General features: G+C 71.1%; 32 protein-coding genes and 1 pseudogene. 22 read left to right on the plus strand and 11 right to left on the minus strand.

Features of this window, described 5'->3' with window-relative positions:
- Positions 1-225: 225 nt before the first annotated feature.
- The 6 genes from ACGFIO_RS32285 to ACGFIO_RS32310 all read left to right on the plus strand — a co-directional run bounded on the left by ACGFIO_RS32285 (position 226) and on the right by ACGFIO_RS32310 (position 7445).
- The gene (locus ACGFIO_RS32285) at positions 226-1167 is read left to right on the plus strand and encodes an ADP-ribosylglycohydrolase family protein (protein ID WP_392831952.1); all 942 of its coding nucleotides are present in this window, start codon (positions 226-228) and stop codon (positions 1165-1167) included.
- Between the two features lie 125 nt (positions 1168-1292).
- Positions 1293-1658, plus strand: coding sequence for a YbaB/EbfC family nucleoid-associated protein (locus ACGFIO_RS32290; RefSeq protein WP_392831955.1), 366 nt, complete (start codon positions 1293-1295; stop codon positions 1656-1658).
- Entirely contained in the window at positions 1651-1959 is a 309-nt protein-coding gene (locus ACGFIO_RS32295) for a type VII secretion target (protein ID WP_392831958.1), read from the plus strand. Before ACGFIO_RS32290 ends, ACGFIO_RS32295 begins: the two co-directional genes overlap by 8 nt.
- 625 nt (positions 1960-2584) lie before the next feature.
- Complete coding sequence (locus tag ACGFIO_RS32300; protein ID WP_392831960.1) at positions 2585-3253, plus strand: hypothetical protein; 669 nt, start codon at positions 2585-2587, stop codon at positions 3251-3253.
- 400 nt (positions 3254-3653) lie between these two features.
- On the plus strand, positions 3654-4508 hold the full coding sequence (locus ACGFIO_RS32305; RefSeq protein WP_392831963.1) for a class I SAM-dependent methyltransferase: 855 nt from the start codon (positions 3654-3656) through the stop codon (positions 4506-4508).
- Positions 4509-4598: 90 nt separating this feature from the next.
- Entirely contained in the window at positions 4599-7445 is a 2847-nt protein-coding gene (locus tag ACGFIO_RS32310) for a family 78 glycoside hydrolase catalytic domain (RefSeq protein ID WP_392831966.1), read from the plus strand.
- 107 nt (positions 7446-7552) lie between these two features.
- Here the strand turns inward: ACGFIO_RS32310 and ACGFIO_RS32315 are convergent, their stop codons facing one another.
- Entirely contained in the window at positions 7553-8341 is a 789-nt protein-coding gene (locus ACGFIO_RS32315; protein WP_392831967.1) for a methyltransferase domain-containing protein, read from the minus strand.
- Positions 8342-8400: 59 nt separating this feature from the next.
- Between ACGFIO_RS32315 and ACGFIO_RS32320 the strand changes: the two genes are divergently transcribed.
- Positions 8401-12621, plus strand: a complete 4221-nt coding sequence (locus ACGFIO_RS32320; protein WP_392831969.1) for an AAA domain-containing protein — start codon at positions 8401-8403, stop codon at positions 12619-12621.
- On the opposite strand, the gene ACGFIO_RS32325 is transcribed toward ACGFIO_RS32320, so the two are convergent.
- Positions 12590-14194, minus strand: a complete 1605-nt coding sequence (locus tag ACGFIO_RS32325) for a restriction endonuclease (protein WP_392831971.1) — start codon at positions 14192-14194, stop codon at positions 12590-12592. The two genes, ACGFIO_RS32320 and ACGFIO_RS32325, sit on opposite strands and share 32 nt — an antisense overlap.
- A 398-nt stretch (positions 14195-14592) precedes the next feature.
- Between ACGFIO_RS32325 and ACGFIO_RS32330 the strand changes: the two genes are divergently transcribed.
- From ACGFIO_RS32330 to ACGFIO_RS32345, 4 genes are all read left to right on the plus strand, one after another.
- Positions 14593-16218, plus strand: a complete 1626-nt coding sequence (locus ACGFIO_RS32330; RefSeq protein ID WP_392831973.1) for an EAL domain-containing protein — start codon at positions 14593-14595, stop codon at positions 16216-16218.
- Positions 16219-16403: 185 nt separating this feature from the next.
- Entirely contained in the window at positions 16404-16793 is a 390-nt protein-coding gene (locus ACGFIO_RS32335; RefSeq protein ID WP_392831975.1) for a cupin domain-containing protein, read from the plus strand.
- Between the two features lie 198 nt (positions 16794-16991).
- Complete coding sequence (locus ACGFIO_RS32340; protein WP_392831977.1) at positions 16992-17450, plus strand: MarR family winged helix-turn-helix transcriptional regulator; 459 nt, start codon at positions 16992-16994, stop codon at positions 17448-17450.
- A 301-nt stretch (positions 17451-17751) separates the two neighbouring features.
- Positions 17752-18924, plus strand: coding sequence for a peptidoglycan recognition family protein (locus ACGFIO_RS32345; protein ID WP_392831979.1), 1173 nt, complete (start codon positions 17752-17754; stop codon positions 18922-18924).
- Between the two features lie 49 nt (positions 18925-18973).
- On the opposite strand, the gene ACGFIO_RS32350 is transcribed toward ACGFIO_RS32345, so the two are convergent.
- Positions 18974-20956: a TPM domain-containing protein gene (locus ACGFIO_RS32350; RefSeq protein WP_392831980.1), complete on the minus strand. Its 1983-nt coding sequence runs from the start codon at positions 20954-20956 to the stop codon at positions 18974-18976.
- Positions 20957-21086: 130 nt separating this feature from the next.
- Between ACGFIO_RS32350 and ACGFIO_RS32355 the strand changes: the two genes are divergently transcribed.
- A complete protein-coding gene (locus tag ACGFIO_RS32355) occupies positions 21087-22172 on the plus strand; it encodes an S-(hydroxymethyl)mycothiol dehydrogenase (RefSeq protein WP_392831982.1) in 1086 nt (361 codons plus the stop codon).
- A complete protein-coding gene (locus ACGFIO_RS32360) occupies positions 22172-22753 on the plus strand; it encodes an MBL fold metallo-hydrolase (RefSeq protein WP_392831985.1) in 582 nt (193 codons plus the stop codon). Before ACGFIO_RS32355 ends, ACGFIO_RS32360 begins: the two co-directional genes overlap by 1 nt.
- On the opposite strand, the gene ACGFIO_RS32365 is transcribed toward ACGFIO_RS32360, so the two are convergent.
- Both ACGFIO_RS32365 and ACGFIO_RS32370 read right to left on the minus strand, forming a co-directional pair.
- Entirely contained in the window at positions 22750-24096 is a 1347-nt protein-coding gene (locus ACGFIO_RS32365) for a trehalase family glycosidase (protein ID WP_392831988.1), read from the minus strand. The two genes, ACGFIO_RS32360 and ACGFIO_RS32365, sit on opposite strands and share 4 nt — an antisense overlap.
- A 123-nt stretch (positions 24097-24219) precedes the next feature.
- Positions 24220-25290 carry a DNA polymerase ligase N-terminal domain-containing protein gene (locus tag ACGFIO_RS32370; RefSeq protein ID WP_392831990.1) on the minus strand — a complete coding sequence of 357 codons (1071 nt, stop codon included), beginning with the start codon at positions 25288-25290 and terminating at the stop codon, positions 24220-24222.
- A 67-nt stretch (positions 25291-25357) separates the two neighbouring features.
- Here ACGFIO_RS32370 and ACGFIO_RS32375 point away from each other — a divergent pair, with 67 nt between their 5' ends.
- Positions 25358-26026: a helix-turn-helix domain-containing protein gene (locus ACGFIO_RS32375; RefSeq protein WP_392831993.1), complete on the plus strand. Its 669-nt coding sequence runs from the start codon at positions 25358-25360 to the stop codon at positions 26024-26026.
- 51 nt (positions 26027-26077) lie between these two features.
- On the opposite strand, the gene ACGFIO_RS32380 is transcribed toward ACGFIO_RS32375, so the two are convergent.
- The gene (locus ACGFIO_RS32380; protein ID WP_392831996.1) at positions 26078-26467 is read right to left on the minus strand and encodes a VOC family protein; all 390 of its coding nucleotides are present in this window, start codon (positions 26465-26467) and stop codon (positions 26078-26080) included.
- A 141-nt stretch (positions 26468-26608) separates the two neighbouring features.
- Between ACGFIO_RS32380 and ACGFIO_RS32385 the strand changes: the two genes are divergently transcribed.
- From ACGFIO_RS32385 to ACGFIO_RS32395, 3 genes are all read left to right on the plus strand, one after another.
- A complete protein-coding gene (locus ACGFIO_RS32385; protein ID WP_392831999.1) occupies positions 26609-27718 on the plus strand; it encodes an FAD-dependent monooxygenase in 1110 nt (369 codons plus the stop codon).
- A 123-nt stretch (positions 27719-27841) separates the two neighbouring features.
- Complete coding sequence (gene ctaD / locus ACGFIO_RS32390) at positions 27842-29599, plus strand: cytochrome c oxidase subunit I (protein WP_392832001.1); 1758 nt, start codon at positions 27842-27844, stop codon at positions 29597-29599.
- 587 nt (positions 29600-30186) lie between these two features.
- Positions 30187-30816: a class I SAM-dependent DNA methyltransferase gene (locus ACGFIO_RS32395; RefSeq protein WP_392832004.1), complete on the plus strand. Its 630-nt coding sequence runs from the start codon at positions 30187-30189 to the stop codon at positions 30814-30816.
- On the opposite strand, the gene ACGFIO_RS32400 is transcribed toward ACGFIO_RS32395, so the two are convergent.
- The 5 genes from ACGFIO_RS32400 to ACGFIO_RS32420 form a co-directional block, all read right to left on the minus strand.
- Positions 30817-33054 (minus strand): putative bifunctional diguanylate cyclase/phosphodiesterase, encoded by a 2238-nt coding sequence (locus tag ACGFIO_RS32400; RefSeq protein ID WP_392832007.1) that lies wholly within the window; start codon positions 33052-33054, stop codon positions 30817-30819.
- 200 nt (positions 33055-33254) lie between these two features.
- A complete protein-coding gene (locus ACGFIO_RS32405) occupies positions 33255-34472 on the minus strand; it encodes an MFS transporter (RefSeq protein ID WP_392832010.1) in 1218 nt (405 codons plus the stop codon).
- Positions 34473-34540: 68 nt separating this feature from the next.
- Positions 34541-35122, minus strand: a complete 582-nt coding sequence (locus ACGFIO_RS32410) for an isochorismatase family protein (protein WP_392832013.1) — start codon at positions 35120-35122, stop codon at positions 34541-34543.
- Positions 35123-35133: 11 nt separating this feature from the next.
- Positions 35134-36411, minus strand: coding sequence for a nicotinate phosphoribosyltransferase (locus tag ACGFIO_RS32415; protein ID WP_392832016.1), 1278 nt, complete (start codon positions 36409-36411; stop codon positions 35134-35136).
- A 9-nt stretch (positions 36412-36420) separates the two neighbouring features.
- Positions 36421-39057, minus strand: coding sequence for a LuxR C-terminal-related transcriptional regulator (locus tag ACGFIO_RS32420; protein ID WP_392832019.1), 2637 nt, complete (start codon positions 39055-39057; stop codon positions 36421-36423).
- Positions 39058-39168: 111 nt separating this feature from the next.
- Here ACGFIO_RS32420 and clpS point away from each other — a divergent pair, with 111 nt between their 5' ends.
- The 5 genes and pseudogenes from clpS (at position 39169) to ACGFIO_RS32445 (ending at position 41856) form a co-directional block, all read left to right on the plus strand.
- Positions 39169-39459 carry an ATP-dependent Clp protease adapter ClpS gene (gene clpS, locus ACGFIO_RS32425; protein WP_392832021.1) on the plus strand — a complete coding sequence of 97 codons (291 nt, stop codon included), beginning with the start codon at positions 39169-39171 and terminating at the stop codon, positions 39457-39459.
- A 14-nt stretch (positions 39460-39473) separates the two neighbouring features.
- Positions 39474-39974 (plus strand): DUF2017 domain-containing protein, encoded by a 501-nt coding sequence (locus tag ACGFIO_RS32430; RefSeq protein WP_392832024.1) that lies wholly within the window; start codon positions 39474-39476, stop codon positions 39972-39974.
- Positions 39975-40028: 54 nt separating this feature from the next.
- A pseudogene (locus tag ACGFIO_RS32435) lies at positions 40029-40516 on the plus strand (Mov34/MPN/PAD-1 family protein).
- Between the two features lie 54 nt (positions 40517-40570).
- Positions 40571-40885 (plus strand): MoaD/ThiS family protein, encoded by a 315-nt coding sequence (locus ACGFIO_RS32440; RefSeq protein WP_392832026.1) that lies wholly within the window; start codon positions 40571-40573, stop codon positions 40883-40885.
- 5 nt (positions 40886-40890) lie between these two features.
- Positions 40891-41856: a PLP-dependent cysteine synthase family protein gene (locus ACGFIO_RS32445; protein ID WP_392832028.1), complete on the plus strand. Its 966-nt coding sequence runs from the start codon at positions 40891-40893 to the stop codon at positions 41854-41856.
- The last annotated feature ends 115 nt before the right edge of the window (positions 41857-41971 follow it).

Here is a 41971-nt window from a genome sequence, read left to right on the forward strand (position 1 = left end):
GTACTGGTGGCGGGCTGGCCTGGTGGCGGGCTGGCCTGGTGGCGGGCTGGCCTGGTGGCGGGCTGGCCTGGTGGCGGGCTGGCCTGGTGGCGGGCTGGCCTGGTGGCGGGCTGATCTGGTGGCGGGCTGATCTGGTGGCGGGCTGGCCTGGCGGCGGGCTGGCCTGGCGGGGGCTGAGTTGGCGCGGCGGGTTTGGTGTACGGCTCGCCGGGATAGCCTCTCGCGGTGGATGTGCGGAGCGATCGGGTTGCCGGGGTACTGGTCGGTGCGGCGTGTGGGGACGCGTTGGGGGTGCCGTACGAGTTCGGCACCCGGGCGCTGGACGGCGAACCGCTGATGTTCGGCGGTGGGCTGGGTGACTACGCGCCGGGGGAATACAGCGACGACACCCAGATGGCGGTCTGCATCGCCGAGGTGGCGGCGACCGGTGCCGACCTGCGAGAGGCGCACGGGCTCGACCTGGTCGCCTCGAAGTTCCTGCGCTGGCGGGCCGAGGGCGCCACCGACATCGGGGTGCAGACCCGGCGGGTGCTCGACGCGGTCCGCGGCCGGGACACGGTCGGCTTGGGCGCGGCGATGACCCGGGCCGCCGCCGAGTTGCACGCCGAGACCGGGCGGTCGGCGGGCAACGGTTCGCTGATGCGGACCGGACCGGTCGCCCTCCGATACCTCGACGACCCGGCCGGGATGATGGAGGCGGCCCGGGCGGTCAGCGAGCTCACCCACCTCGATCCGCTGGCCGGCGAGGCGTGTGTGATCTGGTGCGAGGCGGTGCGCCAGGCCGTGCTGCACGGGACCTTCGACGGGGTACGGGCCGGTGTCGACCTGCTGCCGGCCGAGCGGCGGGCGCAGTGGTCCGGCTGGCTCGACGAAGCCGAGCGGCATGCCCCGGCGCATTTCCCGAACAACGGATTCGTGGTGACCGCGCTGCAGGCGGCCTGGTCAGCGATCGTCCGGACGCCCGAGGACGATCACTTCCGCCGGGCGGCGTCGGCGGCGGTCCACGCGGGCAACGACACCGACACGATCGCTGCCATCGCGGGGGCGTTGCTGGGCGCGCGCTGGGGCATGTCGGGTATTCCGCAGGAGTGGCTCAAGGTGGTGCATGGCTGGGACGGCTACCGCGCGTCCGAGCTGGCGCGGCTCGCCCTGCGCGTCGCGGGCTGACAACCTGCCGCCTGGGTGGCCCGATCTTCGTCTCTTCGGTCGATGTTCGCGCGGAAGGCCTGTCGGACGCACGATTTGTCCACAGGGCGTCGGCGGGAAGGGCGGCCGGTCGTTAGCGTGGGCGCATGTTCGACGGAGATGACCTGGACGCCGCGGAGCAACGGGTGGATGACTGGCAGGCCGGGCTGGAGCAGCGGGCGGCTGAGGCGCGTGAGATGGCGTCTCGGCTGGCCGAGTTGTCGGCTTCGGCGCGGAGTGAGGACAAGCTGGTCACGGTCACTGTGGACGCGACCGGGGTGACGGGGCTGGAGCTGGCCGAGGGCATCCGTAAGCAACCGGCGGCGGACACCGCGGCGGCCATTCTCGCCACGATCCGGGCGGCGCGGGGGAAGCTGACCGAAGCCGTGACGGTGGTCGCGGAGGAGACGGTCGGTGCCGACTCCGAGACCGGCCAGGCCGTGATCGCCTCGTATGCGAAGCGCAATGGCTGACCAGTTCGGGGTGCGGCCCGGTGACCTGGTGGCGCACGCCGCGACGGTGGAGGAGATCGCGGGGCGGGTCGACACGGCGGCACAGGCCGGTGCGGCCACGCGGGCGGGGAACGAGGCGTACGGGAAGCTCTGCGTGATGGTGCCCATGTTGCTCAACGTCTTGCAGGACAGGCTGGTCGACGGCATTGGGGCGGCGGCGGAGTCGTTGCGGGGCACCGGTTCGCGGTTGCGGGTGACGGCCGCCGACTACGAGGCTGCGGACGAGGACAACGCTTCAGGGGTGCGGTCGGCCGGCAGTTGATCGCGGTCGCTTCTGGCGGGGCAGGCTTTCGTGTCGGCCTGTGGTCTACGCGGATCGAGCGGCATCACTCGGCGTGGTTGTCATATGTAGCGTCTGAGAGCAATTTTTAAGTTTGTTTGCGTGACCGAATTTGATTGCCTTGGGGGTGATCTTGAGGAGTGCCATAGTGGGCTTGGAAATGCGCTGTGTCAGCAATACGACAGCGGGCTTGGTGATCGCCGGGGGGAGTGAAGGGTGGCGATGAAGGCTTGATCACCGTCCACTGTGGGTGATCGAGTGGGCGTGATCTTTGCGAGGTGGAAGCATTGTTGCAGCACAGAGTTGTGGTGGGGCTTTGTTTGCATGGTGGACACCGCTGTGAAATATGGGTGCGGTTGGATGAACCTCCTCGGAGGAATAGCGAAGCCGGCATGCAACTTGCATGTGCGGTTCGCCGTGCAAGTTGCATGTTTCGCGAGCTCCGAGCGCTGCTGGTCCAGTGTCGCAACAGCGGATTGAGCGATCGACTGGATTTCATTCATGGGCGTTTTTGGGAAGCGTGAACTTCCCTCTTCCAGTCGATCACCGGAGGTGGAACTCTTCTAGCCAGCAGTAGCGCCAGCGACACGGACGGTGGTGGTGCGGAATGCGTCCAGACGTTCTGGTCGGTCCGAGCGAGTGGGTGGTCGAGCAGTTCGGTGACAAGGTCGCCGCTGAGCTTTGGACCCGGGTTCCCGAGGCGTTGAGCACGGCGATCGACCGTGAAGTGAACGCTCACCCCCACACCACGCAGACCACGGAACGAATCCTCGGCAACCCCCGTTGGCCGCTCCCGTACGAGGAACTCGTACTTTTCCTCGGCACCCTGCCGGGAGCAGAGATCATCAGCGTTCCCAAGTCGGTCTATCAGCTCGTGGTGATCAACGGACATGTCGTGGTGCCGTGGTGCTACGGCCAGTCGGCCCGGGAGTCGATGCGCGACGCTGAGGTCGGGCGTTCGTTCGGCCGGCTCGCCCGCGAGCTTCTCCGCCGCTTCGGGCCGCCGTGGCGTCGGCCGCCGGCCGAGACGCCGCTGCCACTCGACGCGGTCGACGAGCGTGAGGTGGCCAAGATCTGCGCGGCCATCGCCGGGATCGAGCCCAAGCCCGAGGTGGTGATCGCCGGCTACGCCGGAGCGCCGCACCTGGGTCTGCTTCGCGCCTGCCTCGGCGAGGTCAAGTCCACCGACAACGGCGTCCTCAACTGGAGCCACCTCGACGACCTCCCGCTGCCCCCGCCGGTCATCCCGCGCCCCCGCCGCATGCAGTTCCCGTGACAACGACCGCGGGCCGGTGAGGCCGCGGACGAAAGGGATCAACGCACCCCAGACGCTGCGGCGACTGGGGTGCGCGGCCAAGGGGCAAAGGGTGTCCCGCGCAGGAGATGACCGCCGGGGTGGGGATTTCAAGCCCCGGCCCCGCGAGACAGCCGTGAGGCCCCGCGCGAGACAGCCGTGAGGCCCCGCGAGATAGCCGTGAGGCCCCGCGCGAGACAGCCGTGAGGCCCCGCGAGACAGCCGCGAGACAGCCGTGGGGTAGGAGTGCGTGGGCCAAGAAGGCGGCCGGGCGCGCGGACCAGAGGAGCGAGCCCGCGGTGGGGGTCCGCAGGCTGAGGAGACCGCCGCGGGCAGGAATGTCGGCCCTCACGCACACCGTGAATCCGCCTATGGTTCAGGCGTGAGTGAGCAGGCGATTGACTACGACCGCATGGCCGAGGGTTTCGACACCGTTCTTCCGCTCATGCGGCCGGTGGCCGAGCGGCTGATCGAGCGGACGCCGGGGCTGGTGCCGGGGGCGTTCGTGCTGGACGTCGCCTCGGGGACCGGGGAACCGGGCCTCACACTGGCCGAACGGCATCCGGGGGTACGGCTGCTGGGGATCGACACGTCGGAAGTGTTCGTCGGCATCGCCCGGCGGAAGGCGGCCCAGCGCGGGCTGGCCGAAGCCGACGTCCGGTACGCGGTCATGAACGCCGAGCGGCTCGAACTCGACGACGACAGCGTGGACGTGGTCGTTTCCCGGTTCGGGATGCTGTCGTTCAGCGACCCGCGGGCCGAAGTGCGGGAGGCGGCCCGGGTGCTGCGGCCGGGCGGGACGATCAGCATCGCCACCTGGGACGTGGGCAGCGCCAACACCCTCACGCACGCGGCGATGACCGCCCTCGGCGATCTTTTGCCGGCGTTGTTCGCGGGGTTCGCCGAGCGGCTGGAGCAGTATGCGACGCCGGGCCTGCGGGAGTCGTGGCTCGTCGAGGGCGGCCTGCACGACGTGACCACCGAGCTCTTCGGCTGGCAGGTCGATTTCCCGGACGAGGACGCGTTGTGGCGGCTGGTGTCGGGGCCGGCGATGCTCGGCGCCGTGCTCGGCCAGATCGACGACCGCCCTCCCGGCGAGCCTGAGCGAAACGAAACAGTTTCGTTCACCATGGCGACGGTGCGGGCGGCGTTCGGCGATCAGGTGTCCGGTCACCGGCAGCCCGACGGCTCCTACCGGATCCCCTACGCCTGCCGAATGCTGTCAGCGACGGCATAGCACGCGGTGTGACCGCGAACGACCGTGGCGTTGAGTCCATAGAGATCAGTCGATATACTCCAACTCTGAAACGATTCAGAGGGAGCCGTCATGCGAGCTGTGGTCGCGATGCTGATGGTGGTCACCCTGTCGCCCCCAGCCCACTCGGCACCCCAGGATCCGGGCTGGGGCGCCGCGCAGTGGATCGCGCCGGATCAGGGGGCCGCCCGCACGTGGCGTGACTTCAGCCTCGACGCCGACTTCACGATCCGCAGCGGTGCCGCCTCCTTCCTGTTCCGCGCGGCCGACCCCGCCACCTTCTACCTGTGGCAGATCAACGCGGCCAGCACGCCGGGCCGGGTCATGCTGCGGCCGCACACCAGCATCGGCGGCCGGTTCACCAACCTCGCCGAGGTCGACCTGGCCCCGGTCCTCACCCCGGCCAACGTCACCGACCGGCACCACTTCCGGGTGGAGGCCAACGGCGGCACGTTCCGCACCTGGGTCGACGGGGTTCAGGTGGACAGCCGGACCGACACCGCGATCCCGGGGGCGGGGACGATCGGCCTCCGTGCGTCGGTCACGGCCGGGGTCGAGGAACGCGCCGACTACGACAACCTGGTGGTACGCGATCCCGGCGGCGTTCAGCGGTTCGCCGACGACGTCGCCACCGACCCTGACCCGAACTTTCCCCGGACGCCGGTGGCCGACGGGCAGCTGCGTCCGGGCGACGGCGTCACGCTGCTCTCCGGTGCGGCGGGCGCGCCGGTGCTGCGGCACGAGTTCACGCTGGATCGCGACGTGGCCCGCGCCCGCGCGTACACCTACGGGCTTGGTCTGTCCGAGCTGCACCTCAACGGCCGTAAGGTCGGCGACCGCGTCCTCACCCCGACGGCCGGCGACTACTCGCGGTGGAACTACTACAACAGCTACGACGTCACCGCGGAGCTGCGGCGGGGCGCCAACGCGGTCGGGCTGTGGCTCGGCAACGGCTACAACGCGCGCTACAGCCAGTACGCCTTCCGCTATCTCGGCCCCAAGAAGGCGATCATGCTGCTGCGGGTGACCTTCACCGACGGGTCGACCCGCGACATCACCACCGGCCCGGACGGCTGGACCTGGAACACCGACGCCATCGTGGCCGACGACCTGTACGACGGCGAATCGTACGACGCGCGCCTGCACCGGCCCTGGGACGAGCCCGGATTCGACGAGGCGGGCTGGGCGCCGGTCGAGCCCGCCACCGCGCCCGGCGGAACCCTGACGACCAGCCCGATCCCGCCGACCCGGGTGGTCGCGACGATCAGGCCCGTCCGGCTCACCCAGCCGCGGCCCGGCGTTCACGTCTTCGACCTCGGCCAGAACATCGCCGGGTGGGAACGGTTGCGGGTGCGCGGTGCGCGCGGTGATCAGGTTCGGATGCGTACGGCCGAAGAGCTCGGTCCTGACGGCATGCTCGACACCGTCACCAACCGGGCGGCCCGGTCGACCGACACGTACACGCTGGCCGGCGCCGGCGACGAGACCTACGAACCGCGGTTCACCTACCACGGCTTCCGCTACGTCGAGGTCACCGGTTTCCCCGGCACACCGACCCTGGACAGCCTGGACGGCCGCGTGGTGCACGCCGACGTCACGTCGATCGGCAGCTTCGCGTCGAGCAACCCGATGCTCGACCAGATCTGGCGAATGAACCGCTGGGCGATCCTGAACAACTCGATGTCCACCCCGACCGACACCCCGGTCCGCGACGAGCGCACCCCACCGGCGATGGACGTGCAGGCCTACGCCGACGCGGCCACCCGCGAGTTCGACATGGACGCCTTCTACGCCAAGTACCTGCGCGACCTGCCGCCGGGCACCGCGCTGCCGACCGACGAGGTCAAGGCCCAGTACCCCGACATGGCCGGCGGTCAGGTCTCGCTGCCCTGGACCCTGTACGAGCAGTACGGCGACCGGGCCACGCTGGCCGAGCACTACCCGGCGATGAAGGCGTTCGTGGAGCGCAACGCCACCGACGTCCCCGGGCTGATCTGGCCGGCCGACCAGGGCTTCGGCGACTGGTGCCCGCCGGTGCACGGGCCGGCCGCGAACGGCGGGATGGGCAGCCCGTCGGCCGGCGACTGCTTCAGCGAGGTGTCGCTGGTGAACACCGCGTTGTGGTTCAAGCAGACCGAGAACACGGCCAAGGCGGCGCGGGCGCTCGGGTTCGCGGCCGACGGCGTACACCTCGAAGGTCTTGCCACCGCGATCAAGAACGCCTTCAACGACCACTTCCTGAACGCGGCCGGCGACACCTACGGCAGCGGCCGGCAGACCACCAGCGTGCTGCCGCTGGCCTTCGGCCTGGTCCCGCCGGCCCGTCGCCAGGCCGTGGGGGACCGGCTGGTCCGCACGATCCTGGCCGACAACGACGGCCATCTCGACACCGGGATCTTCGGCACGCGGTACCTGGTCGACGCGCTCGCCGCGGTGGGCCGCATCGATGTGGCCCTGACCGTGCTGAACCAGACGACCTACCCCGGGTTCGGCTTCGAGATCGCGCACGGCGCCACCACCCCGTGGGAGCAGTGGACCTACGCGGCGTCGATGCTGACCCACGACCACGCCATGTTCGCCGGTGTCAACGCCGCCCTCTACACCCAGCTGGCCGGGATCACGCCCGCCGAGCCCGGCTACCGCCGGATCATGATCGCCCCGCAGATCCCGGCCGGCCTCGATCACGTCGCCGCCACCCAGCGCACGGCCCGGGGCCCGGTGTCGGCACAGTGGACCCGTGCGGCCGGCTCGTTGACCTTGACAGTACGCATCCCGCCGACCGCCACCGCGACCGTCCGCGTGCCCCTGCTCGGCGCGGCCCGGGTCGTCGCCCCACCCGGTGCACGCCTGCTCCGCACGACCACCAGGCAGATGGTGTACGCGGTGCCGGCCGGCCGGTGGACCTTCCGCACCCGCTGATCTCTGCGGCAATCGGCCGCTGTGGCATATGTGGTGACCGGCGGCGGCCGCTCGGCCGTCGGCCGCGACCCGGAGGAACTGGACCCCGGCGATCCACCAGACGCGGCCTAGTCCGGACGCGGGCCGGTGCAGACGAAGGCACCCATGACGATCGGGCTGGTCACGCTGCCGCCGGCACGGGCGGCCCAGTCGGCTGCCACGTCGGCCGCGGCCGCGCCGAGATCGCCGTCGACCTGCTCGGCAGCGGCCTGGAAACGCCCGGTGGTGCGGTGGGCGGCGACCAGATCCGCGGCCGTCGCGAACACCTGCTCGGCGCGGAAGGTGTGCAGCCGGACCTGGTCGTACGACCGGCGCAGCACCTCTTCGCCGTTGCGCAGGGAGAACGCCGACGGGCCGGCCGGCTCGGTCGCGACTCCCAGGCGTTGCTGGGCCGCGACGTGGAGGTCGACGACGGCGACCGGGATGTCGTCGGCGTTGGTGGTAGCCACCAGGGTTCCCGCCGGGCTGGTCACCCGGGCGAGTTCGCGCACCCCCAGGTCGATGTCGGGCAGGTGGTAGAGGACGTGATTGGCCAGGACCAGGTCGAAGCGGCCGGCCGTGAACGGCAGCGCCTGGATGTCGGCCACGCACCTCTTGACCGGGGAACCGATCGCCCGGAGCATGCCCGGGAAGAGGTCGGTGGCGACGACCCGGCCGGCGACCCGCCCAGCGACCGGGACGGTGAACCGGCCGACCCCGGCGCCCGCGTCGAGCACCTCACGGACCCCGTCGAAGGAGACCCGGTCGAGCACCCAGCCGACGAAGTTCGCCGCCGCGTAGGTCTGCTGCCGGGCGCCTAGCAGCGACGGATCCGCGTAGAAGGTCCGCAGGTTCTCCGGCGACGTCTCGCTGGTCAAGGCATCAGCCTCGCACATGCTCGACCTCGGCCGGGCGGGGGTCGGATAGCCTCGGTGGAATGGAGTCGCCGGAGGTGATCAGGGATCGAGCCGTCTCGGTCGCCGACTACCTGCTCGCCGTGCGTGCCTCGATGGAGCGTCCGGCTCGGGTCGTCCCGGGTGACACGATCTGGACCGACGGCCTGCCGGGTCTGGTCGAGACCGGACCGGCCGAGGGCACGTCGTCCTGGCTGCGCGTCGGTCTGCCCGCCGCGCCGGGACCGGTCGAGGTGCCGGCCGAGCTGCGGGACAGCTTCGAGCGCAACGACGCCGACGACGTGTTGCTGGAGCGGTGGAAGGACGAGCACTGGCGGCCGTGGCGGGAGGCTACGGCCGCGGTCGAGCGGGCGCGCGTACTGCATCGGCGGCTTTTCGATCTCATGCACCTGCTGGACATGAGCGCGGCCACCACCGAGCTGGTGTGGGGGCACGGCGTCCTGGAGACCGTGATCGGCGATCAGAAGGTGCGGTACCCGCTGGTCGCCACGCCGGTGATGATCGAGTACGAACCGGACCGGTCGCTGATCAGCGTGTCGCCGGCCGGGCCGAGCCGGTTGCAGACCGACGCGCTCACCGGCACCGACGACCGCTACCTGGCGCAGCTGCTCGCCGTGGCCGGGCCGGGCGGCATCGTCGACACCGACCTGTGGAACGACCTCGACCGCCGCGAGCTGTTCGAGCGGGCGATGGGCCGGCTCGGGTACGACAAGCGGGTCGACGGCCCGGAGGGTACGACCCGGATCGCCGACACCGGCGTGATCTTCGCCCGCCCCAAGCAGCGGCAGCTCCGCGGCTTCCTGGAGAACCTGCGCGAGCGGCTGCGCCACGGCGGGAGCCCGGGCTCGCTGGCCGCGATCGTCGCGCACGAGCCGTCCAAGCTGGTCCTGCCGGACGACCGGCCCGAGGACTGGACGCGGGTGGGTGAACGGCTGCTCATGCCGTTGCCGACCAACGAGGCGCAGGAGTCGATCGCGCGGCGGCTCGCCCAGCACCGCAACGTCGCCGTTCAGGGGCCGCCGGGCACCGGCAAGACGCACACCATCCGCAACCTGATCTGCCATCTGATGGCCAACGGCAAGCGGGTGCTGGTGGTGGCCCAGAAGGAGGATCCGCTGCGAGTGCTCCGCGACGGGCTCCCCGAGGGCATCCGGGCGCTCTGCCTGGCCGTGCTCGGGCGTACCACCGATCAGCTGGTGCAGTTGCAGCTGGCCGCCCGCGAGCTCTCCGACCGGGCCGCCACGCTGGACAAACGGGCCGAGGCGGCCCGGGTCGAGCGGCTCAACGAGCGGCTCGAGGCGGCCGAGGCCGACCTGGCGCAGACGATCGGCCGGTTGCGCGCGATCGCCGAGAGCGAGGCGGCGACCTATCCGATCGACGGTGCCCAGCTGTCGCCGGCCGAGGTGGGCGCCTGGCTGCGGCAGCGGGCGCCGGCCGACGGCGGCATCCCGGACCCGGTCGTGGCCGATCCGCCGCTGAACGCCGACGACTTCGGCACGCTGCTGGAGCTGGCCGACCGGCTCGACGCCCGGGACCGGACGGCGGCCATGCGTCCGCTGCCCGATCCGGCCGAGTTGCCGCCGGCCGAGCGGGCCCGGGACGAGCGGGCCCGGCGCGACGAGGCCTGGGAGCGGGTTCAGGATCTGGAGGATCAAGGGCTCGACCCCGACGTGGTACGCGAGCACGGGCGCGACGCGTACGCCGATCTGGGCAACGACCTGCACGAAGCCGTCCAGTGGCTGCGCCGCCGGGAGGGCGAGTGGACCGGCCGCCTCGGCCGCCTGCTCGACGACCCGCATTGGCAGCGCCTCTGGTCCGACCACGTGGCCGCCACCTCGGCCCTGCTCGCCGAGTTGGCCGAGCTGTCCCGAGGCCTGGCCGGGCACCGGGTGACCGCGCAGGTCGCCGCGCCCAAGCAGCTGCTGTCCCAGCTGGCCGAGCTGCGGCAACGGTTCGCGACCGGGCGCGGTGTCAGCCGGCTGATGCAACCGGCCCTGCACAAGCTGGCCAACGAGACGGTGCGGGTGGACGACGAGCCGTTGCGCACCGCCGACGATGTGGACGTCGCGATCAACCATGTGCGGCGGTCGCAGACCCGGCGGCGGCTGGCCGACCACTGGTCGGAGTGGATCGAGCGGCTCGGCATCCCGCAGCCGGGCACCGACGCCGAGGCGTGGGCGGGGCCGCTGGTCGCCGACGCGGCGCAGTCGCTCGACTGGGACACCAAGCACTGGCCCGATCTGTCGGCGCGGCTGCGTCTGCTCGTACCCCAGCAGGAACTCGACCGTGACGCCGAACGTCTGGCTGCCGTCGAGAGCCTGCTCACCGCCGGGACCGCGGTCTTTGATCTGGACGAACTGGACCAGCGGCAGGCGGCCACCGCGGCCATGGTCGAGAAGTGGCCGGAGTTGACGCGGCGGTGGCGGACGCTGGACGGCTGGGACGAGGCGGTCGCCGAGACGCGGCGGTTGCGGGGCCTGCGGCCGGCCGTCGAGCAGTACATCTTGCTGCGTAACCGGCTGGCCGGCGCGGCGCCCGAGTGGGCCGACATGATCGAGGCCGGTGAGGTGCCGGCGGTGTCCGGCGACGCGTGCCTGCGGGCGTGGGCGTGGCGGCGGGCGCAGACCTGGTTCGACGAAGTGGCCGGCAGCGTGGACCCGGCCGTGCTGGGCCGTCGGGTGGAGGTGGCGCGGGAACGGATCCGCGGCCTGACCGGCGAACTGGTCGTCGCCTCGGCCTGGCTGGAGGTGTCGCGGGCGCTCGACGACCGGCGCCGCGCGGCCTTGGCCGACTGGACCACGGCCCTTCGCAAGATCGGTAAGGGTACGGGCCGGACCGCCGCGGCGTGGCAGGCGCACGCGCAACGGGCCATGGAATCGGCGGTGGAGGCCGTACCCGTCTGGGTCATGTCGGTCGACCGGGCGATCGAGCAGTTCGCCGGGGGAGCCCACTTCGACGTGGTCATCGTCGACGAGGCGTCGCAGGCCGATCTCTTCGCGCTGCCGGTGCTGGCGCTGGCCGAGCGGGCCGTCGTGGTCGGTGACGATCAGCAGATCGGGCCGCAGCTCGGCTTCGTCGGCTCGGTGACCGGGCTGATCCACAGCCATTTGCGCCATGTCGCAAATTCGCCTCGCGGAGACGCCGAATCGCATGAGAATTTGCGACAAGGCGTGAAGGACGTGCCGTCGGCCGAGCATTTCGACCCGGAATCGTCGCTGTACGACCATGCCGTGCGCCGCTCGCCCGAGCGCATCCTGCTGACCGAGCACTTCCGCTGCGTACCCCAGATCATCGAATTTTCCTCGCGCCACTACTACGACGGCAAGATCATGCCGTTGCGGGCCGACCGGCCGTCACTCGCGCCGTTGAAGAAGATCCTCGTGGAGGGTCAACGGCAGACCCTCGCGCCGTACGGCGAAGTCAACCTGGCCGAGGCCGAGGCGCTGGTCGGGCAGGTCGCCGCGATCGTCGCCGACCCGGCCTACCGGGGGAAGACGCTCGGCGTGATCAGCCTGCTGTCGACCAGCGGGCAGGCGGCGCTGCTGCTGGAACGGCTGCGCGAGGCGATCGGCGAGGACGAGATGGAGGCGCGGCGGCTGCGGGTCGGCGACGCGTACACGTTCCAGGGCGACGAGCGGGACGTGGTGCTGGTTTCGATGGTGGTGTCGGCCAAGGACGGGCGGGTGGCCGCGTTCACCCGGCGCGAATACCACCGGCGGATCAACGTCGCGGCGTCCCGGGCCCGGGACCAGCTCTGGATCTACCACTCGGTGCAGGCGTCGCAGTTGGTCGCCGACGACGCCCGGGCGTTGCTGCTCAACTACGAGCCATCCGGGTCCGCTCTGGAAACGGCTCCGGAGAACGACTTCGAACGGGACGTGTACCGGCGGCTGACCGAGCGTGGCTACCGGCCGACGCCGCAGTTCCGGATCGGGGCGTACCGGATCGACTTCGTCCTGAACGCCCCGGACGGGCGGCGGCTGGCCATCGAGTGTGACGGCGACTCGTACCAGGGTCCGGAGCAGTGGGAGAGCGACATGCGCCGGCAGGCTGTGCTGGAGCGGGTCGGCAACTGTGTCTTCGTCCGGATCCGGGGCAGCATCTTCGCCCGCGAGCCGGACGCGGCCATGCGCCCGGTCTGGCAGCGCATGGCCGATCTCGACATCAGCCCTTTCGCCGACCCGGACGTGAGTCCCGCCGGCGACCCGGACGTCAGTCCTGACCCTGGTCCAGCCGCGCCTTGAGCCGGCTGTACTCGGCCAGCAGGGTCAGCAGCGCCGGGCCGTCGACCAGTTCGAGCGGGCGGGCGGCCGCGACCTCGAGCGCCTCGGGGTCGTAACCGCTGGTGGCGACCAGGATGCCCTTGGTCGCGCCGGTCGCTGTCACCTCCTCGTCCACGGTCCGCACTACTGACGCGTCGGCCGGGACGCCTCTGGTCGCGTACACCACGATCTTGCCGCCGAAGACCGGCCGCGGGTCGGTCGCGACCCACCACCGCGACCCCGCACCCGCCTCGCGCCCGGCCGGGCCCATCTCCAGGCCCATGTTGCCGAAGAGGTCGGTCAGGGCCTGCTCGAACTCGGTGTCGGTCATGGCCAGCAGGTTGGGCCGGTGGTCGAGCTCGGCCAGCACGTTGAACTCGCCGGTCAGGTCCTGGTCGGCTTCGCGGTCGAAGTCGACAACCGGGGTGACGCCGTCGAGCGCGTCCGGTGACTCGGACAGACCCGCCCGCAGGTGCCTCAGGCAGGCCACCGGGTCGACCCGGCGCAGCTTGATCGGGGCGAAGACCTCCCGTTCGGTACGCAGCGAGACCAGGCACGGCCGCACGAACGCGCCGGTACGCCGGTCGATCGTGTCCACGATGCCGTTGAACGACACCTTCTGAACCAGCCCGCCCCGGTCGGCTTCGACGATCTCGTGCACGGTACGCAGCGTCACCTGCGCGATGATCTCGGTGTAGCGGCGGCGGATCTCGGCCTCGTCGCGCGGGATCGCTGTCACGTCGTCGCGGACCCGGTCGTAGCGGTACTCCTTGACCACCGGGATCACCTCGACCGGGGGAAGGTGGTACTCGACCAGCAGATGCTTCTGTTTCGGCAGGTAGGCGAGGCGGAAGTGCTGTGGGAAGTCGTCCGGGTAGACCGAGTTGCCGAGCACCATGGCGAAGTACTCGACCACGCTGGCCGGGTCAGCGTTGGCCACCGCCTCGGCGAACCGGTCGACCTCGGCGTTGTATCCGGCGATCCGGGCCTCGTACTGTTTGGTCTTCTCCTGGTACGCGCGCTCGCGTTCCGCCAGCTGCCGGCGGCGCCTGGTCTCGGCCTCGGCCCACCGCTCCCGGGCCTGTTCGTACGCCTGACGAGCGTTGGCCGTGTGCTGCTGGTGCAGCTTCTCGCCGCCGAGCACCTTGCCGATCCGCCGCGGCTCGGGCGGAGCGTAACTGTCCCATGACGGTTCGGGGTGGGGGCGGCCGAGCGGACCCGGGTCGAACGGCGGCACCCGCACCGGCTTCTTGAACCTGTGCAGGTCGATGTGATCGTCCACGTCCAGGGTGGACAGCAGGAGCGCGTCCAGGCCGGCGAGGCGGGCGCGCAGGTCGGCGTTCAGTGACGCGGCGTCCGCGCCGCGTGCCTCCGCGTACAGGCGACGGCGTTCCCGCTGTCTCTCGGCGTCCCTGGCCGCGTGTTGCGCGGCCGCCACGGCCGCGTCGTGGTTGCGGTGGATGAGTTCGCGTTGCTGCGCGGCGGCCGAGCTCGCCCGCTGATGTGCGGCGGTTCGGGTGGCGTAGTCGCGCTGCATGTCACGGATGATGCCCACGGTCTCGACCCTATCTCCCGGTCACTTTCCGTTCATCGGGCGGCGCCCAGCGTGGTGGTGTAGCGCTCGGTTCTGCGATCGGCACACGTTGTGACTGTCCGTCATGGATCCGACGTTAGACCGAGACCTGCGACACACGGTGTGGTGGTCATCCGATCGGCTAAATTGGGCCCTCGATCGGCCGAGAACCCGCAGATCATTGTTTTGTTGGGTGATCCGCGAAAACATTGGCGGCGATGAGCCCTGTCAACCCGTGCCGTGACGGGTCGTAATAGGTGAGGGGCAACGGTACACACCGGCGGAGGGGGCGAAGCGGGCACATGGCGGCTCCAGACAACCGCGTGCCACGTCCACGGCCGGTGCCCGAGACCCGCAACCGGGCGAGGAAATCAGCCCCGATGGACTCCTGGTTCACCTACGACGCCGCCACCGACACCGTGGTCTGGTCCGAGGGACTCAGCGGCATGGTCGGCCGCTCCCTCGACGCGACCGAGGTCAGCCGGCAGGTGCTGGCCCGCTACGTACACCGCGAAGACCAGGCCGCCGCGCTCAGCGCGATCACCCAGGTGTGGAGCTCGCGCGAGGTCGTGCACGCCACGGTCCGGCTGGTCCGGGCCGACGGCAGCTGGTTCGACGTGGACTGCCGGCTCGAACCGGTGCCCGGCCCCGACGGCGTGGTCCGCGGCCTGCGCGGCACCATCACCGACGTCTCGGCCCGGGAACGGGCCCGCCGCGAGGTGGCCCGACTGGCCCGGCGCGGCGAGACCGTACAGCAGACGGTGGCCGATCCCGACCCCGCCACCGGCCTGCTGACCAGGGCCGGGTTCGCCGACGAACTCGACCGGGCGCTGCGCCGGGGTGGGGGAGCGGTGCTGGTCGTCCGAGTCGAACCGGACCGCGAAACGGATGGGCCACTGCGGCCCGAACGCAACGCCGACCTGCTGCACCGGGCTGCTCGCGTACTCGAAGGGGTGGTTCGCCCGGCCGACCTCCTCGGCCGCGTCGGCCCCAGCGAGATCGGTGTGCTCCTGGCCGGCGCGTCCTGGCCCCTGGCCCGGCGGCAGGCCGACCTCTTCGTCGAGTCGCTCCGCGCCCACCCGTTCGTGCTGCCCGACGCCTGGTCCCGGGCCCGCGCCTGGGCCGGCCTGGTCCGCTTCCAGCCCGGCGGCGACACCGGCAGCCACGACCTGCTGATCGACGCCGAGCAGGCCTGGCGGCAGGCCCGGCACGCCGACCGGCCGCTCACCCAGGTGCCCCATCCGGTGCCGGCCCGCGACCGCCAGGGCTCCTACCGCGAACGGGTCGCCGACGCGCTCGGCACCGACCGCTTCACCCTCTACTCCCAGCCCATCCTCGACCTGCAGAGCAACCAGGTCGTCCGGCACGAGCTGCTGCTGCGCATCCTCGACGAGCACGACGGCCCGCAGTCGCCCAGCCAGGTGCTCGAGGTCGCCGAGCGGCTCGACGCGATCTTCGACATCGACCTGTGGGTGGTCGAGCGGGCGATGCAGCTGGCCGCGGCCAACCACGACCTCAACCTGCAGATCAACCTGTCCGGCCGGTCGGTCGGCGACCCGCGCCTGACCGGCGAGGTGGAACGCCTCATCAAGCGCTACGACGTCAACGCCGAGCAGCTCACCTTCGAGATCACCGAGACGGCGCTGATCGGCAACCTGTCGGAGGCCCGGCACTTCGCCGACCGGATCCGCGACCTCGGCTGCGAGCTCGCCTTGGACGACTTCGGCTCCGGGTACGCGTCGTTCCGCTACCTGCGGATCTTCCCGATCGACCTGGTCAAGATCGACGGGGAGTACGTGGTCCGGCTGGTGCAGAACCAGCAGGACCAGGTGCTGGTGCGGGCTCTGGTGCAGGTCTGCCAGGCGTACGGGATCCACACGGTCGCCGAGTTCGTGCAGGACGAGGAGACGCTGCGGCTGCTGCGGGAGCTCGGGGTCGACTTCGTGCAGGGCTACCACGTGGGCAAACCGTCACCGGTCGAGCCCGCCCGCCTCCGCCGCTCCTGACCCTTTCCCGCTTCCCGCGCTTGCCGCTTGCCGCGCTGCCGCTTGCCGCGGTTGCCGCTTCCCGCGCTTCCCCTGCTTCGCTTCGCGCTGCCCTCGCGCGGCTCCTCCTTCGCTTCCCTCTCCTACCGCTTCTCCCTTCTCGGACTGGGGTTCTTCCGGGGTCGGTTTGGGGTATGCGTGGAGTCATGGAAAAGTGGACGATCGCCACCGAGGCCGAGAAGAGCCCCGATTTCCGCCGGGTTCTCTGGACCGGTGAGCACACGCAGCTTGTGGTCATGACGATCCCGCCCGGCGGTGAGATCGGCGAGGAGGTCCACGAGGTGGACCAGATCCTGACCTTCGTCAGCGGCATGGCGAAGGCCAAGGTCGGCGGCGAGACCCGCAACGTCGAGCAGGGTGACCTGGTGGTGGTCCCGGCCGGCAAGAAGCACAACTTCGTCAACGACGGGCCCAACCCGCTGGTGCTCTACACCGTGTACGGCCCGCCCGAGCACGCCGACGGCGCGGTGCACAAGACGAAGGAGGAGGCGGACCGGCTCGAGGAGGAAGGCAAGGACGAGCCGCCCAACTCGTAACAATGTTTAACCGGCGCCGGAACCGGCCGAGGCCCCCCAGCCAGCCGGTTCCGGCGCCGTGCCTAGGGTGAATTCCTCGTGCAGAGTATCGGTGACGTTCAACTATGTCGATCGAGCTGCCCGTTTGTGTGATGACGCATGCACACACTGGCCACCCGGTCGATGCCCCCGCGCCGACCCTTAACTAACCTGCCTTCCATGGACGAGCCACGGTGGTTGACCGACGAGCAGCAACAAACGTGGCGCAGGTTCGTCGCCGTCCTCTTCAAACTCCCCGCCGGCCTCGAGGCGCAACTCCAGCGCGACGCTGGTTTGACACATATGGGTTACCTTGTGCTCGCCAGTCTCTCCGAGGAGCCGGACCGCCGCCTCGCGATGAGCAAACTGGCCAAGAAGGCCACCGCGTCCCTGTCCCGGCTCTCGCACGTGGTCGCTCGTCTCGAGGCCCAAGGGTGGGTACGCCGTGAGCGCGACCCCGAGGACGGCCGGGTCCAGATCGCCGTGCTGACCGACGCGGGCTACCGGAAGATCGTCGAGGCGGCACCGGGTCACGCCGAGGCCGTACAGCAGGCCGTCTTCGACCGTTTGACGCCCGCCCAGGTCAAGCAGCTCGCCAAGCTTTGTGACAGCTTCCTCGAGCCTGGTGACCGCGCGTAGCCGGAGTGCCTGAAACTACCTCCGATCCCGGTCCGAACGCTTGCAACCCCGAACGACGCCTCAGCCGCCGCGTCATGGAGTGCGTGGCGCTCCCGGTGCCGCCGCGTCGCTGTTCCTTCCGGCGCGGTTGTGTGGCCGTTCTCCCGGGCGGTCGCGTGGCCGCCTCCTTCCTGATGCGGCCGCGCGGCTGCTTCTTCCGCTGAGGCGGTCGTGTGGCTGTTTCTTGTCCTGAGGCGGTCGTGTGGCTGCTCTCCCCGGGTGTGGCCTGGTGTTCGTGACCGACGACCTCGGAGGTTCCCCCGTGCCGACCCGACGTTCCCTCCTGATCGGCGCCGGTGCCGTCGGTGTGGCGGCGGCCCTCCCGGCGGCCGGCCTCTACGCCGCGCACCGGGCCGACGCCGACGACACCGAGCTGGTCCCCGACATGCTCGCCCACGACCGGGGCCTGGCCACGGGTAGTCAGGTCACCGGCACCGAGTTCGCCCTGACCCACCTGGCGGTCCGGGCCACCGGCCCCGCGGCGGTGCGGCTGCGTACCCGGACCGGCTGGTCGGACTGGCGGGACGTAGCCGGATGCACGGCCGGCAACGACCGCAAGCCCGGCGGCCGGCTGCTGCTCGCCGACGGCGCCTCGGGTTACGAGGTGCAGGTCAAGAACGGTGGCACGGCGTCGGTGCTGGAGTTGAACGCGGTCGACGGGCCGCGCCACCGGACCGCCGCGCCGCTGTCCACGCTGCGCCCACCCGCCGGCTCACAGCTTCCTCCTGCCCTGCGGGCTGGTTCGTCTTCCGGTCTGCCGTTCCATGGCCGGCCGCGCTATTCGTCGAGGGCGGCCTGGGGTGCGGACGAGCGCTACCGCCTGGAGCCGGACGGCGTCACCCTGGACACTCCGCCGGACTTCCACCCGGTGCAGACGCTGACCGTGCACCACAGTGGCGGCGGCGAGCAGGAGAACGACGGCATCGACGCCGCCGCCTGGATGCGGGCGATCTACTACATGCAGGCGGTCGAGTACGACTGGGGCGACTTCGGCTACCAGCTCGCCATCGACGCCGACGGAAATGTCTACGAGGGCACGTACTCCGACCCCGACCCGGTGCCGGTCTTCGGCCCGAAGCTGTCGCCCGTCCACCGGCCGATGGTCGTCACCGGCTCGCACGTCGGCGGCTTCAACGCCGGCAACATCGGCATCTGCCTGATCGGCCACTTCATGACCAGGCAGCCGACCCCGGCGGCGCGCCGCTCGCTGACGGCAGTGCTGGCCATGCTGTCCGCGGTCTGCGGCCTGAACCCGACCGGCACCAAGAACTACGTCAACCCGGTGAACGCGAAGACCGCCACCATCGACACCATCTCCGGCCACCGCGACTGGCACACCGCCACCCCCGCCGCCGGTGAGACCGACTGCCCCGGCGACGTCTTCTACCAGACGTTCACCCAGCTCCGGCACGACGTGCGCGACCTGCTGCGATAGTCCGCCGAGGCCGTGTTTCGCAGCCCCGGCCGGACTGCGGGACACCGGCCTAAAACCTGCCTCCTGCACTGCGTCTGCCGGAGCCGCCACCCGTGCGGCGGCTCCGGGAGGCGCTACCCCCGAAACCGCCCCCGCTCCACGAGCCCCGGCTGTGCGACCGGCCGCGGTATCCGCCCCCGCTGCTCGCCCCGGTCAGTAGCCCACCCAGGATCGCCCCGAACAGCGAGTCGTCCCCGGCCGGCACCGGCGGCAGTTGTCCCCCGCCGAAGCGCAGCACGTCGTCGCGGGCGATCCGGCTCGACGTCGCCGCGAGGCTCTGCGCCTGCTGGGCCTTGGTCACGGCGGTCACCGGGTCGGCCGCGGCGAGGCTTTCCGCCTGGGCCAGGTGCCGCTCGGCCTCGGCCAGCGTGGACCGGGCGCTGGTGTCGACCGCGCCGCGCCGCGTCGTGATGTAGCTGTTCGCCGCCGCCACCTCGGCCCGCGCCACCGGAAGGGCCTGGGCGAGCAGGCTCCGGGCGCGGGCGGCCCGCTCGGCGGCGTCCCGGGCGTCGGCCAGGGCCTGGTCCAGCGCGGCGTCGGCGGCCTGGAGACGGGCGGTGACGCCGATCGGGTCCGGAGTGGGGCCGGCCAGCTCGGCGCGGGCCTGCGTGAGAGCCTGGTCGGCAGTGCTCATCGCGGCGGTCAGGGCTCCGGCCTCGGCTCCGGCCGCTGCCGCCGTACCCGCCGCGGCCGCCGCCATCGCAGCACCGGCCGAGCCGGCCGCATCGGCCGTTCCCGCCGCCTGGCTCGCCGCTGTCTGAGCCGCGGTAGCGCTGGTCAGCGCGGCCCGACCGGCCGCGACCTCGGCCTCGACCTCCATGACCAGCGTGTCCGCCGCCTTTCGCGCGGCGTCGTGGGCGGCGACCGCCTCATGCACCGCCGCGACCAACTGCTCGGCCTGATCAACGGCCTGCTCAGCCGCCCGCACAGCAAGCGCCGCCTCGGCCCGATCTCCACCCGGCGTCGCGGCGGCCTGAGCGTCACCCGGCGCTGCCTCGGCCCGATCTCCACCCGGCGTCGCGGCGGCCTGAGCGTCACCCGGCGCTGCCTCGGCCCGATCTCCACCCGGCGTCGCGGTGAACGCGCCGGACTCCCCGGCCGTGCTCGCGGTCTCGGCTCCGTTTTCTTTCCCGGGTGGCGCGGAGCCGGGCGGCGTCTTGTCGTTGAGCGTGGCGTGCGCGCGGGACAGCGCCGTAGCGGCGAAGGTCAGGCGCTCGGTGGCCTGGTCGACGTTCGCGCTGACGGCGGTCACGGCCGGTCCGGCGTACCGCGAAGTGAGGGTTTGAAGCGCCGTCGTCGCCGCCGGAAGCGTCGCGGTGATCTCGGCCCGGCGGCGCTCCACCTCGGCGGCCACCTCCGCCGCGCGGCCCTCCAGGTCGCGCAGTTCGTCGAAGGCCTCCGACTCGGCGTCGAGCCGGGCGTCCGCGTCCTTGCCGAGCTGGATGATCTCGGTGAGCGTGCGGCGCAGGGTGGCCAGGTCGGGGCCGGGTGCCTCGTCCAGCGTCACCCGCAGCCGGAACGCCTCGGCCACGTCCTGCCGGGATGCCTCCAGTGCCGCCCGGAAGCGCTCGGTCGCCTCGGCGCCGTGCTGTCTGGTCGCCATCCGCAACTCGCGCTCGCTCGCCCGCAGGTCGTCGTCCAGTGCGAGGAGCAGGGCGTCGGCCTCGGCGGTGAGGTCGTCGACGGTGGGGCCGGACGGCGTCGTGGCCTGCGGGCGGTCGGTCACCGGCGCCCGGCGGCGGCGAATCACGACCCAGGCGATCGCGCCGCCGAGGATCACCACGAAGAAGATCAGCACCCAGATCAGCGTGGTGGAACCGGACGACGTGGCCGCGGCCCGGTAGCCGTCCGCCGCCGCAACCATCGCGCCGGCGTCGTCGACCACCTGGGTGGCGAGCCGGAACGGCTGGCCGGCGCGGGCGGGCGCCGGCGGGAGAAGCACGGCGGCCAGCGCGATGAGGGCCAGCACGCCGTGGCGGAGCTTCGGGGTCACCAGGACAACCTAGATGGACGCCGAGACCGGGGCGAGCGGCCTGTGGACAAGCCGCCTGTGGATAACCGCGAACCATGCGTAATCCGTGATTGGATTCTGGAGCCGGAAACAACGGAAAGGTGGTTCCGCCGTGAGTCAGCAGGTGAAGGGCGTCATCTCCCGGGCCAAGGGAGCGCCGGTCGAGGTGACCACGATCGTCGTGCCCGACCCGGGTCCCGGCGAGGCGGTGGTCAAGGTGCAGGCCTGCGGCGTCTGCCATACCGACCTGCACTACCGCGAGGGTGGCATCAACGACGACTATCCGTTCCTGCTGGGCCACGAGGCGGCGGGCGTGGTCGAGTCGGTGGGCGCCGGGGTCACCGACGTCGCACCGGGCGACTTCGTGGTGCTCAACTGGCGCGCGGTCTGCGGCAATTGCCGGGCCTGCGACAAGGGCAAGCCGTGGTATTGCTTCAACACCCACAACGCGACGCAGAAGATGACGCTGGAAGACGGCACCGAGCTGTCGCCGGCCCTGGGCATCGGCGCCTTCGTGGAAAAGACGCTGGTCCACGCGGGGCAGTGCACCAAGGTCGACCCGAAGGCGCGACCGGCCGCGGTGGGCCTGCTCGGTTGCGGCGTGATGGCCGGCATCGGCGCGGCGATCAACACCGGCGGTGTGAGCCGCGGCGACTCGGTCGCGGTGATCGGCTGTGGCGGCGTGGGCGACGGCGCGGTCGTCGGCGCGGCGCTGGCCGGGGCCACCACGATCATCGCGATCGACACCGACGATCAAAAGCTGGAGTGGGCGCGCAAGTTCGGCGCCACGCACACGATCAACGCCAAGGGCGCCGACGTGGTGGCCGAGGTGCAGAAGCTGACCGGCGGCTTCGGCGCCGACGTGGTGGTCGAGGCGGTGGGCCGGCCCGAGACTTACAAGCAGGCGTTCTATGCCCGCGACCTGGCCGGGACGGTGGTCCTGGTGGGCGTGCCGACCCCTGAGATGACCATCGAGCTGCCGCTGCTGGACGTGTTCGGCCGGGGTGGGGCGTTGAAGAGCAGCTGGTACGGCGACTGCCTGCCGACCCGCGACTTCCCCATGCTGACCGAGCTCTACCTGCAGGGCCGGGTCGACCTGGACGCGTTCGTGACCGAGGAGATCCGGCTCGACCAGGTCGAGGAGGCGTTCGGCAAGATGCACCAGGGCGGCGTGCTCCGCTCGGTGGTGATCTTCTGATGCGGGTCGACCACGGGGTCACCAACGGGACGTTCTCGCTCGACGGGCACACCTTCGAGGTGGACAACAACGTTTGGGTGGTGGGCGACGACGACACCTGCGTGGTGATCGACGCGCCGCACGACGTGGACGGGATCCTCGGCGTGGTGGGCGGCCGGCGGGTGACGGCGATCCTCCTGACCCACGCCCACGATGATCATGTACGGGTGGCGCCACAGCTCGCCGAGGCCACCGGGGCACCGGTGTACCTGCACCCGGCCGAGGAACCGCTGTGGAAGCTGACACATCCCGACCTCCCGATGCCTGAGCCGCTGGCCGACGGGCAGGAGATCGCCGGCCTCAGGGTGCTGCACACGCCGGGGCACAGCCCGGGGGCGGTCTGCTTCTACGCGCCCGAGCTGGGCTGTGTGTTCACCGGTGACACGCTCTTCCACGGCGGCCCGGGCGCGACCGGGCGGTCGTTCAGCGACTACGACACCATCGTGAAGTCGATCAAGGAGCGGCTGTTCACGCTGCCGTCGGCGACAGTGGTGCACACCGGCCACGGCCGCGACACCCTGATCGCCAGCGAGACGGTCTAGCCGGCCGCCGCGTACGCCCGGACCGACTTGTCGGCCAGCAGGTCGAGGGTGAGCGCGGCGGTCCAGCTGAACTGGGCCGCGCCGATGCCCTCGCCGGTGTTCGGGTGGAAGTACTCGTAGTGGCCGGAGCCGTGGACCAGGCGCAGCATCGAGGTGCGCAGTTCCTCGGCCTCGTCGGGGAATCCGTGACGGGCCAGGCCGCGGCGCAGGAGCCAGTTCACGTTGATCCAGACCGGCCCGCGCCAGTAGCGCAGCGGGTCGAAGTCGGGGGCCGTGCGGTCGTAGCTGGGCACCGGGAGCATGGTCTCGCCGGGCAGGCCGAACCGGGGCGAACGGGCCTCGGTCAGGATGGCCTCGACGTGCTCGGAGGGCAGGCCGGGCAGGATCAGCGGGAGCAGGCCGGTCACGCACCGGGCGGGGCTGAGCGTGTTCGTGCGTACGTCACGAGCCCGGAAGGTTTGTGTCTGCTCGTCCCAGAGCCGGTCGACGATCGCGGTCGTGATCGCGCGGGCCCGGGCCTGGTGCACCGACGGGTCGGCGCCGACCACCTTGGCGATCTTGCTGAGGGCGACCTCGGCCGCGCCCAGGATCGAGTTGAAGCCGGGGCACTCGACCACGAAGTCGTGGCGGGCGGCCAGCTCGTGGTCCGAATAGCCACGCTCCTTGTAGCTCACCACCAGGTGCACGTAGCGGGCGTAGTCCAGGTCGGTCGGCCGGTGCGCGGCGTCGGCCACCTCGAGGTCGCGGCGACGGAAACGGCGGAGCAGGTCGAGGTCGGCCGGCACCCGGGACATCGCGGCATCCCAGGCGGGACTGTTGTCGACGCCGGACTCCCACGGGTGCACCACGCTGGCCAACCCGCCACCGCCCGCGTCGCGCCGGCGGGTCAGATATTCCTGCTGCCGGACCAGCCGGGGATAGAGCCAGGCCAGCTCCTCGGTCGCCTGCTGCGCGCAGGCCGCGCCGTGCGACGTCGAGCGGCGGTAGACCTCCCACGCCGCGATCGCATGCATCGGCGGCTGGACCAGGCTGGTGCTCCCGCGGGCGGGCCGGGCGGCGTAGGCGGGCACATCCCAGAAGGCGGGGCCGGGAAAGTAATCACCCTCGGGCACCGACGGGTCGAAGACGATGTGCGGCACGCGGCCGTCCGGCCACTGCGCCTCAAAGAGGCTGCGCAGGTCACGCCAGGCGCGGCCGGGGTTGACGTAGGCGAGCCCGATCGCGATGAACGCGGCGTCCCAGCTCCACTGATGGGGGTAGAGGCGGCGGGACGGGACCATGTGGTCGGTCGACCAGTTGGCGTCGAGGACGTTGACGGCGGAGTTCCAGAGTTCGGCAGACATCACGTTGTTCACTGGTCGGGTCGTCGGATCGGCTGCTAGATGCATATCAACATAGACCCTTTCCGCCGTAACGCCTCCGTAATCCTCTCGTCATCGGCTGATCATGTGGCGGCTGAAGGGAAATCACGCGGAGATCAAGAGCCACTGCCGGCTGCGCCGACCGGGGAGGTACGGGGAATCGAGGCGTTTCGCGACCACGGCCGAGAGTCCTTGCGCCGTGGCGGCCTCCAGCGCGAAGGCGCCGCCGCCGGGGAAGAACGGTGGCGTCTGCCAGTGGTCGCCGGCCACGCCCAGCCCTTCGAGTAGCTCACGCCGCTGGGCGTAGCCGACCGCCTCGACCGTGGCGTGCCCCTCCAGCCACAGCAGGTCGTACGCCAGGAACTGCACCGGAGCCCGCTCGGACTGCCGCCGGGCCGCACCCGCGTCCCTGGGCGCTGTGCGTTTCTCGAGCCGGGCCGGTGACGGCGCCGTCCCGTCGAAGGCCACGATCTCGCCGTCCAGCACCACCTCGGTCGGCGCCAGCGCGTCACCGAGCGGGCGCAGTTCCGGGTACCACGAGGTCACGTCCGTGCCGCTCGCGTCGAGCAGCTTGAGCCGGCCGCCGGAAACGTACCCGATCGTGCGTCGCCCGGCCCAGCTCAGCTCGTACCCCCAGGCCGTGTCGTCGGGCGGAAGCCCGGCCCCGCGCGTAGCCGTCATCGGCGCGATCAGCTCGGGCATGCTCTCCCAGCCGGGCTCCGGCGGGTCCATCCGCCGGACCATCCAGTCCTTGCCGTCGGTCTGGAAGAAGACGTATCGGCCCGAGGTGCGCTCGCCGCGGAACGTGACACTTATCTCGTCCGAGCGCCATTTGTCGGTTTCGTAGGTGCCGGTGTCGTGGATCAGCATCCGGCCGCCGCCGTACTCGCCGGCCGGGATCTCGCCGTGGAAATCCAGGTATTCCAGCGGGTGGTCCTCGGTGTGTTTGGCCAGGTTGTTGCGCTTCTGGTCGCGGGGGAGGCCACGCGGGACGGCGAACGAAACGAGCACGCCGTCGCGTTCCAGCCGCACGTCCCAGTGCAACGCGCGGGCGTGGTGCTGCTGGATGACGAACCGGTTCTCCCGCTCGCGCGGCGCCGGCTTCGCCTCGGGAACCGGCTCGGGGGTGCGCTTGGCGTCGCGCTTGCGGCGGTACTCGTCGAGGCGGTCACTCACGGCTGTCATTCTCCCGCCCGGCGCTCCGGGGGAGAAATTTGTCGTACGCCTGTGCGAAGGTTCCAGCATGTACTCGGAACGACCCGCCGCCGGTCTGCCGCATGTGATCGCCTGGCGTTCGCGTACCCCGCCGGGCGGCCGCACGACGCGCGTGCTGCCCGACGGCTGCATGGATCTGATCTGGCATGCCGGTGACGTCTTCATCGCCGGCCCGGACACCGCCGTGCAGCTCTACCCCGAGCGCGCGCCCGGGCCGATCTTCGGGCTGCGCTTCGCCGCCGGCACCGGCCCGCAGGTGGTGGGCGTGCCGGCCGACGAGCTGACCGACCGGCAGGTCCCGCTCGACCAGGTGTGGTCGCCGGCCGAGGCGCGGCGGATCGCCGATTCCGACCGGCCCGGCGAGGCGTTACGCGCGGTTGCGATGGCGCGCTGGCGGGCCCCCGACCCGGCTTTGGTCGAGGTCGCGGCCCGGGCGTGGGCCGGGTGGCCGGTCGACGCGATCGCCGGGCGGCTCGGCCTCAGCGCGCGGCATCTGCAGCGCCGGGTCAAGACCGCTTTCGGGTACGGGCCCAAGACGCTGACCCGGATCCTGCGCATGCAGCGGGCGCTCGCCCTGGCCCGGGGCGGCACGCCGTTCGCCTCGGTGGCCGCGCTCGCGGGCTACGCCGACCAGGCGCACCTGTCGCGCGACGTGTGCGCACTGGCCGGTGTGCCGCTGCGCACCCTGGTCACGTGACGCGCCTTCGCGGTCAGCTCCGGTCACGTGACAACGGCCTCGCGGTCCGGGTCACCTGATCCAGGCGAACAGGTCGACCACGCGGCCGTCCGGGTCCTTGATCTGGGCGTACCGCTGACCCCAGGGTGCGTCCCACGGCTCCTTGTGGCTCGCGTAGCCGGCCTTGACCAGGCCGGCGTGCACTTCGTCCACCTCGGCCGGAACGTCACAGAGAAAGGCCAGGCCGCCGGCGCCCTCCGGGCCAGGTGTCCAATCCGGATCAAGTTCTTCGAGGGAGGCGTACGAATCGAACATCAGCCGGATGCCACCGGGTAATACAGCCTCGGCGTGCGGTGCGGTGTCCTGCTCGGCCGGGATGTCGAGGCCGAGCGCACGGTAGAAAGCCAGCGTCGTCGCCATGTCGGCGGCGGCCAGGCCGATCGCGTTGAAAGTAGGTGCCATGCGGGAGACGCTACGAGCGTTGTCACCGGTCCGTCTTGAACAAATCGGACGCCGACATGATCACGGGTTCCGCGCGTTGGTGGCGGCGGGTAGTGTCTTGGCTCCGACGCGTGTCCATCTCCCCTCGGAGGCGTTGCTCCGATGACCATGCGCATCCTCGTCGTGGGTGCCGGGATCGCCGGTCTTGCCGCGGCCAGGGGCCTGCGGGTCGCCGGCTTCCGGCCCGACGTGGTCGAGGAGCTGCCCGCTTCGATGCTGCCCGGCGCCGGGATCTTCCTGCCCGGCAACGCCACCCGCGCGCTGCGCGTGCTGGGCCTCGACGCGCCGCTGCGGCCGCTCGGCGACCTGATCTTCCGGCAGGTCTTCTGCCAGGCCGACGGGACCAGACTCTTCGAACTCGACGTGGCCGCGCTCTGGGCCGGGGTCGGCGAGTCCCGGGCGCTGGCCCGCGCCGACCTGCAGCAGGTGCTGCTCACCGGAGTCGGCGGCGAGGTTCGCTACGACACCGCGGTCACCGACATCCAGATCGTCGACGGCGCGGCCAAGGTCGAGTTCTCGGGCGGCCGGATCGCCGAGTACGACCTGGTCATCGGAGCCGACGGGCGGCGCTCCACGGTCCGGGCCAAGGCCGGGCTGGGCGGCCCGGCCACGCCGACCGGTCAGATCGTCTACCGCAGCGTGGTCAACGGCGGCCCGCAGCTCAGCGACTCGACCGTCCTGCTCGGCGAGCGTTCCTCGTTCACCGTGATGCCGATGGGCAGCCGCCGGCTGTACTGCTACGCCGACGAGACGCCCGAGCCCGGCACGCCCAACCCGGACGATCCACTGGCCCGGCTCCGCGAGTTGTTCGCCGGGTTCGGTGGCCCGGTGCCGGCGATCCTCGACGCGGTCGAGAAGGTGCAGGTCGCCCGCACCGACGAGGTGGTGCTCGACCGGTGGTCGAAGGGCCCGGTGATGCTGGTCGGCGACGCCGCGCACGCCACCGCGCCGACGCTGGCCCAGGGCGCGGCCATGTCGTTCGAGGACGCCGTGGTGCTCGGCGAGGTGCTGCGGGCCCGGCCCGACGACATCCCGGGCGCGCTGGCCGCGTACGAGGTCCGTCGCCGCCCGCGCTGTGAGCAGGTACGCACCCGTACCCGGGAGCGCGACGAGACCCGGGACGTGTCGCCGGGGGAGCGCGACCCGATGCTCCGCAGCCGCGGCCAGGCGATCTTCGCTGATCAGTACCGGGAGCTCGCGCGGCCCGTGTGACACCGCCGCCGGGTTTGGTCACCCCCCGCCCGTGAACCCCGACCGGGGGACTATTCTGCCTGCGAGGCACGCCTTTTCCTTCTGGCGTACTGAGAGGGACGAACGAGACACCGGAGGCTATTCGTGACGACCGTCGCGCCTAAGCCGATCGTGACCCGGCCCTGGCCGGTCCGACCCCAGGTCAAGGGTTCGGCGATCGCGCGGATCCTGCGCACGACGGACGCGAAGCAGATCGGGATCATGTACATGATCACGGCCTTCGTGTTCTTCCTGCTGGGCGGCCTCATGGCGCTGCTGATGCGCGCCGAGCTGGCCCGTCCCGGCATGCAGTTCCTGTCGCCCGAGCAGTACAACCAGCTGTTCACCATGCACGGCACGATCATGCTGCTGTTCTTCGCGACGCCGATCGTGTTCGCCTTCGCGAACTTCGTGGTGCCGATCCAGATCGGTGCCCCTGACGTCTCGTTCCCGCGGCTGAACTCGTTCGCGTACTGGCTTTACCTGTTCGGCGGGCTGATCGCGATCGGGGGCTTCCTGACTCCCGGTGGCGCCGCCGACTTCGGCTGGTTCGCGTACACGCCGCTCAGCGACGGCCTGCACTCGCCCGGCATCGGCGGCAACATGTGGGTGGTCGGCCTGGCGCTGTCCGGTCTCGGCACCATCCTCGGTGGCGTCAACATGATCACCACGATCCTGACGCTGCGCGCCCCCGGCATGACCATGTTCCGGATGCCGATCATGACGTGGAACATCCTGGTCACCAGCCTGCTCGTGGTCCTGGTGTTCCCGTTCTTCGCGGCCGCTCTGTTCGCGCTCGCCGCCGACCGTGTGCTCGGCGCGCAGGTGTTCAACGTGAACACCGGCGGGCCCATGCTGTGGCAGCACCTCTTCTGGTTCTTCGGGCACCCCGAGGTGTACATCGTGGCGCTGCCGTTCTTCGGCATCATCACCGAGGTCATCCCGGTGTTCAGCCGCAAGCCGGTGTTCGGCTACAAGGGCCTGGTGTCGGCGACCCTGCTGATCGCGGCGCTGTCGATGAGCGTGTGGGCGCACCACATGTTCGTCACCGGCCAGGTTCTGCTGCCGTTCTTCAGCTTCCTGAGCTTCCTCATCGCCGTACCCACCGGCATGAAGTTCTTCGTCTGGATCGGCACAATGTGGCGCGGCCAGATCAGCTTCGAGACCCCGATGATGTTCGCCATCGGCTTCCTGGTGACATTCCTCTTCGGTGGCCTCTCGGGCGTGCTGCTCGCCGCCCCGCCGATCGACTTCCACGTGTCGGATTCCTACTTCGTCATCGCGCACTTCCACTACGTGCTGTTCGGCACGATCGTGTTCGCGGTGTTCGCCGGCATCTACTTCTGGTTCCCGAAGATGTTCGGCCGGATGCTCGACGACCGGCTCGGCAAGGTCCACTTCTGGCTGACCTTCATCGGGTTCCACGCCACGTTCCTGGTGCAGCACTGGCTGGGCACCGAGGGCATGCCCCGGCGGTACGCCGACTACCTGGCCTCGGACGGCTTCACGTTCCTGAACACGTTCTCGACCATCGGCAGCTTCGTGCTCGGCGCGTCGACCCTGCCGTTCATCTACAACGTGTGGAAGTCGTACAAGGTCGGTGAGCTCGTCACCGTCGACGACCCGTGGGGCCACGGCAACTCGCTGGAGTGGGCCACGTCGTGCCCGCCTCCACTGCGCAACTTCGACCGCATGCCGCGCATCCGCTCCGAGCGGCCGGCCTTCGACGCGAAGTTCCCCGAGCTGGCCGCCGGCGCTCAGCTGGCCGGCCCGCCGGAGGGCGGTGCCCGCCCGCTGACCAGCGAGTCCGACGGCGGCGCGACCTACCAGGAAGACGTCAGCGGCAACGTCGACACCAAGTAACACCCACCGATCAACGAACGGCCCGCCGGGACAGGCGGGCCGTTTCCGTGTCGCCGGTCGTCGCCGGTCAAGGCCCGGCACGCCGAGCTCGGCTTCACCCAGCCTCAGTTCTGGCTGCTCCGCAACCTCTCGCCGAGCGAACTCGGGCCGGACGGCGGCGGCGGGCTGACCGTTCCCGAGCTCCGGATGGCGATGAGCTCCTACCTCCGCACCGAGGACGACCTGGACGCCGAAGCCGAGACGCTGGTGGAGCGCGGATGACTCACCCGCGGCCCGGCGGGGCGGCTGCGGATCACCGACGCCGGCGAGGCCGCGCCTCGATCTCAAGTCGCATGCGCCGGCGATCCGGAACGGCTTCAAGTTGATCTTCTGGGAGTGCTGATCCGTCCGTGAGCGCCACAGCGGCCCGCCGGGATCGGCGGGCCGCCGCGCTCTCCAAGGGAGCTGGTCGCGGCGTGGAGGAGGGCGCTGGCTGCGCGGGCGGAGAAGGCGCTGGCTGCGCGGGCGGAGAGGGGGATGGTTGCGCGGGCCGAGAAGACGGGCGGGGATCACGCCGCTCGATCGCCACCGCGCTAGGGTCGCGGATCGTGGATCTGGACAACATGCGTGACTCCTACAGCCGGATCGCGGCCGACTACGCCGCGGCGCCGCCGGGGGAGGGGCGGCTGACGGTCGAGCGGGCGCTTATCGGGATCTTCGCGGATCGGATCCTGACCGGCGCTGATCGGACAGTCGCCGATGTCGGCTGTGGACCGGGCGAGCACACCGCGGTTCTACGCGAGCGGGGGCTGGACGCCTACGGGCTGGATCTGGCGCCGGGGATGGTTGCCCTGGCCCGGCGGAACCACCCGGGGGTTCCATTCGAGGTGGGTTCGATGAGCGACCTGGGACGGGCCGACGGCTCGCTCGGTGGGGTGCTGTCGGCCTACTCGATCATCCATGTGCCTCGGGCGGAGCGGGCGGGAGTGCTGGCCGAGTTCTTCCGGGTGCTGGCGCCGGGCGGGCTGGTCATGCTCGTCTTCCAGGTGGGGGACGAGCAGGGGCGGCGGGAGGACTTCAACGGGCACGCCGTCGGAATCGACTGGTACCGGCTGCAGCCCGATGAGGTGGTCGGGCTGCTGCGGGCGGCCGGCTTCGAGATGTGGGTACGCGCGGTGCACGAGAGCCAAGGTCCCGACCCGGCGCCTCAGGCGTACCTGATCGCCGTGAAGCCCTGATCAGCGGAACGACCAGTCCTGGGCAGTGACCAGCTCGGCCGCCTCGGTGGCGCTCACCGGCTTGGCGAACAGGTAGCCCTGGCCGATGTCGCAGCCCAGCATGGCCAGCTCCGCGGCCTGGGCCGACGTCTCGATGCCCTCGGCCACGGTGGTCAGATGCAGCACCTGGCTCAGCCGGATCACCGCCTCGGTGATGGCCGAGCCCTGGCTGGTCCCGTCCAGTTCGGCCACGAAACTGCGGTCGATCTTGAGGATGTCGACGGGAAGGCGCGCGAGGTACTGCAGTGACGAGTAGCCGGTGCCGAAGTCGTCGATCGCGACACGGACGCCGTGGGCGCGCAACTCGGTCAGGGCGGGAATCGCCACCCGCTCGTCGATGATGGCCGACTCGGTGATCTCCAGAACCAGGTCCTTCGGGGCCAGCCCGGTTCGCTCGAGCACCCCCAGCACATCGCCGACCAGGGCGCTGTCCTGCAGCTGGCGCGGCGACAGGTTGACCGAGGCGTACAGGTGCGGGGTGGTCTGCTGCCAGGCCCGCACCTCGCGGCAGGCCTGCTCCAGCACGTACCGGCCGATGCCGTTGATGGTGCCGGTGCGCTCGGCCAGCGGGATGAAGTCGAGCGGGCTGACCAGCCCGCGGGTGGGGTGGTGCCAGCGGACCAGGGCTTCGGCACCGACCGGGCGCCCGGAGGCCAGATCGATCATGGGCTGGAAGAGGACCCGCAACTGGCCGCTGGCGACCGCGTTCTCCAGGTCGTTGCTGAGCGTGGTGTCGTCGCCGCGGCGGTCGATCATCCCCGGGTGGTAGACGGCGACGCCGTGGTTGCCGGCCCGCTTGGCGTGGTACATGGCCATGTCGGAGTGGCGCAGGACCAGGTCGCCGCTGTCGTCGGGTGCGTCGACGGCCACCCCGATGCTGCACCGGTGGACGATGGTGTCGGCGCCGACGCGGACCGGCCGGGCGTGCGCGGCGCTCTGGATCCGGTCGGCTATCGCGCGGGCGTCCTCGGGCCGGCCCAGGTCGCGAGCCAGGACCAGGAACTCGTCGCCGCCGACCCGCGCGGCGAGATCACCGGCGCGGACCGAGCCGCGCAGCACCTGGGCGAACTCCATCAGGACGAGATCGCCGGCGAAGTGCCCGTACGTGTCGTTGACGCTCTTGAAACCGTCGAGGTCGATCGCCAGCACCGCGACGTGCTCGCCGCGCCGCAGGCAGCGGTCGAGAACCTGCTGCAGGCCGACCCGGTTGGCCAGGCCGGTGAGGTGGTCGGTGATCTGGGACTGGCGGCTGTCGCGCATCGACACCAGCTGCCGGACCGCGACCCCGCCGGCCATCACCACCAGGCCGAGGACCATCCCGCCCCACTTCAGCAGGTTCTCGCCTTCGAGGGTGACGGTGATCATCAGGACGAGGCCGGCGCCGACCGCGGCGTACGGGAAATAGGCGAGCCACGGTGACAGCAGCGCGCCGGTGAGAGGCACGTCCCCGGAGCTCCGCCGGGTCGCCGAGTTCTCCAGCACGGCCGCGACGGTCATCAGGAGCAGGGCGCCGACGAAGGTCAACGTGGCCAGCAGCGGCCCGGTGGCGTAGTTGCCGTCGTCCCCGATGGCGTTGAAGATGCTGTCCGACACCAGGTAGCCGCCCATGCCGGCGACCAGCAGCGAGGACGACAGCGAGGACTCGCGCACCCCGCCGCGCAGCAGGTAGGCGCTGATGCCGATGAGCAGGAGCAGGTCGCCGATCGGGAAGCCGACCTTCATCAGCGCCGTCTGCGCGGTCACGCCGGCCTCCAGGTGCGGCTGCAGCGTGAAATGCCAGACGAACATGAAGCCGCAGCCCAGCACCGCGACCGCCTCGCCGGTCAGCGCCCACCGCTGCCGATCCATCAGGTGCGCGGCCGGGAAGCTGACCGCGGCCAGGGCCAGCAGCGGGTACGTGAGCATGGCCGCCGCCGCGCCGACCCACCAGCCCGGCGGCCCCGGTACCGGGTTGATCGCCAGCAGGAGGTCGGCGACGCCCGACGAGAACCGGGCCGCGGCGGCGAGCTGCCAGGCCCGCCGGTGCACGCTGTCCCGGGCGGCGAGCAGGCTCACCACGGCTCCGAGCAGGTCGAGCACGGTCATCGTGGCCGCGGTCACTGCATTCTGCATCTCGGGCCGGGTCAGGACCACCGCCTGGCCCGCCAGCGCCACGGCGACCAGGACCGCCACGGCACCGGCCACGCGGTGATGCCTCATGTAAGCCTCATCGGCACGGAAAGAGGCGGTTTGAGCCGGACCGGTGAAGCCTGGTCAGTGGATGGGAGCGGGCACGGAAAGCGGCAGTTGAGCCGGACCGGTGAAGCCTGGTCAGTGGATGGGAGCGGGCGCGGAAAGCGGCATGGCGGCCCAGGCCTGGACGAGGCTGCCGGCGGTTGAGCCGGACCGGTGAAGCCTGATCAGTGGATGGGAACGGGCGCGGGGGAGACGGGAGCCGCGGCGGCGGCCCGGCGGCGGCGCAGCTCGGCCGGCAGGACGGCCAGGGCGACCAGGGCGCCGACCGAGCCGACGGCGGCGAAACCCCACGGCGGGGACTGCCAGTCCATGACCACGCCGGCCAGTGGGGCGCCCAGGGCCACGCCGACCGTCAGGGCCGAGTTGTGCCAGCCCAGCGCCTCGCCCCGGGCCGCGGCCGGGATCATCCGGCTGACCGCGTCGGCCGTGGCCGTGATGGTGGGAGCGCACAGGGCGCCGGCCGGCAGGATCAGCAGGGCCAGCAGCCACCAGTGGCCGCCGCCGAGGCCGACCGGAATGGTCAACAGGGCCATCGGGCCGAACAGCAGCAGCGGCGGCAGGCCCCGCCGGACCGTGCCGTAGAGGAAGCCGCCCAGCAGCGAATATGCCGCCCAGGTGCCGAGGACCGCGCCGGTCCAGGTGATCTCGCCGGACTCGCGCAGCACCGCCACCACCGACACGTCGGTGCCGCTCAGCACCAGGGTGGTCGCCATGGTGATGGCCAGGATGCCGATCAGGCGCGGGGTCAGCCACTGGCTGCGCGGCACCCGCGCCGCCTCGGCCGACGGGGGCGCCTCGTCGTGGGCGCGGATCGGCGGGTTGAGCAGGAACAGGCCGGCCCCGGAGACGAGGATGCCGGTGCCGACCGCGTACATGCCGACGTGGCCGCCGGCGGTGGTGGCGATCAGGACGCCCAGGGCCGGACCGGCCATGAAGCTCAGCTCGGTGGTGATCGAGTCGAGGGCGAACGCGGGCAACCGGTGCGACTCGGGGGCCAGCGCGGCGATCGACTGGCGGGCCACGGCGAACGCCGGCAGGGCGAAGAAACCGCCGAACACCGCGGCGATCAGCAGGGCCCAGTACGGCAGGGAGGGCGCCGAGAACCAGAACAGGCACTCGGCCACCGTGGTGAACACCAGCACCGGGCGTAGCCCGCGCCGGTCGGTGATGCGGCCCATCACCGGTGCGCCGAGCGAGCCGCCGAGCGTGCACGCCGTGCCGGCCAGGCCGGCCAGGAAGTAGCCCAGCCCGAGATCCTGCACCACGTGCAGGGTGAGCGTCACCGTGCCCGCGGCGATCGGGACGCGGGCCAGCGTGGCCACCACCAGCAGCGACTTGATGCCGCGCAGGGCGAGGGTCTCGCGGTAAGGCGTGAGTGTCATGACGGTCCTAACCTCCGTCTGACATCCTCGCCGCTCGGTACGACAAGTTTCGAGTCAGTTGACGCGGATCACGTGGCGTCGACGACCGGCGTGCCGGTCGTGGCCACCGAGGCGGCGGCGAACTGCGCGAGGGCGGCGTCGGTCGAGGCGCGGGCCACGCCGGCGGTCAGTTCCAGCAGCACGGTGGTGGCGAAACCGGAGGCCGCGGCGTCGAGCGCTGTCGCGCGTACACAATGATCCGTCGCGATGCCGACCACCTCGACCTCGGTCACCGCCCGCGCGCGCAACCAGTCGGCCAGGCCGGCGCCGTCAGCCGAGACACCCTCGAAGCCGGAGTAGGCCGCGGCGTGCGCACCCTTCTCGAAGACCGCCTCGATGCGGTCCCGGGTCAGCTCGGGATGGAAGTCGGAGCCGGCCGTGCCGACCACGCAGTGGGCCGGCCACGAGTCGACGAAGTCGGGGTGCTCGCTGAAGTGGGCGCCGGGATCGATGTGGTAGTCCTTGGTCGCGACCACGTGATCCCAGCGGTCGCCGGCGCGGTCCAGCACCAGGCTGATCCCCCGGGCCACGGCCGCACCACCGGCCACGGCCAGCGAGCCGCCCTCACAGAAGTCGTTCTGCACGTCGACGATGATCAGCGCGCGGGTCATGACAACCTCCTTCAGGCGATCGTGACCGGGATGGCGGGGTCGCCCGCGGAGAGCTTAAGGCCCTCCCACGGGATGGAGATGAGGCATTGACGCAGATGCTCGCGCCCCTCGGCCAGGGCGGCGGCGGGCTGGATCTCGCCGCCGGCCACGAACGAGCGCTGGAGCAGGCGGTCGTTCGACTCGTGATCGGGTACGCCCTGCGGAACGACGATCTCCTCGGTGGCCGTACCCGTCGGCTTGTGGCGCCGTACCGCGGTCTTGCGCCCACCGACCGTGGCCTTGTTCTCCGACCGCTTGACCACCGGGCGGCCCTCGACCTCGACCAGCTTGTAGACCAGCCCGGCGGTCGGTGCCCCGGACCCGGTGACCACGGCCGTTCCGGCGCCGTAGATGTCGACCGGTTCGGCGGCGAGCGCGGCGATCGAGTACTCGTCCATGTCACCCGAGACAATGATCTTGGTCTCGGTGGCGCCGAGCGAGTCGAGCAGCTCACGCGAGTGCTGGGCCAGCACCGACAGGTCACCCGAGTCGATCCGGACGGCCCGCAGGTCGGGGCCGGCCACCGCTATCGCGTTGCGGATGCCCTGGGCGATGTCGTACGTGTCGACCAGCAGCGTCGTGTTCTTGCCGAGCGCGGCCACCTGAGACTGGAAGGCGGTCAGCTCGTCGTCGTGCAGCAGCGTGAACGCGTGCGCCGAGGTGCCCGTGGTCGGAATGCCGTAGCGCCCGCCCGCGGCCAGGTTGGAGGTGCTGGCGAACCCGGCCAGGTACGCCGCCCGGGCCGCGGCCACGGCGCTGCTCTCGTGCGTACGCCGCGAACCCATCTCGATGATCGGACGCCCGCGCGCGGCGGTGACCATGCGGGCCGCCGCGGCCGCGATCGCGCTGTCGTGGTTGAGCACCGACAGGATCAGCGTCTCGAGCAGCACGCACTCGGCGAACGTGCCGGAAACCGTCAGAATGGGCGATCCGGGGAAGAACAGCTCACCCTCGGCGTAGCCGTCGATGTCGCCGGTGAACCGGAAGTCGCGCAGCCAGGCCAGCGTGTCCTCGTCGACGATCCGCGCCGACCGCAGGAAGTCGAGCTGCTCGGGGCCGAACCGGAAGTCGCGGATCAGCTCCAGCAGTCGCCCGGTGCCGGCGACCACGCCGTACCGCCGGCCGGTCGGCAACCGCCGCGCGAACACCTCGAACACGCTGTGCCGGTTGGCGGTGCCGTCGCGCAGGGCGGCACTGACCATGGTCAGCTCGTACTGGTCGGTGAGCAGGGCGGGGGCTAGTTCAGTCACCGACCCACCCTATTGCGGCAGAGATCGAAGCGCGGGGGCGAGCTCGACCCGGCCGTTGACGCCCAGCTTGGCGTAGACCCGCTGCAGGTGGTTCTCGACCGTACGCGGCGACAGGAAGAGCTGGTCGGCGATCTCCCGGCTCTTCGCACCGTCGGCGGCCAGTTCCGCCACCTGCCGTTCGCGGGTGGTCAGGGCCGGCTGAACCGTGCGCAGGGCCGGCGTCCGCAGCACGTCGCACCGGGCCAGCACGTCGCCGAGCAGCGTGGACGCGGCCAGAGCCTGCGGGTCGCGGGCGGTCCGGAACAGCCGTACCGCGGTGGCCGCCGCCTCGGCCGCGTAGGTCAGGTAGCCGCGGGCCTGGAAGTCGCGGGCGATGGCCAGCAGCCCCTCGGCCGAGGAGTCGGCCGCGGCCCGGGCGTGCCGCAGCAGCAGCGGCGCCACCGGGCCGCCGGGCACCGCGCCGAGCAGCGCCGTCATCCGGTCGGCGGCCAGCTCGGGGCGGCCCAGCCGGACCAGGTCGTGCAGGGCGAGCAGTTCGTGCCCGGCGAACCCGTCGACCCGCAGCCGCTGGACCAGATCCTGGAGCAGGCGTACGGCCCCGATCAGGTCGCCGGTGCAGGCCGCCACCCAGGCCCGGCAGCGGGTCAGCCAGGGGTAGTCGGGGCCGTTGCACGAACCCGGCGCCCGGTCGGCCATGGCCAGCGCCTCCCGGGCCACCTCGGGCTCGCCGCGCAGCGCGGCCACATGCGCCCGGTAGGCGTGCGTGTTGCCGTCGTAGAGCCGGTTCGACGCCACCGCCGCACAGGCCTGCTCGCACGCCGCCAGGGCCACGTCGGTCCGCCCGCGCAGCCACGCCGCCTGCGCCTGCAGCAGCGACACCCAGGCCGAGCCGACCCCGAAGCCGCCGGTCTGGACCAGGTCGGCGAACTCGTCGGTGAGGATCCGGTCGATCGCCGGCAGGTCCAGCGCGACCGCCACCCGGGTACCCAGGGCCATCGGCAGGACGTACTGCAGGGTGGGGTTGTCCCGCCGCCAGGCGCCGCTGCCGGCGGCCACGTCGGCCAGCAGCCCGGCACTGGCCGCCGGGTCGCCACCGGCGGCGGTCAGGAAGGCCAGCACACAGCGGGCCATCTCTTTGGCCGGGGCGGTGGCCGCGTCGTCGGCGAGCACCTGGGCGGCCAGCAGGCGGGCCTGCCGCAGCTGCAGCAGCTGCATGCGCATGAGCGACTCGACGGCGCGGGCCCGGGCCCGGTCGGCCGGGTCGTCGATCCGGGCCAAGGTCAGCTCGTCGGCGGTCTCGGCCCGGCCCAAGCCCCAGAAGCCGACGGTGGCCCGGGCGATCAGCCGGCGCGCGGGCGGCCCGTCGGCGGCCTGGTCGAGCGCGGCGACCGCCTCGTCCGGCCGGTCGGCGAAGAGCAGCACCGTGGCCAAAAGCTCGGCCGCGTCGTAGCCGGCGCCGTTGGCCCAGGCGGCCGAGGCCAGCCGCTGGGCCAGCCCGAGGTCGAACCGGCCGAACGCCTGCACGGCCGCGTCCAGCAGCAGCCGGCCGTCCTGGGCGGTGCCCGAGTCGAGCCGCCACACCGCCACCCGGAGCAGGTCGTCGCGGCGTCGTGCGCCGGTGCCCTCGACCAGGTCGGCCAGTGTGGCGTGCAGGCGGCGGGACCGGGTGGCCGGGCTGTGCTGGCGGACCACCTCGCCGTAGAGCGGATGGGCCAGCCGGACGTCGCGGCGGCGCCCGTCGGAGTAGACCCGGATCAGCCCACGCTCCTCGGCCGCCTCGACGTCGGCCGGCACGCAGCCCCGGATGACCAGGTGCAGGCCGATCGGCTCGCCGAAGGCGACCAGGTCGAGCACGTCGCGGACGCCGGGGGTGAGCCCGCCGATGCGGGCGTCGATCAGATCGGCCAGGCTCGGGGCCAGGGTGAGTTTCCCGGTCCAGCACCACATGCCGTACGAGCGGGAGATCTCGCCACCTTGCCGTGCCGCCATCACCAGCTCGCGCAGCAGCAGCGGGTTGCCGCCGGCGAACCGGGCCAGCCGTTGCGCCGAACCGGTCTCCAGCGGCCCGCCGAGCATGGTGGCCAGCAGCTCGCGCGACTCCTCGGTGCTCAGCGGCAGCAGGTCGGCGTGCGAGACCAGTCCCTCGGTCCACAGCGCGGCGATCGGGGCGGGCGCCGGCTCACCGGTGCGCCGGGTGCCCAGCAGCGTGGCGCCCTCCCGGACGAGCAGGTGCACCAGCGCGGCCGAGGTGCGGTCGAGCAGGTGCACGTCGTCGATGGCGAGCACCAGCCGCAGCCCGCCGGCGTCGGTCCGCAGCGCGTCGGCGGCCCAGCGCAGCAGCCCGGGCGCGGACAGCCCGGCCGGCGGGTCGGGCGGGAGCACCTGGGCCAGGCTGCCGAAGGGCAGACCGGTGGCGCCGATGGTGGCCGAGGCGGAGAAGACCGCGTACTCCTCGGCCGGTAGAGCCTTTGTCGCCTCGCAGAGGAGCCGGCTCTTGCCGATGCCGGGATCGCCACAGAGGATCAAGCCCCTCGGTTCGTGACTGGAGGATGCATTGTCCGCGGCTCGGATGAACCGGTCCAAGTCGCCGGTCCGCCCGACGAAGTCCCAGTTGCCCACGGAGGGCAGCATATCGAGATCCGTCACGGTTGTGTCACTACCAGTACCTCTGCCAATTGTGTCCGGAGATCGGTTCGTGACCTGCGATTGAGGGTTCCCATTCCACGGTTGCGCCGTTCCGGTGGCACGATGGTGGGCATGGCGCTGCCCCAGGTCGCTCCCGTCGAGACACCGGAGATCGAGGAGACACCAGCTGACGACCGGCCCTGGGTGACCATCGTCTGGGATGATCCGGTCAACCTGATGTCGTACGTGACCTGGGTTTTCCAGAAGCAGTTCGGCTACAGCCGGGAGAAGGCCGAGAAACTCATGCTGGACGTGCACAACAAGGGCAAGGCCGTGGTTTCCACCGGCGCCCGCGAGCGGATGGAATTGGACGCGTCGCAGTTGCACGGATACGGTCTGTGGGCGACGGTCGACCGGGCGTGAGGGTGGATTGAGGCATGTTCCGACGCAGCGGCAGCGAGTGCGTGGCCGCGTTCGCCATCGACGAGGTGCGGGTGCTCCGCAAGGTCGCCGGTGAGGTCGTCGACCTGCTCACCGACGGCTTCGACCGCGGCGATCCGGTGGTCGACCGGCTCTTCCCCGACATCTATCCCGACCTCCCCGAGGATTCGGCCGAGTTCCGGCAATACACCGAGGGCGAGCTCAAGACCGGCAAGATCGACCAGGCCGGCGCGATTCTGGCCGCGCTCCCCGACGACGGGCCGGGTGAGGTCCGCCTGGACGCCGAGACCGCCGAGGCCTGGCTGCGGGCGATCAACGACGCGCGGCTGGCCATGGGCACCCGGCTCGACATCGCGGCCGACACCGACCTGGGCGACGAACTCGACGACGCCGTCCTGCACGACCCCGCCTCGAGCCGGGTCTTCCAGCTCTCCGTGTACGCGTACCTGGGCTATCTGCAGGAATCGCTGCTGAATTCCCTGCCCGAGATCGACTGAGCTGTGGCCACGGCCACGCCTGATCATGCAAAAGCTGCCGGTAATGTGAAGGGCGTGCTCACCATCGACAGCTCGATCGTCCAGGCGATCGTCGCCCACGCCCGCCGGGACCACCCCGACGAGGCCTGTGGTGTCGTCGCCGGCCCGATCGGGAGCGACCTGCCGACCCGGCACATCGCGATGGACAATGCCGCCCGCTCGATGACCTTCTACGAGTTCGACTCGATGGAACAGTTGCGGGTCTGGCGCGAAATGGACGACAACGACGAGGAACCGGTCGTCATCTACCACTCGCACACGGCCACCGAGGCCTATCCGTCGCGGACCGACATCTCCTTCGCCGGCGAGCCCGGCGCACATTACCTCCTCGTCTCGACACGTGAGCCTGACGTTGAGGAGATTCGCTCGTTCCGTATCGTGGACGGTGTGGTGACCGAGGAAGAGGTCAACATCGTGGATGCGACGGTAGAAGTGTGATGGTGCAGACGTACATGTTCGGGCAGACCCCGGCGTCGGTCTTCTACGAGTGTCGCTGTCGCTGAGCAAGCGGCCCACTCCCGACCTCGTCTGCAACTCTTTCTAGGAGCATCACCGAAATGGCTATCGAAGTTCGCGTTCCTACCATCCTGCGCAGCTACACCGGCGGTCAGAAGGTCGTCGAGGGTTCCGGCGCCACACTGTCCGGCCTGATCGACGACCTCGACGCCAAGCACAACGGGCTCAAGGGCCGGCTGATCACCCCCGAGGGTGGCCTGCACCGCTTCGTCAACATCTACGTCAACGACGAGGACGTGCGCTTCCTCGGCTCGCTCGAGGCCAAGGTCGCCGACGGCGACTCCATCACCATCCTGCCGGCCGTGGCCGGTGGCGCGCTCGGCTTCGCCGCCGCCGCGGCCATCTACGGGAGCTAGCTCGCATGGCTCGCTACGAGAGCCTGCTTGACGCCGCGGGGGGCACGCCGCTGGTCGGCCTGCCCCGCCTGTCGCCGACGGTGCCCGACGGGGCGCCGCCGGTGCGGCTGTGGGCCAAGCTGGAGGATCGCAACCCGACCGGCAGCATCAAGGACCGCGCCGCGCTGTTCATGGTGCGCGAGGCCGAGGAGGCCGGCCGGCTCCGTCCGGGCGACACCATCCTCGAGCCGACCAGCGGCAACACCGGCATCTCGCTGGCCATGGTGGCCAAGCTGCGCGGGTACCGCCTGGTCTGCGTGATGCCCGAGAACGTCTCGTCCGAGCGCGTCCAGATACTCCGGATGTACGGCGCCGAGATCATCTTCTCGCCGGCCGCGGGCGGGTCCAATCAGGCCGTCGCCACGGCCAAGCAGATCGCCGCCGAGCATCCCGACTGGGTCATGCTCTTCCAGTACGGCAACCCGGCCAACGCCCGTGCGCACTACGAGACCACCGGGCCCGAGCTGCTGCGCGACCTGCCGACGATCACGCACTTCGTGGCCGGGCTGGGCACCACCGGCACGCTGATGGGCACCGGCCGCTACCTCAGGGAAAAGGTCGACGGCATCGAGATCATCGCCGCCGAGCCACGGTACGGCGAACTGGTCTACGGCCTGCGCAACATCGACGAGGGGTACGTCCCGGAACTCTACGACGCCACGGTGCTGAACCGCCGCTTCTCGGTCGGCACGCGCGACGCTGTTCTGCGTACCCGTCAGCTCATCGATGTCGAGGGGATCTTCGCCGGCTTCTCCAGTGGCGCGATCCTGCACGCCGCGCTGGCCGTCGCGCACGAGGCGGTCAAGGCCGGCCGGCGCGCCGACGTCGCGTTCGTGATCGCCGACGGTGGCTGGAAATACCTGTCGACCGGCGCGTACGGCGGCACTCTGTCCGAAGCGGAGGACGCCCTCGAGGGCCAGCTCTGGGCGTGAGCTTTTCAAGAGCGACATTCATGTCGTAGCGGGGTGGGTGGTGCGGACCGCTGCTCATTGGTGGACCCTTGTTGTTGTCCGGCTCGTTAGGGCCGGAGGCATCTGGATCCGTCGG

The organism is Actinoplanes sp. NPDC049265 (assembly GCF_043197135.1).
Taxonomy (GTDB): Bacteria; Actinomycetota; Actinomycetes; order Mycobacteriales; family Micromonosporaceae; genus Actinoplanes.

Bases quoted from the DNA above. Each gene is read 5' to 3' on its own strand.
- ACGFIO_RS32440 (WP_392832026.1), top strand. From the start codon at position 40,571: ATGGCTATCGAAGTTCGCGTTCCTACCATCCTGCGCAGCTACACCGGC.
- ACGFIO_RS32310 (WP_392831966.1), top strand. From the start codon at position 4,599: ATGCGAGCTGTGGTCGCGATGCTGATGGTGGTCACCCTGTCGCCCCCA.
- ACGFIO_RS32295 (WP_392831958.1), top strand. From the start codon at position 1,651: ATGGCTGACCAGTTCGGGGTGCGGCCCGGTGACCTGGTGGCGCACGCC.
- ACGFIO_RS32380 (WP_392831996.1), bottom strand. From the start codon at position 26,467: ATGGCACCTACTTTCAACGCGATCGGCCTGGCCGCCGCCGACATGGCG.
- ACGFIO_RS32430 (WP_392832024.1), top strand. From the start codon at position 39,474: ATGTTCCGACGCAGCGGCAGCGAGTGCGTGGCCGCGTTCGCCATCGAC.
- ACGFIO_RS32365 (WP_392831988.1), bottom strand. From the start codon at position 24,096: ATGTCTGCCGAACTCTGGAACTCCGCCGTCAACGTCCTCGACGCCAAC.
- ACGFIO_RS32400 (WP_392832007.1), bottom strand. From the start codon at position 33,054: ATGAGGCATCACCGCGTGGCCGGTGCCGTGGCGGTCCTGGTCGCCGTG.
- ACGFIO_RS32445 (WP_392832028.1), top strand. From the start codon at position 40,891: ATGGCTCGCTACGAGAGCCTGCTTGACGCCGCGGGGGGCACGCCGCTG.
- ACGFIO_RS32320 (WP_392831969.1), top strand. From the start codon at position 8,401: ATGGAGTCGCCGGAGGTGATCAGGGATCGAGCCGTCTCGGTCGCCGAC.
- ACGFIO_RS32300 (WP_392831960.1), top strand. From the start codon at position 2,585: ATGCGTCCAGACGTTCTGGTCGGTCCGAGCGAGTGGGTGGTCGAGCAG.
- ACGFIO_RS32385 (WP_392831999.1), top strand. From the start codon at position 26,609: ATGACCATGCGCATCCTCGTCGTGGGTGCCGGGATCGCCGGTCTTGCC.
- ACGFIO_RS32340 (WP_392831977.1), top strand. From the start codon at position 16,992: ATGGACGAGCCACGGTGGTTGACCGACGAGCAGCAACAAACGTGGCGC.
- ACGFIO_RS32290 (WP_392831955.1), top strand. From the start codon at position 1,293: ATGTTCGACGGAGATGACCTGGACGCCGCGGAGCAACGGGTGGATGAC.
- ACGFIO_RS32330 (WP_392831973.1), top strand. From the start codon at position 14,593: ATGGACTCCTGGTTCACCTACGACGCCGCCACCGACACCGTGGTCTGG.
- ACGFIO_RS32360 (WP_392831985.1), top strand. From the start codon at position 22,172: ATGCGGGTCGACCACGGGGTCACCAACGGGACGTTCTCGCTCGACGGG.
- clpS (WP_392832021.1), top strand. From the start codon at position 39,169: ATGGCGCTGCCCCAGGTCGCTCCCGTCGAGACACCGGAGATCGAGGAG.
- ACGFIO_RS32405 (WP_392832010.1), bottom strand. From the start codon at position 34,472: ATGACACTCACGCCTTACCGCGAGACCCTCGCCCTGCGCGGCATCAAG.
- ACGFIO_RS32335 (WP_392831975.1), top strand. From the start codon at position 16,404: ATGGAAAAGTGGACGATCGCCACCGAGGCCGAGAAGAGCCCCGATTTC.
- ACGFIO_RS32410 (WP_392832013.1), bottom strand. From the start codon at position 35,122: ATGACCCGCGCGCTGATCATCGTCGACGTGCAGAACGACTTCTGTGAG.
- ACGFIO_RS32375 (WP_392831993.1), top strand. From the start codon at position 25,358: ATGTACTCGGAACGACCCGCCGCCGGTCTGCCGCATGTGATCGCCTGG.